The organism is Streptomyces sp. NPDC088387 (genome assembly GCF_044753385.1).
Classification (GTDB): domain Bacteria; phylum Actinomycetota; class Actinomycetes; order Streptomycetales; family Streptomycetaceae; genus Streptomyces.
The window spans coordinates 114508-171826 of record NZ_JBIVNC010000008.1 but is presented as its reverse complement, the minus strand read 5'-3'; the positions used below and the strand labels follow the sequence as shown (position 1 = coordinate 171826).

General features: G+C 72.5%; 47 protein-coding genes (2 of these 47 running past the window's edge). 30 read left to right on the top strand and 17 right to left on the bottom strand.

The annotated features are described in order from the left end of the window. Positions 1–646: the 3' portion of a hypothetical protein gene (locus tag ACIQAC_RS22550; protein ID WP_402193639.1), read on the top strand. Its footprint begins 419 nt before the window's first position; only the last 646 of its 1065 coding nucleotides appear in the window; its start codon lies beyond the left edge, outside the window; the stop codon is at positions 644–646. A 203-nt stretch (positions 647–849) separates the two neighbouring features. Next, positions 850–1644 carry a putative protein N(5)-glutamine methyltransferase gene (locus ACIQAC_RS22545; protein WP_402193638.1) on the top strand — a complete coding sequence of 265 codons (795 nt, stop codon included), beginning with the start codon at positions 850–852 and terminating at the stop codon, positions 1642–1644. 345 nt (positions 1645–1989) lie between these two features. Here ACIQAC_RS22545 and ACIQAC_RS22540 read toward each other — a convergent pair whose 3' ends face one another. After that, on the bottom strand, positions 1990–4068 hold the full coding sequence (locus ACIQAC_RS22540) for a SpoIIE family protein phosphatase (RefSeq protein ID WP_402193636.1): 2079 nt from the start codon (positions 4066–4068) through the stop codon (positions 1990–1992). 462 nt (positions 4069–4530) lie between these two features. On the opposite strand from ACIQAC_RS22540, the gene ACIQAC_RS22535 reads away from it, so the two are divergent. Together ACIQAC_RS22535 and ACIQAC_RS22530 are read left to right on the top strand one after the other, a co-directional pair. After that, a complete protein-coding gene (locus ACIQAC_RS22535) occupies positions 4531–5403 on the top strand; it encodes a hypothetical protein (protein WP_402193635.1) in 873 nt (290 codons plus the stop codon). A 147-nt stretch (positions 5404–5550) separates the two neighbouring features. Then, positions 5551–5919, top strand: coding sequence for a hypothetical protein (locus ACIQAC_RS22530; RefSeq protein WP_402193633.1), 369 nt, complete (start codon positions 5551–5553; stop codon positions 5917–5919). A 35-nt stretch (positions 5920–5954) separates the two neighbouring features. Here ACIQAC_RS22530 and ACIQAC_RS22525 read toward each other — a convergent pair whose 3' ends face one another. Both ACIQAC_RS22525 and ACIQAC_RS22520 read right to left on the bottom strand, forming a co-directional pair. Then, positions 5955–6614 carry a response regulator gene (locus ACIQAC_RS22525; RefSeq protein ID WP_402193632.1) on the bottom strand — a complete coding sequence of 220 codons (660 nt, stop codon included), beginning with the start codon at positions 6612–6614 and terminating at the stop codon, positions 5955–5957. Continuing rightward, positions 6611–7798, bottom strand: a complete 1188-nt coding sequence (locus tag ACIQAC_RS22520) for a sensor histidine kinase (RefSeq protein WP_402193631.1) — start codon at positions 7796–7798, stop codon at positions 6611–6613. The genes ACIQAC_RS22525 and ACIQAC_RS22520 overlap by 4 nt, the downstream gene beginning before the upstream one ends. A 212-nt stretch (positions 7799–8010) precedes the next feature. On the opposite strand from ACIQAC_RS22520, the gene ACIQAC_RS22515 reads away from it, so the two are divergent. The 3 genes from ACIQAC_RS22515 (at position 8011) to ACIQAC_RS22505 (ending at position 11297) form a co-directional block, all read left to right on the top strand. Next, positions 8011–8610, top strand: a complete 600-nt coding sequence (locus tag ACIQAC_RS22515) for a DUF308 domain-containing protein (RefSeq protein WP_402193630.1) — start codon at positions 8011–8013, stop codon at positions 8608–8610. Positions 8611–8713: 103 nt separating this feature from the next. After that, positions 8714–10729: an FAD-dependent oxidoreductase gene (locus tag ACIQAC_RS22510; RefSeq protein ID WP_402193628.1), complete on the top strand. Its 2016-nt coding sequence runs from the start codon at positions 8714–8716 to the stop codon at positions 10727–10729. A 28-nt stretch (positions 10730–10757) separates the two neighbouring features. Further along, a complete protein-coding gene (locus ACIQAC_RS22505) occupies positions 10758–11297 on the top strand; it encodes a PadR family transcriptional regulator (protein WP_402193626.1) in 540 nt (179 codons plus the stop codon). A 30-nt stretch (positions 11298–11327) separates the two neighbouring features. Here ACIQAC_RS22505 and ACIQAC_RS22500 read toward each other — a convergent pair whose 3' ends face one another. Together ACIQAC_RS22500 and ACIQAC_RS22495 are read right to left on the bottom strand one after the other, a co-directional pair. Continuing rightward, positions 11328–11864, bottom strand: coding sequence for a hypothetical protein (locus ACIQAC_RS22500; RefSeq protein WP_402193624.1), 537 nt, complete (start codon positions 11862–11864; stop codon positions 11328–11330). A 173-nt stretch (positions 11865–12037) separates the two neighbouring features. Further along, positions 12038–13021: a fibronectin type III domain-containing protein gene (locus ACIQAC_RS22495; RefSeq protein WP_402193623.1), complete on the bottom strand. Its 984-nt coding sequence runs from the start codon at positions 13019–13021 to the stop codon at positions 12038–12040. A gap of 377 nt (positions 13022–13398) precedes the next feature. Between ACIQAC_RS22495 and ACIQAC_RS22490 the strand changes: the two genes are divergently transcribed. Continuing rightward, positions 13399–14109: a glycoside hydrolase family 75 protein gene (locus ACIQAC_RS22490; RefSeq protein ID WP_402193621.1), complete on the top strand. Its 711-nt coding sequence runs from the start codon at positions 13399–13401 to the stop codon at positions 14107–14109. A 48-nt stretch (positions 14110–14157) separates the two neighbouring features. On the opposite strand, the gene ACIQAC_RS22485 is transcribed toward ACIQAC_RS22490, so the two are convergent. Genes ACIQAC_RS22485 through dhaK form a run of 3 tightly spaced genes read right to left on the bottom strand, consistent with a single transcriptional unit; the run spans position 14158 to position 16199 of the window. Continuing rightward, complete coding sequence (locus tag ACIQAC_RS22485) at positions 14158–14568, bottom strand: PTS-dependent dihydroxyacetone kinase phosphotransferase subunit DhaM (protein WP_402193619.1); 411 nt, start codon at positions 14566–14568, stop codon at positions 14158–14160. Continuing rightward, a complete protein-coding gene (dhaL, locus tag ACIQAC_RS22480; RefSeq protein WP_402193618.1) occupies positions 14561–15160 on the bottom strand; it encodes a dihydroxyacetone kinase subunit DhaL in 600 nt (199 codons plus the stop codon). Before dhaL ends, ACIQAC_RS22485 begins: the two co-directional genes overlap by 8 nt. A 46-nt stretch (positions 15161–15206) precedes the next feature. Further along, entirely contained in the window at positions 15207–16199 is a 993-nt protein-coding gene (gene dhaK / locus ACIQAC_RS22475; protein WP_402193617.1) for a dihydroxyacetone kinase subunit DhaK, read from the bottom strand. A gap of 275 nt (positions 16200–16474) precedes the next feature. Here dhaK and ACIQAC_RS22470 point away from each other — a divergent pair, with 275 nt between their 5' ends. Beyond that, positions 16475–17992 (top strand): MFS transporter, encoded by a 1518-nt coding sequence (locus ACIQAC_RS22470; RefSeq protein WP_402193615.1) that lies wholly within the window; start codon positions 16475–16477, stop codon positions 17990–17992. A gap of 130 nt (positions 17993–18122) precedes the next feature. Here ACIQAC_RS22470 and ACIQAC_RS22465 read toward each other — a convergent pair whose 3' ends face one another. Together ACIQAC_RS22465 and ligD are read right to left on the bottom strand one after the other, a co-directional pair. After that, entirely contained in the window at positions 18123–18665 is a 543-nt protein-coding gene (locus ACIQAC_RS22465; RefSeq protein WP_402193614.1) for a type 1 glutamine amidotransferase domain-containing protein, read from the bottom strand. A 35-nt stretch (positions 18666–18700) separates the two neighbouring features. Then, complete coding sequence (gene ligD, locus ACIQAC_RS22460) at positions 18701–19609, bottom strand: non-homologous end-joining DNA ligase (protein ID WP_402193612.1); 909 nt, start codon at positions 19607–19609, stop codon at positions 18701–18703. A 309-nt stretch (positions 19610–19918) separates the two neighbouring features. Between ligD and ACIQAC_RS22455 the strand changes: the two genes are divergently transcribed. Next, positions 19919–20095, top strand: coding sequence for a hypothetical protein (locus ACIQAC_RS22455; RefSeq protein WP_402193610.1), 177 nt, complete (start codon positions 19919–19921; stop codon positions 20093–20095). A gap of 78 nt (positions 20096–20173) precedes the next feature. Here ACIQAC_RS22455 and ACIQAC_RS22450 read toward each other — a convergent pair whose 3' ends face one another. Continuing rightward, entirely contained in the window at positions 20174–21247 is a 1074-nt protein-coding gene (locus tag ACIQAC_RS22450) for a hemin ABC transporter substrate-binding protein (protein ID WP_402193609.1), read from the bottom strand. An 85-nt stretch (positions 21248–21332) separates the two neighbouring features. On the opposite strand from ACIQAC_RS22450, the gene ACIQAC_RS22445 reads away from it, so the two are divergent. From ACIQAC_RS22445 to ACIQAC_RS22425, 5 genes are all read left to right on the top strand, one after another. Beyond that, the gene (locus ACIQAC_RS22445) at positions 21333–22160 is read left to right on the top strand and encodes a hypothetical protein (protein ID WP_402193608.1); all 828 of its coding nucleotides are present in this window, start codon (positions 21333–21335) and stop codon (positions 22158–22160) included. 64 nt (positions 22161–22224) lie between these two features. Beyond that, a complete protein-coding gene (locus tag ACIQAC_RS22440; RefSeq protein WP_402193606.1) occupies positions 22225–23163 on the top strand; it encodes an HtaA domain-containing protein in 939 nt (312 codons plus the stop codon). 182 nt (positions 23164–23345) lie between these two features. Next, positions 23346–23882 carry a hypothetical protein gene (locus ACIQAC_RS22435; RefSeq protein WP_402193604.1) on the top strand — a complete coding sequence of 179 codons (537 nt, stop codon included), beginning with the start codon at positions 23346–23348 and terminating at the stop codon, positions 23880–23882. 87 nt (positions 23883–23969) lie between these two features. Next, positions 23970–24506, top strand: a complete 537-nt coding sequence (locus ACIQAC_RS22430) for a hypothetical protein (RefSeq protein ID WP_402193602.1) — start codon at positions 23970–23972, stop codon at positions 24504–24506. Positions 24507–24594: 88 nt separating this feature from the next. Continuing rightward, on the top strand, positions 24595–27216 hold the full coding sequence (locus tag ACIQAC_RS22425; protein WP_402193601.1) for an immunoglobulin I-set domain protein: 2622 nt from the start codon (positions 24595–24597) through the stop codon (positions 27214–27216). 97 nt (positions 27217–27313) lie between these two features. On the opposite strand, the gene ACIQAC_RS22420 is transcribed toward ACIQAC_RS22425, so the two are convergent. Next, positions 27314–30721, bottom strand: coding sequence for a CARDB domain-containing protein (locus ACIQAC_RS22420; RefSeq protein ID WP_402193599.1), 3408 nt, complete (start codon positions 30719–30721; stop codon positions 27314–27316). Between the two features lie 372 nt (positions 30722–31093). Here ACIQAC_RS22420 and ACIQAC_RS22415 point away from each other — a divergent pair, with 372 nt between their 5' ends. The 4 genes from ACIQAC_RS22415 (at position 31094) to ACIQAC_RS22400 (ending at position 36389) form a co-directional block, all read left to right on the top strand. After that, complete coding sequence (locus ACIQAC_RS22415) at positions 31094–33478, top strand: phosphoketolase (RefSeq protein ID WP_402193597.1); 2385 nt, start codon at positions 31094–31096, stop codon at positions 33476–33478. A 358-nt stretch (positions 33479–33836) separates the two neighbouring features. After that, on the top strand, positions 33837–34832 hold the full coding sequence (locus tag ACIQAC_RS22410; protein ID WP_402193595.1) for a RimK family alpha-L-glutamate ligase: 996 nt from the start codon (positions 33837–33839) through the stop codon (positions 34830–34832). 114 nt (positions 34833–34946) lie between these two features. Next, positions 34947–35402 (top strand): RpiB/LacA/LacB family sugar-phosphate isomerase, encoded by a 456-nt coding sequence (locus tag ACIQAC_RS22405; protein WP_402193593.1) that lies wholly within the window; start codon positions 34947–34949, stop codon positions 35400–35402. Positions 35403–35498: 96 nt separating this feature from the next. After that, positions 35499–36389 (top strand): NAD(P)-dependent oxidoreductase, encoded by an 891-nt coding sequence (locus ACIQAC_RS22400; protein WP_402193592.1) that lies wholly within the window; start codon positions 35499–35501, stop codon positions 36387–36389. A 53-nt stretch (positions 36390–36442) separates the two neighbouring features. On the opposite strand, the gene ACIQAC_RS22395 is transcribed toward ACIQAC_RS22400, so the two are convergent. Continuing rightward, on the bottom strand, positions 36443–36808 hold the full coding sequence (locus ACIQAC_RS22395) for a DUF6479 family protein (RefSeq protein ID WP_402193591.1): 366 nt from the start codon (positions 36806–36808) through the stop codon (positions 36443–36445). 94 nt (positions 36809–36902) lie between these two features. Then, positions 36903–37232 (bottom strand): DUF6479 family protein, encoded by a 330-nt coding sequence (locus ACIQAC_RS22390; RefSeq protein WP_402193590.1) that lies wholly within the window; start codon positions 37230–37232, stop codon positions 36903–36905. A 195-nt stretch (positions 37233–37427) separates the two neighbouring features. Between ACIQAC_RS22390 and ACIQAC_RS22385 the strand changes: the two genes are divergently transcribed. From ACIQAC_RS22385 to ACIQAC_RS22365, 5 genes are all read left to right on the top strand, one after another. Then, a complete protein-coding gene (locus ACIQAC_RS22385) occupies positions 37428–37805 on the top strand; it encodes a ferredoxin (protein ID WP_402193589.1) in 378 nt (125 codons plus the stop codon). A gap of 85 nt (positions 37806–37890) precedes the next feature. Then, entirely contained in the window at positions 37891–39069 is a 1179-nt protein-coding gene (locus ACIQAC_RS22380) for an acyl-CoA dehydrogenase family protein (RefSeq protein WP_402193588.1), read from the top strand. Between the two features lie 270 nt (positions 39070–39339). Continuing rightward, positions 39340–41580 (top strand): tetratricopeptide repeat protein, encoded by a 2241-nt coding sequence (locus tag ACIQAC_RS22375; protein ID WP_402193587.1) that lies wholly within the window; start codon positions 39340–39342, stop codon positions 41578–41580. Positions 41581–41655: 75 nt separating this feature from the next. Continuing rightward, the gene (locus ACIQAC_RS22370; protein ID WP_402193586.1) at positions 41656–43227 is read left to right on the top strand and encodes a phytoene desaturase family protein; all 1572 of its coding nucleotides are present in this window, start codon (positions 41656–41658) and stop codon (positions 43225–43227) included. A gap of 9 nt (positions 43228–43236) precedes the next feature. Further along, the gene (locus tag ACIQAC_RS22365; RefSeq protein ID WP_402193585.1) at positions 43237–43998 is read left to right on the top strand and encodes a hypothetical protein; all 762 of its coding nucleotides are present in this window, start codon (positions 43237–43239) and stop codon (positions 43996–43998) included. On the opposite strand, the gene ACIQAC_RS22360 is transcribed toward ACIQAC_RS22365, so the two are convergent. Further along, positions 43964–45745: a serine hydrolase gene (locus ACIQAC_RS22360; protein ID WP_402193584.1), complete on the bottom strand. Its 1782-nt coding sequence runs from the start codon at positions 45743–45745 to the stop codon at positions 43964–43966. The two genes, ACIQAC_RS22365 and ACIQAC_RS22360, sit on opposite strands and share 35 nt — an antisense overlap. Before the next feature lie 167 nt (positions 45746–45912). Here ACIQAC_RS22360 and ACIQAC_RS22355 point away from each other — a divergent pair, with 167 nt between their 5' ends. From ACIQAC_RS22355 to ACIQAC_RS22340, 4 genes are all read left to right on the top strand, one after another. Beyond that, positions 45913–47040 (top strand): NAD(P)H-dependent flavin oxidoreductase, encoded by a 1128-nt coding sequence (locus ACIQAC_RS22355; protein ID WP_402193583.1) that lies wholly within the window; start codon positions 45913–45915, stop codon positions 47038–47040. Next, positions 47037–48572: an acyl-CoA synthetase gene (locus ACIQAC_RS22350; protein WP_402193582.1), complete on the top strand. Its 1536-nt coding sequence runs from the start codon at positions 47037–47039 to the stop codon at positions 48570–48572. The genes ACIQAC_RS22355 and ACIQAC_RS22350 overlap by 4 nt, the downstream gene beginning before the upstream one ends. 101 nt (positions 48573–48673) lie before the next feature. After that, positions 48674–49858 carry a serine hydrolase domain-containing protein gene (locus ACIQAC_RS22345; protein WP_402193581.1) on the top strand — a complete coding sequence of 395 codons (1185 nt, stop codon included), beginning with the start codon at positions 48674–48676 and terminating at the stop codon, positions 49856–49858. 95 nt (positions 49859–49953) lie between these two features. Next, positions 49954–51222 (top strand): DUF418 domain-containing protein, encoded by a 1269-nt coding sequence (locus ACIQAC_RS22340; protein ID WP_402193580.1) that lies wholly within the window; start codon positions 49954–49956, stop codon positions 51220–51222. Between the two features lie 64 nt (positions 51223–51286). Here ACIQAC_RS22340 and ACIQAC_RS22335 read toward each other — a convergent pair whose 3' ends face one another. After that, positions 51287–53698, bottom strand: a complete 2412-nt coding sequence (locus ACIQAC_RS22335) for a penicillin acylase family protein (RefSeq protein ID WP_402193579.1) — start codon at positions 53696–53698, stop codon at positions 51287–51289. 109 nt (positions 53699–53807) lie between these two features. On the opposite strand from ACIQAC_RS22335, the gene ACIQAC_RS22330 reads away from it, so the two are divergent. After that, the gene (locus ACIQAC_RS22330; RefSeq protein WP_402193577.1) at positions 53808–55304 is read left to right on the top strand and encodes an acyl-CoA synthetase; all 1497 of its coding nucleotides are present in this window, start codon (positions 53808–53810) and stop codon (positions 55302–55304) included. Then, positions 55301–56551 (top strand): hypothetical protein, encoded by a 1251-nt coding sequence (locus ACIQAC_RS22325; RefSeq protein WP_402193576.1) that lies wholly within the window; start codon positions 55301–55303, stop codon positions 56549–56551. The genes ACIQAC_RS22330 and ACIQAC_RS22325 overlap by 4 nt, the downstream gene beginning before the upstream one ends. 9 nt (positions 56552–56560) lie before the next feature. Here the strand turns inward: ACIQAC_RS22325 and paaK are convergent, their stop codons facing one another. After that, positions 56561–57319 carry the 3' portion of a phenylacetate--CoA ligase PaaK gene (paaK, locus tag ACIQAC_RS22320; RefSeq protein WP_402193575.1) on the bottom strand. It continues 537 nt past the right edge of the window, so the window shows 759 of its 1296 coding nt (coding positions 538–1296); the start codon falls outside the window, past its right edge; its stop codon occupies positions 56561–56563.

The following is a 57319-nucleotide window of genomic DNA, read 5'->3' as shown; positions in this document are numbered from 1 at the left end:
GAGCGGCCAGGGGCTGTTCTTCCTGCTCATCGCCGTCAGCATCGGCTCGTACGCCTCCGTCGCCGCGATCGGCGCGGCGGGCGGCGCCCTGCCGATGCGGATCCGCGCGCTGCTGACGCTCGGCGTCTCCGCCGTGGTCGGCGGGATCGGCGCGCTGCTCGCGGGCCCCGTCTTCCACCTCGCCCACCACGGACTCGCCGGTGTCTTCGGCATGGCCTGGCTCTACTCCGCCGGCATCCTCTTCATCGGCCTCGGCCTGCACACGTTCCTGAAGCGCTGGACCACGCTGACGATGATGGTGCTGTTCGTGATGCTCAACTTCACCAGCTCCGGCGGCCTGTTCAGGCCCGAACTCCAGAACGGCTTCTTCGGGACGCTGCACTCCTTCTGGAACGGCGCCGGCTTTGTGGAGGGCGCCCGCGGCCTGCTCTACTTCGGCGGCGACGGACTGGCCCGGAACATCACGACCCTGGCCGCCTGGCTGCTCGCCGGCCTCGCGCTCACCGCGCTCGCCGCGGTTCACGAGCGCGGGCGCGAGGGTGCGCCGACCGTGGCCGCGGAGCCGCGGACCGAGGTCCGGGAGGACGCCGGGGAAGAGGCCGGGGCAGAGGCTGAGGAGGAGGCCGAGGAGACCGTCGGCGTCTGATCGATCAGGTGTAGGGTGGCCGTCCGGCCGCGGGTGGACCCGGCCGTGTGCGACCGAGGAGGTGAGACCCATCAACGCTGTGCCAGATGGGGTGCTCGCTCCTCCGACCGGCGCGGATCCCCGACAGAGGTGACCGCGAGAGCGCCCTTCGACTTCCGAAAGGCCCTCGCACGTCCATGCCTCCCGCAGCATCCGTACCGTCCATGCCTCCCGCCGGTCCGCCGGCCCTCTCCCCGGACGCGGTGGTCGCCGCCCTGCGCGCGGCGGGCTGTGTCTTCGCCGAGGACGAGGCGGCCCTGATCCTCGACTCCGCCCGCACCCCGGCCGAACTCGCCACGCTGGTCGCACGCCGGGTCGCCGGAGAACCACTCGAACTCGTCGTCGGCTGGGCCGAGTTCCGCGGTCTGCGGATCACCGTGGACACCGGGGTCTTTGTACCCCGCCGCCGTACCGAGTTCCTCGTCGCGCAGGCCCTCGCCCGGGTGCCGCGGGCGCGGCTGGTGGTCGACCTGTGCTGCGGCTCGGGCGCGGTCGGCGCCGCGCTGGCCGCGGCGCTCGGCCCCGTCGAACTGCACGCCGCCGACATCGACCCCACCGCCGTCCGCTGCGCGCGCGGCAACGTCGCCGCCTACGACGGCCGGGTACACGAGGGCGACCTGTTCGCCGCCCTCCCCGGTGAACTCCGGGGCCGCGTCGACATCCTGGCCGCCAACGTGCCCTACGTCCCCACCGGCGAGGTCGGCCTGCTGCCGGCGGAGGCCCGCGACCACGAGCCCCTGCGCTCCCTCGACGGCGGCGCCGACGGACTCGACGTCCTGCGCCGGGTCGCCGCCGAGGCACCCCACTGGCTGTCCCCCGGCGGCCGCCTCCTGAGCGAGACGAGCCAACGCCAGGCCCCGGCCGCCGTGACCGCCTTCACCCGCGCGGGACTGACGGCCGAGGTGTCGGTCGGCGAGGACTCGGACGCACACGTGGTCGTGGGCGGGCTGCCGGGCTGAGCGGCGGGCGCGGCGACGGGCGGGACGGGTCGTGAGCGGGGCCGGCCCCCTGCCGCAGGTGGCGGGCCTGAAGTCGCCGGACGGCGTGGTGGGTCCGCCCGGCCGGATCGGTGCGGGCGGGCTTGAAGTCGCCGGACGGTGTGCTGGGTCCGCCCTGCCCCAGGGTGGCGGGATTGAAGTCGCCGCACGGCGTGGTGGGTCCACCCGGCCGGAACGTTGTCGGACAGATCGGGCGTGGTCCCTTGCTTTACGGCTCCCCTGACCACGGGGCGCATCAGCGCCGTCTGCCGGTCCAGGCGCCGCCCGCGAGGCCGCGAAGGTGTCCGCGCGAAATGGGCCGGGCGTTCAACCCCGGTCTTGGGCGCGGGCGATGAGGACCGCCACGTCGTCGTGGTTGTCCGGGTGGTGCAGGGTGCGGACGAGCAGGTCGCAGACGTCCTCCAGGGGGCGGGCGGGGTCGTCCAGGAGGCTCAGCATGGCGTCGAGGCGTTCGTCCAGGGAGTGGCGGCGGGTCTCCACCAGGCCGTCGGTGTACAGAACCAGCTGGTCACCGGGGCCGAGGTCGAAACTGGTCGTCGAGAAGGCGACACCGCCGACGCCGAGCGGCGCCCCGGTCGGCAGATCGAGCAGCTCCGGCGCGTGGCCCACCCGCACGCGCGCGGGCGGCAGATGGCCCGCGTTGGCGATCAGGCACTGCCCGAGCCGGGGGTCGTGGACGGCGTAGAGGCAGGTGGCGATGGAGTGGTCCAGGCCCGCGGTGATCCGGTCGAGGTGCTCCAGGAGCACGGCGGGATCGAGGTTGAGCGAGGCCAGTGTGTTGGTGGCGGTGCGCAGCCGGCCCATGGTCGCGGCGGCGTTGATCCCGCTGCCCATCACGTCCCCGACGACCAGCGCGGTCCGGTCGCCGTCCAGCGGGATGACGTCGAACCAGTCGCCGCCCACCTCGACGGTGTCGCCGGCCGGCTGGTAGCGCGAGGCGACCTCCAGGCCGCCGACGACCGGCGGATGGCTGGGCAGCAGACTGCGCTGGAGGGTGAGGGCGGTGTCGCGGGCGTTCTGGTACCAGCGCGCGTTGTCGATCTGCACCGCCGCGCGGGCGGCCAGTTCCCGGGCAAGGAGCAGGTCGTCGTCGCTGAACGGCAGGGGATTGCGGGTGCGTTTGAGGTCCAGCGCGCCGAGCACCTCGCCGCGGGCGATCAGCGGCACCGCGAGATACGAGTGGACACCGGCGCGCGCGAGCACGACGGCCGCCTCGGGGGAGCGGGCGATACGGGGCAGGTCCTCGTCCTTCACCCGGGCCACCATGACCGGATTCCCGGTACGGACGCACTCGGTGACCAGACGGTCCGGTTCGTAGCGCGCGACCTGCCCGGGGGTGTCGGCCGCCAGCAGGGCCTCGGTCGCGTGGTCCGCGCGTACGGCGAGGGCCCTGATCACCGCGGGCTCGGACGGGCCGAGGCTGCTGCGCCGGCCTTCCACCACCGCGTCCAGCAGATCCACGGCCGCGATGTCGGCGAGCTCGGGGACGGCGACGTCGGCGAGTTCCCGGGCGGTGCGGTCCAGCTCCAGCGTGGTGCCGATCCGGGTGGAGGCGTCCGCGATCAGGGCGAGCCGGCGCCGGGCGGTCTCGGCCTCGATGCCGGCCCGGTACTGCTCGGTGATGTCGACCAGGGACATGGCGACGCCGAGCGCGGTGCCCACGGCGTCCTCCAGCCGGTACAGCGAGGCCGTCCACGCGTGGTCCTCGTCGGGGTCGGCGGGCGTACGGCCGACAATCGACCGGTCGACCAGCGGCCGGCCCGTCGCCAGCACCTGACGGGCCGCGGTCTCCAGGACGTCCGAGTCCAGCATCGGCAGCACCTCGCGGATGGTCCGCCCGAGGTGCGCGTCGGCGGGGACGCCGTCGATCTGCTCCAGCGTCGGATTGACCGAGACATAGCGCAGGGTCGTGTCCAGTACGGCGATCCCGATGGGTGACTGGTCGACCACCTGTGCCGACAGCGCCACGTCCCGCTCCAGCCGCCGTACCGTCGACTGGTCGGCGGCGAGACCGAGCGCGTACACGTCGCCGCGGTCGTCCATCAGGCGCATGTTGCGGAACTCGACCAGCCGCGTGCTGCCGTCCTTGTGCCGGATCGGGAAGGCGCCGGCCCAGCCCTCGCCGGTGGCCATGACGTCGGAGAAGAGCTTCACCACGAGGTCCATGTGCTGCTCGTGGATCATCACGTGGGCGGCGTAGTGGCCCAGCGCCTCGCGCGCCGAGTAGCCGAACAACTCCTCGGCCTGCGGGCTCCACAGCACGATGCGGCCCTCGGTGTCCAGGACCACCGAGGCGACGCCCAGCACGTCCAGCAGCCCGCCCGGACGCACCGGACCGAGAACCGGACCGTCACCCTCGGCGACGGAAGACCCGGGTGTACTCATCACGCACCGCCTTCGCCCTTTCGCACGGCACGTGGTCCCCCGTGCCGACTCCCCTTGTCGTAGCGCGCTCACGCACGTCTTTCACGCCACCTTCGCCTTTCTCCACCATCTCTCAACACGGCGGTGTACGTCCGGCGATCCACAAGGGGCCGCGGACAGCGAATCACACCGGCCGCCGCCGGGTGTCCCGTCGGTCGCGATCAGGACATCAGGTCGGCCGCCGAGGGTGGTTTCCCGCGCCCGCCGCTGACGGTTTCCGCCCGGTGGGTGGGGGAGCGGAATCCGGGGGCGCCCGGCCGCGGGGACCGGTCCGTCCGCGGCACCGCGTCACCGCGCCTCCGTCTGGGAGACGTCGGAACGACAACCCGCGTTCCTTTCTTGGTCTGTACATGACCACCCTGGCGGTCCAGACTGTGCGCCGAGCGCGTCCCCCCGCCTCCCGACCCCAAGGAGCGGACCCCCATGCGTCTGCGTACCTGGCAACGTTGTCACGCCGTCCTCACCGGCGTCGTCGCCCTCGCCACCGCCGCCGTCCTGTCCGCCGCCGCGCCCGCCTCGGCCGCCGACACCTGGAACGAGACCGGTTCCGACCGCGCCGATCCGCTGTCCGAGAGCCAGGGCCTGACCTCCGTCGAGGTCCCGGCGGGCAGCACCAATCGCTACACCGGCATCGGCACCATCCCCGCCGACGTGTCCGGCCGCGGCTGGAACCACGTCGGCGACCCCGACGCCTCCTACAACGGCTACTACATCGAGCCGTACCAGCGGGACTCCGGCAGCGCGAAGATGTTCCGCGTACAGGCACCGGGCGGCGCCTGGTCCGAGTACGTGCACCAGCTGAGCGCCGGCGAGGCGCTGAACAACTCCTGGGTGGCGGTCTCGCCCGACGGCCAGTGGATGCTCGCCGGCGAGTACGGCACGATGAGCCGCTTCCTGGTCTTCCCGACCCCGGGCGTGAACGGCTCCACCTCGCCCTCGGCGAACCTCCCGCAGGCCTCCACGGTCCGCCTCGACCACGCCGTGCGCGACGTCCAGGGCTGCGACTTCTCCGGACCCACGACCCTGCTGTGCTCCTCGGACGACCCGGCGGGCACCCTCTTCGGCATGACGAAGCCGCTGCTTCAGATCGACCTGTCGGCGACGCCGGGCGGTTCCGACGTGTCCGGCCACGTCACGGCCCTGCGCCAGCTGCCGCTGCGCAGCGCGTGCTCGGGCACCTTCGAGTCGGAGGGCATCGACTACGACCGCCGTACCGGCACCCTGCGCGTGATCGTCCTGTCGCCGGGCTTCTGCGTGATCACGGACAGCAAGACCTACCGGTTCAGCCGCGGCTGAACCGCGCCGCCGCCGCCGCGCGGCGCCGTGCGGCGGCGGCGAGCGGCGTGCGGTGGAGCGTCCCCGGAAAGTAGTGGTTTTCTGGGGTGGTGGCGCGGTTCGCGGGAACCCGTGGAGCGCGCCACCACCACGAGAGGAGCGACCACGATGGACCGTGAGCGATCGCACGAGGAGTCCGTCTCCCTCGAGATCAGCGGATGCAGCAAGGAGGACGCACGGATCGTGCTCGACGCGCTGGCCGAGTGCTTCGAGTCCGACCGGGCCGTCGAGGACGCGCCGCGACAGCTCCACGAGACCCGCCCCATGGTGTGGCTCGGCACTTTCGAGGTCACCGACACCCACAGCTGCGGGACCCCGGCCCGGCTTGCGTCGAGCGTCGAGGCCGACGCACAGGGCGGCTACTGGGCCATCGGCCGCCTCCACGAGACGCTGGACTCGCTGTTCGCCGTACGCGACCTGTCCTCGGCCTCCGGGGACCAGGAGCGCGAACTGCACGTCCTGCTCGAAAGCCGCTGACGTCCGGAGCCCGGTCCGGGGTCCGCCAGGCGGGCTCACGGGTAGAGGCCGGCCCGGAAGGCGAACGAGACGAGCTGTGCCCGGTCGCGTGCGCCGACCTTCGTCATGGCCCGCACCGCGTGTGTCTTCACGGTGAACGGCGACACGGACAGCTGGGCGGCGATCTCGTCGTTGCCGAGCCCGCCGGCGACGAGCACCACCACCGCCCGCTCCCGGGGCGTCAGCGCGTCGAAGCGCCGTAGCAGCTCCTTGTCGATCACCGGGGGCGGGCTGTCGGTCATGTGGCCGATCAGCGCGGCCGTCGCGGCGGCCGACAGCGCACCGCCACCGCCGACCACCTCGGCGATGCCGGCGACGAGTTCGGCGGGGCTCACGGTCTTGCTCAGGAAACCGTTGGCGCCCGCGCGCAGGGCCGCGAGCACGATCTCGTCCTGGTCGAAGGTGGTCAGCACGATCACCCGCAGCCGCTCCGGCGGGTGCTCCGCGCGGATCCGGCGAGTGGCCTCGACCCCGTCGATGCCGGGCATCCGGATGTCCATCAGGACCAGGTCGACCGGGTGCTCCCTGAGGTAGGGGACGACCTGGAGCCCGTCGGAGAGGTCACCCGCGACGACGAGAGCGGGGTCGAGCCGGAGCATCGCCCTGATACCGGCCCTGATCTCGGCCTGGTCGTCGACGATCAGAATCCGAGTCATGAGACCACGGCCCCCAGCGGGCTGAACTCCGCGTGGACCCGGAACCGCCCGCCCTCGCTGTCGATGGTCAGCCGCCCGCTGGAGGACTCGACGCGTTCGCGCATCCCCACCAGGCCGAGTCCGCTGCCCGGGCCGGCGGTGCCGTTCGGTGCGCGGCCGACGCGGTTCTCCACGGTGACGCAGATCCTGCCGTCGCGCTCGCGCACCTCCACCGTCGCCGCCCCCTCCCCGTGCCGGTAGGCGTTCGTGAGGGCCTCCTGGACGACCCGGTAGACCGTCACGCCGACGCTGGGCTCCACAAAACCGGCGGGAAGGTCGAGTGTGGGGCGGACATCCAGGCCGATGCTCTCGAACGACGCGACCAGGCCCTCCAGGCCGCTGAGCGCCGGGGTCGGCCGGAGCGCCTCGGTCTCGGAGCTGTCGTCCCCCAGGCGCAGCAGCGCGAGAATCCGCTGTGTCTCGACGACGACGGTGCGGGCGCTGGACCTGGCCGAGACGAGGGCCTGCCGGGAGGACTCGGCGTCCCCGGGCAGTCCGATCTCCGCGGCGCCGAGATGCATGCTCAGCATCGCGACCTGGTGGCCGATGACGTCGTGGAGGTCGCGGGCGATGCGCATCCGTTCCTCGGTCACCCGTCGGGTCGCCTCGATCTCGCGGGTGGCGATCGCGGTCTCGGCCCGCTCCTCCAGGATCCGCCAGTGCTCCCGGTGGATCCGCAGCGCGGCCCCCGTCGCCCCGCCCGCCGTGGCGGAGAAGAGCGCGGCGGCACCCACGACCGCGCCACCGCGGAATCCGCCCACCGTCATGAACGCCCCGAGGAAGAACGCGGCCACGATGCCCGTCGCGGCCAGCGGCTGCTTGCCCCTGAGGGTGACGGAGAACAGGACGAGCACCGCCATCATCCACACCGACAGGGGGTCCTCGCCCACCGCCGTGACGGCGAAGGACGCCGCGCTCGTCACGGCCAGTCCCTCCCACGGCCGCCACCACGAGAGAGCGACACCGGCACCGGCGAGGAGCGCGGACAGGGCCGTCGGCCAGTCGGAGCCCCGCACGGCCACGGCCACGAGCTGGCCGGCGAACGCCAGCGCGGCCAGCGCGTAGGCGATGAGGTGCAGCGCCTCGGGGCGGCGGACCCACAGGGGTGCCACCGGCCCGTCCTGGTTGTTCCGCGCCTTGACCATGACCCGATTCTCGTCCACGTGTGCCGCGGCCGTGTACTTCGAACGATGTAGACGGCGGGCCCGGTCCGGGCGGGAGGTGCGGTGCGGCCCGGTCGTTCCGGGGCGGATTCCGGAACTACTTCGTTCGAAGTACGCGGGCCCTCCCGAGGGCGCCGAGACTCCTCGTCGAGGCGACCGCCTCACCCCCTCACGACCACCGAACGGGACACCCCATGACGCACACCACCGTGACTCCGAGCCCCACCGCGACGTCGGGGACGCTCTCCGCGATCCGCTCGCTCCACCTGATCCGGGTCGTCTTCTCCCTGGTCTGGGTGGCGCTCGTCCTCGCCACCTCCGGCTCGCTGGTACCGGCGGACGAGCCCACGGCGACCGCGGCCGTGCTGCTCGTCGTCTACCCCCTGTGGGACGCCGTCGCCACGCTGATCGAGCGCCGCACGACCGGTACCGGCGCCACGGACCGCGTCGGCACCGCCAACGTGGTGCTCGGCCTCGTCGCCACCGCCGGGATGACCGCCGCGGTCCTGTCCACCGTCGGAACGGCCCTGCTCGTGTTCGGCGTCTGGGCCCTGCTGTCCGGCGCGCTCCAGCTCACCGTGGCGCTCCGCCGCCGGCGCACCGTCGGCGCCCAGTGGCCCATGGTCGTCAGCGGCGGGCTTTCCGTCCTCGCCGGCGCCTCCTTCGCCGTCCGGTCCGACGCGCCGGACAGCGGCCTGTCCGGCCTCGCCGGATACTCCGCCTTCGGTGCCGTGTGGTTCCTCGTCTCCGTCATCGCCCTGAGCGTCCGCGACCGCCGCGCCCAGAACCGGTAGCCCGCAGTGGCCGGGCTCACGTCGACGTGGTTGTGCAACTTGTTGCACAATCGGGGTCGGAGCTTCTGCGACAGAGCTGCCGACCCCGCGCACGGAGGGCCCGATGAGCCGTTACCCGCACCTGATGTCCCCGCTGGACCTGGGCTTCACCACCCTGCCCAACCGGGTCCTCATGGGCTCGATGCACGTCGGACTGGAGGAGGCCGAGGGCGGGTTCGCCCGTATGGCGGCCTTCTACGCCGCCCGCGCCCGCGGGGGAGTGGGCCTCATCGTCACCGGCGGTATCGCCCCCAATGACGAGGGGCGGCCCTACGAGGGCGGCGCCAGGCTCACCACCGACGCCGAGGCGGAGCAGCACCGCGAGGTCACCGAGGCCGTGCACCGCGAGGGCGGCCGGATCGCCCTCCAGATCCTGCACTTCGGCCGGTATGCCTACCACCGGGACCTGGTCGCGCCCAGCCCGCTCCAGGCCCCGATCAGCCCCTTCGTGCCCCGCGAACTGACCGACGCCGAGGTCGAGCGGACCATCGACGACTATGTGCGCACCGCCCGGCTGGCCCGGCAGGCCGGCTACGACGGTGTCGAGATCATGGGCTCCGAGGGCTACCTCATCAACGAGTTCATCGCCGCGCAGACCAACCACCGCACCGACCGCTGGGGCGGCCCGTACGAGAACCGGATGCGGTTCCCCGTCGAGATCGTCCGGCGGGTCCGCGAGGCGGTGGGCGAGGACTTCGTCGTCATCTACCGGCTGTCCATGCTGGACCTGGTGCCCGGGGGCTCCACCCTCGACGAGGTCATCACCCTCGCGAAGGCCGTCGGGGCCGCCGGGGCGACGATCATCAACACCGGTATCGGCTGGCACGAGGCGCGCATCCCGACCATCGCCACCTCGGTGCCGCGCGGCGCCTACACCTGGGTCACCAAGCGGCTGATGGGCGAGGTGTCCGTGCCGCTCGTCACCACCAACCGCATCAACACCCCCGACCTGGCCGAGGAGTTGCTCGCCGGCGGTCATGCCGACATGGTCTCCGTGGCCCGTCCGATGCTGGCCGACCCCGACTTCGTCGCGAAGGCCGCCGCCGGGACACCGGAGGCGATCAACACCTGCATCGGCTGCAACCAGGCCTGCCTGGACCACACCTTCAGCGGGCAGATCACCTCTTGCCTGGTCAACCCGCGAGCCTGCCACGAGACCGAGCTGGTCCTGTCCCCGACCCGGCACCGCAAGCGGATCGCGGTCGTCGGCGCCGGCCCCGCGGGGCTCGCCTGCGCGGTGAGCGCCGCCGAACGAGGCCACGCCGTCACCCTCTTCGACGCCGCGAGCGAGATCGGCGGCCAGCTCAACGTGGCCCGGAAGGTCCCCGGCAAGCAGGAGTTCGACGAGACCCTGCGCTACTTCCGCCACCAGCTGGACTCCCACGGTGTGGACGTACGCCTCGACACCCGCGTCACCGCGGCCGACCTGTCCGGCTACGACGACGTGGTCGTCGCGACCGGCGTCTCCCCGCGCACCCCCGAGATCCCCGGCGTCGACCACCCGAGCGTCGTGGGCTACCTCGACGTGCTGCGCGACGCCGTGCCGGTCGGCGAGCGCGTGGCGATCCTCGGCGCCGGCGGTATCGGCTTCGACGTGGCCGAGTACCTCACCGACGGCGGCGACAGGACGAGCGAGGACCCGGCGGCGTACTTCCGCCAGTGGGGCGTCGACATGGCCTACGCGGGTCCCGGCGGACTCGCGGCACCCGAGCGCCCGGCCACGTCGCGCAGTGTCCATCTGCTCCAGCGCAAGACCACCAAGGTCGGCGCGGGCCTCGGCAAGACCACCGGCTGGATCCACCGCGCCGAACTGAAGCACCGCGGCGTCACCATGGTCCCCGGCGTGACCTACGACCGGATCGACGACGCCGGACTGCACATCACCGTCGGCGAGGAGAGCACGGTCCTGGAGGTCGACACCGTGGTGCTGTGCACGGGACAGGAACCGCGTCGCGGCCTGTACGAGGAACTGGTCGCCGCCGGGCACAACGCCCACCTCATCGGGGGCGCCGACGTGGCCGCCGAGCTGGACGCCAAGCGCGCGATCAAGCAGGGCACGGAACTCGCCGCGGCCCTGTGACCCCGGCGTCCGTCCCTAGGATGACCGCATGTCACTCCCGCACGCGATCCTCACCGCCCTGCTCGAAAGGCCGTCCTCGGGGCTGGAGCTGACCCGCCGCTTCGACCGGTCGATCGGCTACTTCTGGTCGGCGACGCACCAGCAGATCTATCGCGAGCTGGGAAAACTGGAGTCCGACGGGCTGATCCGGGCCCTGCCGTCCGAACAGCCCGTGCGCGGGCAGAAGAAGAGCTACGAGGTGCTGCCCGCGGGCCGCGCCGAACTGGCCCGCTGGACCGCCGCCGCCCAGGACCCCAAGCCGCTGCGGGACACCCTGCTGCTGCGGCTGCGCGCCTCCGCCGTGGTCGGCACGGCCGGCCTTGAGGCCGATCTGCGCCGCCATCTGGAGCTCCACCGGCAGCAGTTGGCGGAGTACGAGGAGATCGAGCGGCGTGACTTCCCGCCGGACAAGGACAGCGCGCAGGACCGGATCCAGCATCTGGTCCTGCGCGCCGGTATCGACCTGGAGACCTTCTGGACGGGCTGGCTCACCCACGCCCTGGAGGAAGTGGGACGACTGCCCCGGTAGGCCGGTGCGGTTGTCGGAGCCGGCCCGGTGTCAGAGCCGGTACGGCTTCGCCCTGCGGCGCAGGAACCAGCCCGCCGCGATGGCCCCGGTGCCCACGAGCACACCGCCCGCCACCAGCGTGAGCGTCCCGTAGTCCTTGCTGCCGCCGCCCACACCGCCCATGACACCGCGCGACGGGGAGGCCGTCGCGGAGATCGTGGGGGTGGAGGCCGCCGAGACGATCACGGACTGGGTGCCCGCGGTGTTCTGGTTGGAGCACATCACCACGACGGTGTACGTACCGGGGGTGACCTGCGACCAGGCCGAGGACTGGAGGTTGGAGGTGCCGGTGAGGGCCACCTGGCGGCCCTGGGCGAAGTTCGCCTGGCTGCTGTTGAGCAGCGAGGCGTTGCCCCAGCTGCCGTTCGTCTGGGTGCACGCACTGGTCGTGACCGAGACCGTGGAGCCCGAGGTGCTCACGGAGATCCCGTTGGCGGCTGCCGCCGGACCGCCGCCGGTCAGGGCGATGGGAAGGGCGGCGGCTGTCACGATCGGGCCGGAGCGCAGGATTTGCTGGGAGATGCGCATGGATCTGTCCTCCGGCGGCACGGTCGGCGGAACATCCTTGCGCCGCCGGGGTCGGGGAGTCGCCCGTGCGCCTCAGGGGCAGCCAATGCCGAGCCGGTGCGCGCCGCACTCCGGGAGCGCCCGACCAGGTGACGCGTTCCCCCGTCCGGGCCATCCGGGTCGCGGGATCACCGCTACCCCTTCTCGCCCGTGGTCACCGTCCGCTCGGCCGAGTAGCCGCCCCACGTCCCGTCCGGGAGCTTGGCGCGCAGGCGCACCTTGTGCGTCTCGCCGGACTCGCGGCTGATGTAGAAGCTGTAGGTCGCCCGGCCCTCGGGTGCGTTCCCGCCCCACACGAGTGTGGTGGCCGGCTGTCCGTCGAGCTGGATCTGGTACTCCGAGATCACCCCGTCGACCGGTGGCGGCATCCAGGACAGCTCGATGTTGAAGGCCCCGTCGGCGCGCACGGTGGTCGCGCGGAAGTCGGCCGGTGCGGTGTCCCGGCCGTCGTCGGCGCCGGGCGCGGTGGTCAGCGCCACGGCGTTCCCGGCGGGCGAGAGGTTGTCCGCCGCATCGCGCGCCCGGATCGTGAACGAGTAGCGCTGTCCCGGCCGCAGCCCGGTGACCACGGCCGCGGTCTGGTTCCCGCTCACACTGTGGATCTTCGTGTCGCCCTGGTAGATGTCGTACGACACCACGTCCTTGTTGTCCTTGGACGCGCCCCACGCCAGCTGGGCCGCCCGGTTCCCGGCCGCCCGGCCCGTGGTCTTCCCGGGGCGTGTGGGCGGCGAGTCGTCCGCCGCGACCGCGGCCGGGGTGGTCGCCTTGACCTGGCGGCTCGGCGCGCTCAGCCGGCCCTCGGCGTCCCGGGCCCGGACGGTGAAGACATAGGTGGTGGAGGGCTTCAGCCGGGTGACGTCCACCATGTGGTCGTCGGCGGGGACCTCGTCGACCTTGTCGCCGCCCCGGTAGACCTCGTACTCGGTGATCGGGGGGCTCGCCGACACCTGGTTCCACATGACGTGCACGCTGGTGGCGCTGCCGGCCTCGGCGGTGACGCCGGCCGGCGCGCCCGGTGGCCGCTCGCCGCCCGCGTCCTCCGTGGCGCCCAGGGCGCAGGAGGTGAGGGTCAGCAGCATGCCGCAGGTCAGCACGGCGGGAACGGTGGCTCGTCGCACGGCGCTGCCTCCCTGCACACGGCAATGGTCCGGACCAATCATGCGCGTGTGACGGGATCACATCAAGAGGGCGGGCGTGGGTGAGTGGCTCCGGGTGTGTGCGTGAGTACCGCCGGGCGTTACGTATGCTGAGGCTCTCGCGGCTGAACTCGCCTGGAGTGAGGGCGAGTTCATGTCCGTGGCGCGGGCCGCTGTCGTCGCTGTTCCCGCGCCGGCGCGGGCGGCCGGGGGCCGGAGCCGTCACGGGCTCGGGCCCCCGCCCCCGGTCGAACCCGCCGGACGTGTACCGTCCGGCCCACTTCGGTGGCCCCTTGATCAAAATGGGCATCAGATGATCTGAGTACCTGTCAGATACCCACCGGAGAGGCTCCCTCATCGTGCGTGTCCAGTCGCTGACGCTGGTCGTCGCGAGCGCCGCCCTGCTCGCCCCGACGACGACCCCCACCGCCGCCGCGCCCGGGTCGGCCCCACCCCGGCCGCAGGTGAGGCCGGTCCCGAGCGAGGGCGCCGTCCCCGCCGCGGACCTGCTCGCCCGGGTCCGCGACTGCGCCCCCGTGTCCAAGGGTCACTACCGCAGCGACGCCGGCGCCCGCGCCGACATCCCGGTCTGCGGCACGGACGACGCCGTGTTCTGGAAGGCGGACATGGACATCGACTGCGACGGCCGGCCGGGCACCCGCTGCAACGGCCGTACCGACCCGTACTTCTCGCAGCACACCGCCTACCAGCAGTCCGACGGGCGGGATCTCGACGCCGAGACACTGCCGTACATCGTGGTGCCGCTGCCGAGCCGGATCTGGGACCACGGCGACCACGGGGTACGGGCCGGGACCGTCGCGGCCGTGGTCTACGACGACCGGGTGCAGTACGCCGTCGTCGGCGACCGGGGCCCGAGCGGGATCATCGGCGAGGCGTCCTACGCCACCGCCGAGGCGCTGGGCATCGATCCGGACCCGCGCCGCGGCGGAACGGCCTCCGGCGTCACGTACATCGTCTTCAAGGACACCGTGGCCAACCCGATCGAGAGCCACGCCGCCGCGGTCGACGTGGGGGAGCGGGCGGCGCGCGCCTTCGTGGGCGGCGAGTGACGGGGCGGGCCGTCCCCCGGTGGTACGAGGGGCGGCCCGCCCATGGAGTCAGACCTTGCGGTACGTGTACGCGTCCGCCGCCGCCTCCTCCACCGCGGCGAGGTCGGCGCCGGCCGCCGCCGTCACGACCGCGGCCACCGCGCCCTCCACGAACGGCGCGTCCACCAGCCTTGTGCCGGCGGGGAGTTCGTCGCCCTCGGCGAGCAGCGCCTTCACCGTGAGCACGGCACTGCCGAGGTCGGTCAGGACCGCGACCCCGGCGCCGCCGTCCACGGACGCCGCCGCGGCGGCGATCAGTTCGGCGCTGGTGCCCAGGCCGCCGTCCTCGGTACCACCCGCGGACGCGACCCGCACCGCCGTACCGCCACCCGCGAGTGCCCTCGCCAACTCGGCCACCGACTCGGCCACTTGGGCGCTGTGCGACACCAGCACGATCCCCACCGGCTTCACGTCACTCACCGTGTGCCTCCGCCAGGGCCGTGATCAGCAGCGACGACGACGTGGCGCCCGGGTCCTGGTGGCCGATGCTGCGCTCGCCCAGATAACTCGCGCGGCCCTTGTGCGCCTGCAACGGCGTTGTCGCGAGGGCGCCCTGCTCGGCCGCCGTCCGGGCCGCGGCGAACGAGTCGCCCAGCGCGTCCACCGCCGGAAGCAGGGCGTCGATCATGGTCTTGTCGCCGGGCGCGGCACCACCCAGCGCCATCACCGCCTCCACACCCTCCCGCAGCGCCCGCGCGAACTCCTCCTCGCTCACCTCGGGCGCGTCGCCCAGCGCCTTCCCGGTGCGCCGCAGCAGCGTTCCGTACAGGGGCCCCGAGGCGCCGCCCACCTTCGAGATGAGCTGCTTGGCGGCGAGCAGCAGCACCGCGCCGGGGGTGTCCGGCGCCTCCTCGTCCAGCGCGGCGGCCACCGCGGTGAATCCGCGCCGCAGATTGCTGCCGTGGTCGGCGTCGCCGATCGGTGAGTCGAGGGCGGTGAGCCGGTCCGCCTCGCGGTCCACGGACGCGGCCGTGGCCGTCATCCAGCGGCGGAAGAAGTCGGCGTCGAGCACGGGATCTCCTTGCGTGGTAGGTACGTTGCCGCCTGCGCCGCCCGGGTCACACACCCCAGCGCAGCCCCGCCGTCCGCACCGGCGCGTCCCACAGCCGCAGCAGCTCCTCGTCGACCTGGCACAGCGTCACCGAGGCGCCCGCCATGTCGAGCGAGGTGACGTAGTTGCCGACCAGGGTGCGGGCGACGGGCACACCGCGCGCGACCAGGATCCGCTGCACCTCGGCGTTGAAGCCGTACAGCTCCAGGAGCGGGGTGGCACCCATGCCGTTGATCAGGGCCAGGACCGGGTTGCGCGGGGTCATGTCGGCCAGGATCGCGTTCACCGCGAACTCGGCGATCTCGCCGGAGGTCATCATCGCCCGCCGCTCGCGGCCGGGCTCGCCGTGGATGCCGACACCCAGCTCCAGCTCGCCGGCCGGCAGGTCGAAGGTGGGGCTGCCCTTGGCGGGGGTGCTACAGGCGCTGAGCGCGACACCGAAGCTGCGGGAGTTCTCGTTGACCTGCCGGGCGATCGCCTCGACCCGCTCCAGCGGCTGTCCCTCGTCGGCCGCGGCCCCCGCGATCTTCTCGACGAACAGGGTGGCGCCGGTGCCGCGGCGGCCCGCGGTGTAGAGGCTGTCGGTGACCGCGACGTCGTCGTTGACGAGCACCTTCGCGACCTGGATGCCCTCGTCCTCGGCGAGCTCGGCGGCCATGTCGAAGTTGAGCACGTCGCCCGTGTAGTTCTTCACGATGAACAGCACACCGGCCCCGCTGTCCACGGCCGCCGCGGCCCGCACCATCTGGTCGGGCACCGGCGAGGTGAAGACCTCACCGGGACAGGCGGCGGACAGCATCCCGGGACCCACGAAACCGCCGTGCAGCGGCTCGTGCCCGGATCCGCCGCCGGAGACCAGGGCGACCTTCCCGGCGACGGGAGCGTCCTTGCGGACGATCACGCGGTTCTCCACGTCGACGATCAACTCCGGGTGCGCGGCGGCCATCCCCCGCAGCGCGTCCGCGACCACGGTCTCCGGCACGTTGATGAGCATCTTCACGGGGTACCTCCTGGCGATCTCGTCATTGGGGCGCATTCCGCAGTATCGACCTTGTGTCCGTGAAGGTCACGCGGGCGGGGGCCGGTGAGCGCGTCCCGCCTGCACGGTGTTCCCGGCGGGCCGCAAACGGTTGAGTCCGGACCCGGAAAGTGACGCTGTTCACGTCGATACCGAAACGTTTGCGTTTCGCGGGTGAGGCGCCTAGCCTCGTCGTACGAAACGGTTTCGTTTCGCACCGTCGGCAGCTTGTTCCGTCCCACCCTGGAGTGCGCACCATGGCTCAGCCTCAGACAGAAGCGGCGCCACCTTCGCCGTCGCTCGACAAGAGCGGTACCCGGACCGACGCGGCCGGGCCCGATCGTCGCTGGTGGATCCTGGCCCTGGTCGGGCTCGCCCAGCTGATGGTGACGCTGGACGCCACCATCGTGAACATCGCGCTGCCGTCCGCCCAGGCGGACCTCGGCTTCTCCGACGGCGACCGCACCTGGATCGTCACCGCCTACTCGCTCGCCTTCGGCAGTCTGCTGCTGCTCGGCGGCCGGATCGCCGACCTGTTCGGACGCAAGCTCGCCTTCCTGGTGGGCGTCGGCGGCTTCGCCGTCGCCTCGGCCCTGGCGGGCGCCGCCTCCAGCTTCGAGATGCTGGTCGTGGGCCGCGCGCTCCAGGGTGTCTTCGGCGCACTGCTCGCGCCCGCCGCGCTCTCCCTGCTGACGACCACGTTCACGGACGCCAAGGAACGCGCGAAGGCGTTCGGCATCTTCGGCGCCATCGCCGGTTCCGGCGCGGCCGTGGGCCTGCTGCTCGGCGGATTCCTCACCGAGTACATGGACTGGCGCTGGACCCTCTACGTCAACCTCGCCCTGGCCGTCGTCCCGCTCGTCGGCGGCTGGATCCTGCTCAAGCGCGGCACCCGTGACGCCGGCGCCAAGCTCGACATCCCCGGCACCGTCCTGGTGACCGGCGGACTCTTCGCCGTCGTCTTCGGCTTCTCCCGCGCCGAGTCGCACGGCTGGGACTCCCCGCAGTCCTGGGGCTTCCTCGCCGCCGGCACCGTGCTGCTCGCCGCCTTCACCTGGTGGCAGACCAAGGCCTCGCACCCGCTGCTGCCGCTGCGTGTGCTGCTGGACCGCACCCGCGGCGCGTCCTTCGCGGTCATGCTGATCGTCAGCGCCGGAATGTTCGGTGTGTTCCTCTTCCTGACCTACTACCTCCAGCTGACCCTCGGCTTCTCCGCCGTCCAGACCGGCCTGGCGTTCCTGCCGATGGTCGCGGCCCTGATGGTCGCCGCCACGATGGCCACGAGCATCCTGCTCCCGCGGATCGGCCCGAAGATCGTGGTCGCGCTCGGCATGGCGCTCGGCGCCGTCGGCATGGCCTGGCTGACCGGCCTCGGCCTGGACAGCAGCTACGCCGCACACGTCCTGCCCCCGCTGCTGGTCCTCGGCGTCGGAATCGGCCTGGTGATGGCCTCGGGCATGAGCCTCGCCACCAGCGGCGTGGCCGCCGACGACGCCGGTGTCGCCTCGGCCTCCGTCAACACCATGCAGCAGGTCGGCGGCTCCATCGGTACGGCGCTGCTCAACACCCTCGCCGCCAGCGCCGCCACCTCCTACCTGGTGGGCAAGAACCCGGCCGACAAGCTGGTCCAGGCGCAGGCCCACCTGGAGTCGTACTCCACCGCCTACTGGTGGTCGGCGGGCTTCTTCGCGGCCGGCGCGGTGCTCGCCCTGCTGCTCTACCGGAACGGCGTCCCGGAGACCGACTCCAACGCCGCCCCCACGGTCCACATGTGAGCGGCATGTGGTGAACCGCGCCCGCCCGGGGACGGGGCGGGCGCGGTTCCGTGTCCGGGGCCGGGCTGATGGACGGGGCCCACGGGCGGGGCCTGTGGACGGCGCCCAGTTCCGGCCCTGTGGCCGGCGCTCAGCCCCGGGCGGCGGCGAACACGTCCAGGAAGGCCTCGCGGAACGCCTTCAGGTCGTCCGGCTTGCGGCTGGTGATCAGCTTGTTGGGCCCGTGGTCGCAGATCCGCACCTGTTCGTTGACCCAGGTGCCGCCCGCGTTGCGGATGTCGGTCCGCAGACTGGGCCACGACGTGAGGGTGCGGCCCCGGACCACGTCCGCCTCGACCAGGGTCCACGGCGCGTGACAGATCGCCGCGACTGGTCGGCCCTGCTCGAAGAAGGCCTTCACGAACGCCACGGCCCGCTCGTCCGTGCGCAGCAGATCCGGGTTGGCGACGCCGCCCGGCAGCACAAGCGCGCCGAACGTGTCGGCCGTCGCGGTGCCCACGACCTCGTCCACGGCGAACGTGTCCGCCTTGTCGAGATGGTTGAACGCCTGGATCTCGCCGGATTCCGTCGAGACCAGCACGGGCTCGTGGCCCGCCTCGGCGGCGGCCTGCCATGGATCGGTGAGCTCGATCTGCTCGACGCCTTCGGGTGCGGTGAGAAACGCGATGCGCATGGTGGTGCCTCGTCCTTCCGGTTACGGGGATTGCCCTACGTGGCGGAGGTGCCGGTGAGTTCGGCCAGCCGCTCCTGCGCCCTGGCCAGGGAGCGTCTGCTGCGGCCGAGCCCCTTCCACGGGTCGCCGTGTGTGTCGAGGCGCTCGGGAAGGGTGCGCAGGGTCCAGCTGCGCGGGCCCAGCTCCGGATCGTCGAGTTCGGCCCAGTCCAGGGGTGTGGCGACCGGGGCGTGCGGACGGGCCCGTACGGCATAGGGGGCGACGGAGGTCTGCGCGTAGGCGTTGCGCTGGACGTCCAGATAGAGCCGGTCCCGGCGCTTTTTCTTGCGGGGTTCGGTGGTGAGCCGGTCGTCATGGCGCCCGGCGAGCACGTCGGCGACGGCATGGGCGAAGTTCCGTACGGTGTCGAAGTCCGGGCCCCGCTCCAGCGGCACCAGCAGATGCAGCCCGCGCGATCCGGTGGTCATCAGGGCGGGGCGCAGGCCGAGTTCGGTGAGCAGCTCGCGCAGTGTGCGGGCCGTCCACCGGACGGTCTCGAAAGCGTCCTCGACGTCCGCCGGGTCGAGGTCGAAGACCAGCCGGTCGGGGCGGTCGAGGTCGTCGGCGGGGCTCAGCCACGGATGCGGTGTGAGACAGGCCTGGTTGGCGAGATATACGAGGGTGGCCGTGTCGTCGCAGACCACCATGGTGAGGCTGCCGCCCTCCTTGGCCACCTCGACGGTACGGATCCAGTCGGGGAAGTGGCCCGGAACGTCCTTGTGGTAGAAGGACCTTCCCAGATAGCCGTCGGGGTAGCGCTCCATCACCAGCGGCCGGTCCCTGATGTGCGTGAGCATCGGCCGGGCCACGGTCCGGTAGTAGTCGATCAGCTCGGCCTTGGTGATGCCGTCCTCGGGGAACATCTCCTTGTCGGGATGCGACACCGCCACGGTCCGCCCACCCACCCGGACCCCGTCCTTCGCACGGCCGTCGATCGGTTCCGGTGTCCGCCCGCTGGGGCGTCCGCCGTGGTGATTCTCCGGCGCGCGACCGGACGCGGCCTTGGGGGTCCTACCGCTGCTACCAGCCATGGCGCCCGGGTTCCCGGGACGATCGGGGGCAAACGGCCCTCCGGCAGCCGGGCGGGGCTGTGGCCACCGGCTGTTTACCGGCCGCGCCGGAGGGGACCCGTCGGCGAAGGCGCCGCCCCCAGCCGTCCGGTGACGGAACCGGACCGAGGCGGTGCCTGCCGACTCAGAAGGAAGATGTTTGCGGTGACCGAGAACAGCGGCGGGAAAGTCGTCGGCCGACGCCCCGAGACGGGCTGGTCGAAGGCCAGGAGACTGCGCGGAGAGGGCATACGCACCTGTCTGCCGGCCGTGCGGGGACAGGAGCCGGCGCCCCTCGCGCAGACGGGCGCGGAGGAGAACATCGTCCGGGGCGAGGACTGACAGGCCAGGACCGGACCGGGCTGAACGGTGAACCGTCGTCGGCCGCCCCGCCCCGTGCGCGGCGGCCGGTGACGCCCGTCAGGTCTTGTGCAGTCCCGCCACCAGGATGTCGATGACCAGGGGGGTCCGCGGCCCGAAGCCGAGGAGCACACCGTCCTCCAGGGTGACGACCCGGCGGTCCATCCCGGCCGGGGTCTCGCGGATGCCCGGGATCTCCACCAGCCCGTCGATGCCCCCGACCGATTCGAGCCCCTTGCTCATCATCAGGATCACATCGGGCTGTGCCTTGACCAGGGCCTCGCTGGTGAGCGGGGTGAACGGCTTGTCCAGGCCTGCCTCCACACCCGCGTCCACCGCGCCCGCCGCCGCGATCAGGGAGTCCGCGCCGGACCCCTTGCCACCCATCAGGTACACGGCCGCGCTGCCCCGCATGTAGAGGAACGCCACCTTGGGCCGGCTGCCGTCGGGCACCGCGGCACGGGCCGCGTCGAGTTCCCCGGCGATACGGGAGTTGAGGGCCTTGCCCGCCGCCGGCACACCGAGTGCCTCGGCGACCCGGGTGGTGCGGGTGGCGACGTCGGCGAGTTCGGTGGCCGGGTCCAGGACGACCACGGGCACCCCCGCGTCGCGGATCTGGTCGATCGCCTCCTGCGGACCCGTGTCGGTGTCGGCGAGGACGACGGTCGGCCGCAGCGAGAGCACACTCTCGGCGCTGACGTCGTGCGCCTTGGTGACCTGGGGCAGCTTCGCCGCCTCCTTGAAGGTGGCGGTGATGTCCCGGCCGACGACCCGGTCGCCGAGACCGAGGGTGAAGACGATCTCCGCCACACCGCCGTTGAGCGGCAGGATCCGTGAGGCGTCCTCGACGGTCACCTCACGCCCGTCGGACGAGTCGACGGTGACCGGCAGCTCCGGCACCGGCGCCTTGCCCTCCAGCGGGACGAGGGTGTTCGCGTCGAGCCGCTTCTGCGCCGCCGAGGCCCGCTCACCGGCCCCCATGACGGACGTACCGGATCCGGCCTCCGACGCGCTGTCCGACCCCGACCCCGATCCGGCACCGCCGCAGGCCCCGGTCAGCAGCGCCAGGGCAAGGGCGAGGGCGGCAAGTCCGCGCCCCCGTGCGGGTCGTTGGGTCGGTCGGGCAGCTCTCATTTCTCGGCCTTTCCTCTGCGCTGGTACTCGATGGAACACTAGTTTAGGTTAGGCTGGCCTAAGTTTCCCGAGGTGGGGGTGTTTCATGTCATCGGCAAGGGGCCTGCGCGCCAAGCGAGTTGGCTGGGCCGGCGTGGTCACGGTCGCGGCGGCACTGGCGCTGGGGGTGCCGTCACCGGCGGTCGCGGCAGGAGGCTCGGCGACCGGCCCCGAGGGACAGAAACTCACCGTGTCCAAGAACGCGGGCCTGAACGCGGCGGGCGAGACGGTGACCGTGTCGGGCACCGGCTACAACACGGAGAAGGGCATCTACGTCGCGTTCTGCGTGGACAACGGTGCCGGCAAGACGCCGACTCCCTGCGTCGGCGGCGTCGACATGTCCGGTGAGTCCGGAGCGTCCGTCTGGGTGTCCTCGAACCCGCCGTCTTACGGCGAGGGGCTGGCCAAAGCCTATGGCGGCAGCGCCCACAACGGCACGTTCTCCGTGCGGCTCAAGGTCCGCGCCAAGGACGCCAACACGGACTGCACCAAGTCCGGCGTGAAGTGCGCGGTCATCACACGCAACGACCACACGCGCGGCGGCGACCAGACCCAGACGGTCCGTATCCCGGTGACGTTCGGCTCGGGCGCCGGCTCGTCGTCCAGCGACGGCGGGGCGTCCGCGACGCCGTCGGCGACCGAGAGCGCGGCGACCACGGGCGGCGGTACGGCGACCGGCACAAGCGAGTCGGGCTCGGACGCGAACGGGCCGCTGGCCAGCACCGGTTCGGACGTCGCGATGCCGCTGGGGCTCACCGCGGCCGGGCTGGTCGTGGCCGGCGCCGCGACCTGGGCCGTGGCGCGCCGACGCCGGTCGGCCGGCGGCGCGTCGGGCGAGGGTGCGTCGGGCGGGGGTGCGTCGACCGGCGGCTGAGGGCCCCGGTCGTCTGCCGCGCGCGGTCATGTTCTTCGAGGGGAAGGTCCGAGGGAGGGTGGGAATGACGGCGAGGAAGAGGCCTGCCGCCGCACTGGTGGTGGCGGGCGGCGCCGTGCTCGCACTGCTCGCGCCGGGTGCGGCGACCGCACGGGCGGGCGAGGTGTCCGGGGGGTACGTCGGGTGGGCGACCGGCGCACTGGCCGGGAGCGGGCTGACGCTGGAGGGTGACAGCGGGTCGGCCGGGCGCGCCTGGTTCCGTGCCGAGTCCGGCGCGGTGGACGCCGGCACCGGTGACGCGGACGTACGGCTCGCCGGCGCGGCACGTCTCGCGACGACCGGGGAACCGGCGGACCAACTGCTCCTGGACGAGCTGCGGCTCGGTCTGGACGAGGGGACCGGGGCGCTGTACGTCCGCCAACCGGGCGCCGGGAAAGCCGAGTTCGCCTTCGCCGAGGTGACGTCGGGCACCGCCGAAGCCGTCGTACGGGACACCGGGGCGACCTGGACCGGGCTGCGTGCGTCGCTGACGGAGGAGGGCGCGCGGCTGCTGTCGGACTGGAGCGGCCGGGAGTTCACCGAGGGTGAGGCGCTCGGTGTGCTCGACCTGACGGTCGGCACCGGTGCCGGGACACCCGTACCGCCGGAGCGGAACCCGGCGCCGCGGCCGTCCACGAGCAAACCGCCCTCGGACGCGCCGGAGTCGGAGCCCGTGAGCACGCCGGACACCACCGGTCCGACGGCGACCGTCGCGTCGCCCGCGCTCACCGCGGGCGGCGAACAGACCGTCACCGGCGAGGGGTTCACCCCCGGCGAGACCGTGCTGGTCGCCATCGACGGGGACACCCGCTATCAGGCGGTGGCCGACGAACAGGGGCGCGTCGCGCGGGCGTTCCCTGTTTACGCCAACGCGCCGGCGGGCGAGCACACTGCGGAACTCTCCACCGTCACCGGTGAACACGGCGGCGCCGCCGTGCGGTTCGAGGTGCGCAGCCCGGACTGACCGGTGGACTTACGCGTACACCACAGCGAGGAGCGGGCCCATCGGGTCCGCTCCTCGGCATGCCCGAACCGCCCGGAGAAAACGGTGAGTTGGGATTTTTTGCAACCCATTGACAAGAATCCCGAGATCGTAATTAGGTTTGCCTTACCTAAGTTGGGGCCGTTTCCGAGAAAAGGATTCGTATGAGACCCGTCTCCGTCAGAACCGCCGCCCGTGCCGGCCTCGCCGTCGCCGCCTCCGCCGCGCTCACCCTGGGCCTCGCGGGCTCGGCCTCGGCCGCCACGTCGACCCGTACGATCACCGACGGCGGCACGACGTACAACCTGTCCGTGACCGCGCCGAACACGGCCGCGGCGGCGGGCCAGGTCATCACGGTCTCCGGTTCCGGATACAACACGGGCCAGGGCATCTACGTCGGCCTGTGCGTGGTCAACGGCGCCCCGGGCGCGAACAAGCCGTCCCCGTGCCTGGGCGGGCAGGACCAGTCCGGCTCGACCGGCGCCTCGCACTGGGTCAACCAGACCTTCGGCGGACTCTTCGCCAACAGCTCCAGGTTCGGCTCCGGCGGCACGTTCAACGTGAACATCTTCGTCAAGGCCACCCTCGACGACGGCAGCGTCTGCGGCGAGGACGTCACCTGTGCCGTGGTCACCCGTGCCGACCACTTCGACACGAACGACCGCAAGTACGACGTGCACGTCCCCATCACCTTCCAGTAGCCGCACGTGGTGCGGGCCGGCCCGTCCCGCCGGCCCGCACCGCCCCTTGCCGTGCTCCGCACCCCTTCACCGTGAAAGGCCCCCACCATGCGAGCTGTCTCCGCCCGTACCGCCGCCCGCGCCGGTCTCGCCGTCGCCGCGTCCGCCGCCCTGACCCTGGGCCTGGCCGGCTCGGCCTCGGCCGCCACGTCGACCCGTACGATCACCGACGGCGGCACGACGTACAACCTCTCCCTGACCGCCCCCAACACCGCAGCCGCCGCGGGCCAGGTCATCACGGTCTCCGGCTCCGGCTACAACACCGGGCAGGGCGTCTACGTGGCCCTGTGTGTCGTCAGCGGCGCCCCCGGCCAGAGCCAGCCGACCCCGTGCCTGGGCGGCCAGGACCAGACCGGCTCGACCGGCGCCTCGCACTGGGTGTCCAACCAGGGCGGCGGCACCGTCGCCAACAGCTCCCGCTTCGGGACCGGCGGCACCTTCAGCGTGAACATCTTCGTCAAGGCCACGCTGGCGGACGGCAGCATCTGCGGCGAGGACGTCACCTGCGCCGTCGTGACCCGCGCCGACCACACCGACACCGGCGACCGGAAGTACGACGTGCACGTCCCGATCAGCTTCCAGTAGTCCCCTCCGGCCGGGCACCCCGCATCGCGCGGTGCCCGGCCCTCGGTGTCCCCGGGGGAAGCCGGACGCAACCAGCCACGAGGAACCCATGACTGACGACACGACCGGCAGACCCCGTCCGGACGGCACGGCCCGAACCCGCCTCAGGCGCCCCGCGGCACTGCTCGGCTCCGCCGCGCTGATCGCCGCCGGAGCCACCGCGATGACCGTCGGCGCGCCCGCGCAGGCCGCGGACACACCGAGGACGGCGCACGGCAAGGACGGCCAGGAACTCACCGTCTCCGCCTCCGCCAACCTCGACCCGGCCGGCGAGACGCTCCGTGTCACCGGCGACGGCTACGACGCCACCAAGGGCATCTACGTCGCCGTGTGCAAGGACAACGGCGACAACCGCGTCCCCACGCCCTGTCTCGGCGGTGCCGACCAGACCGGCGGCAGCGGCTCGTCCAAGTGGATCGTCCCGCCGGGCGACCCCAACGAGGGCGAACTCACCGAGACCTACGGCGAGGGCGGCACGTTCGACGTCCGGATCGACGTCAAGGCGAAGGACGGCGGCCTCGACTGCACCCAGGTCGCCTGCTCGGTCGTCACCCGCGTCGACCACCGCGCCGCCGGTGACCGCTCCCAGGACGTGCGGATCCCCGTCACCTTCAAGGGCCAGCAGCCCGGCGGCGGTGACGGCGACGGCGTGGACGTGCCGGCCGGCACCGTCAGCTATGTGAAGTCCGCCGAGTACGGCACCGCCGGCCAGCCCAACGCGCTGCTGCTGCACCCCGACTCCGGGAAGCTGTACGTCGGTTCGAACAACGTCCCGGACACCGCCGACGTCAACGAGTCCGGGCTGTACGTCCTCGACCCCAAGGACGGCAGGGTCCTCAGCCACGTCGCGCAGGCGCCCAGCTCCACCGGCGCGCTCGCCCCGCGCAACGTGCAGCGGATCGTCGGCCCGCTGGCCGGCGACGGCGTCGTCTTCCAGTACCCGGTGCGCGGCATCGGCACCGCCAAGGACGGCGACACCGCCGCCAAGGGCGCCTGGCCCACCGGCGACCCCATCAGCGGGGTCGCGCCCGGCACCGACGCGTCCACGGCCTTCGTCTCCCAGGGCACGGCCCTCTCCGAGGTCGTGGTCGCCACCGGCGCCAAGAGCCGCACGGTCACCCTCGACGGCGTCGGTGTCCTCGGCGCCGACACCGCCCGCAAGACCCTCTGGGCCGCCGACCACACGACGAAGAAGCTCCGCCGGATCGACACCGCCGGCGATCTCGCGGTCACCGCCACCGCCGACCTCACCTCCGACCTGCTGACCTTCGTGACGGTGGACCCGGAGACCGGCAACGTCTGGGTCGGCAGCGGATACGACGTCCTCGTCTTCGACAAGGACGCCAAGCTGCTCAAGACGCTGACCGGCAAGGACCGACCCACCGCGATCGCCTTCGACAAGGCCACCAAGGACGCCTTTGTGCTGCGCGAGGACTACGGCAGCGCCGAGGACGGCGCCGACAACGTCGGCTCCCTCGACGTCGTCGACAGCGTCACCTTCGAGAAGGCCGCCGAGTCGCTCGCCCTGCCGGGCAGCCGGGCCGGCGCCTTCGCGGGCGTCGCCGTCACCCCGGGCGCGGGCACCGTCTTCCTCACCAACCAGGCCGAGAGCGAGGTCCTGCGGCTGGAACGCAGGATGTCCCCGAAGGTCACTCAGTCGCCGACGAACCAGACGGTGGCGCCCGGCGACGAGGTCACCCTGGTCGCGGCGGCCGAGGGCACCCCGGCGCCGACCGTGCGCTGGCAGGTCAGCCCGGACGGCGGACAGACCTGGTCGGGTGTCGAGGGCGCGACGGCGAACGCGTACAGCTTCACGGCCCAGCAGTCGCACGACGGCTACCGGTACCGGGCGGAGTTCACCAACGCGGCCGGTACGACCCGTACTTCGCCCGTCACCCTCACGGTCGAGGAGTCGTCGAACGGCGGCGGGGACGGTGGCGGCGACGGCGGTGACGACGAGCCCTCCGGCTCGAAGACGGTGACCGGCCCCGAGGGCCAGAAGCTCACCGTCACCCCGGTCAACCACCTCGCCGTCGAGGACCAGACGCTGACCGTCACCGGCTCCGGCTACGACGTCGACAAGGGCATCTACGTCGCCCTGTGCGTCGACAACGGCGCCGGTGAACTGCCCACACCGTGTATCGGCGGCGTCGACATGACCGGCGCGTCGCACACATCGGCGTGGATCTCCTCCAACCCGCCGGACTACGGCGAGGACCTGGCGATCCCGTACGGCGACGGCGGCACCTTCGAGGTCGAGCTGACCGTCGGGGCCAGGGACGAGTTCACCGACTGCTTCAAGGTGAAGTGTGTGCTCGCCACCCGCGCCGACCACACGCTGTCCGGCGACCGCTCGCAGGACGTCAAGGTGCCGGTCGCGTTCGTCGGCCAGGACCCCGTGGACACCGACCCGGGCAGCGGCGACAACTCCGGCGGTACCTCGACGGGCGGCGGTTCTGGCACGGGCGGTTCCAGCACCGGTGGTTCGACGGCCGGCGGCTCGGCCTCGGGCGCCGGCGGCACCACGGGGACGGCCGCCGGCTCCGGCGGCAGCCTCGCCTCCACCGGTGCCACCGTCGGCACCGCGGCCGGCCTCGCCGCACTGCTCACGGCCGCCGGCTGGGTTGTGCACCGCCGGGCCCGCGGACGGGCGACGGCGGCGGCCGAATAGGAACGTGAGGGCTCCCCGGCCGACCACGACTGGTCACAGGTCGCGGCCGGGGAGCCCTCACTCACTTGCTCACTCGCTCACTTGCTCGGCGCCGGGGTCAGCGCTTCTTCGCCGCACCCCCGTTCGCCGCCGCCTGCTGGTTGATCACGAACTGCGAGCCGGGTTCGACGAGGATGTTCCCGTCCCTCGAGTTGGTGATCGTCACGTTCGACAGCGTGGCGCTGCCGCGGGCCCCGCCCATGGCGAGGATCCCGGAACCGTTGTTGGACCTGTCGATCGTGACGTTGCTGATCTGGGCGGTCACGGTGCCGCCGCCGGTCTTGAACTGGATGCCGTCGTACGTGGAGTCGTGGATGTCGGTGTCACGGATCACCACCCCCGGGATGTTCACCCCTTGGGCGAACAGGGTGATGGCCCCGAACTCCTGGTCCTCGTTCCAGAACGCGCCGCCGGTTCTGTGCAGGGCGTTGTTGGCGATCAGCGTCTGCCCGGAGAAGGGCAGCGGATCGTGGTCGGTCGCCAGCATGATGCCCGGGTAGTTCATGGTGTCGCTGATCAGGTTGTTCTCGATGGTGTTGCCGTAGCCGCCGTAGACCGCGATGCCGTTGGCGCGCCAGGGCAGCTGGATGGTGTTGTTGCGGAAGTGGTTGTCGTGGGCGATGTCGACGGACTGGTCCTTGACGTACTTGTTCGCCCAGACGGCGAGCGCGTCGTCGCCGGTGTTGCGGAACGACGAGTTCTCGACCGATGAGTTGCGGGTGCCGTTGGTGAAGTTGATGCCGTCCGCGTAGGTGTTGCGGATCCGCATCCCGGAGAACTCCAGGCCGTCACCGGGGCCCCACAGTTCGGGGATGTTGTCGTAGTCGCGGCCGACCCACACACCCACGTTCGCGTGCTCGATCCACACGTTGCGGATCTGTGTGTTCTCGCCGAACCGCCCGTTGAGTCCGACGCCGCCCTCGGCGTTGCCGTCTCCGCCCCGGATGGTGCCGGAGCCGAAGATGGCGATGTCGGAGATCTTGGTGTTGTCGTCGATGTCGAAGCCGAAGTTGCCCTCGTGCGGGTGGTTGATGCCGCCCGCCTGGTGGGGCGGGGTCAGCGTGTAGAGCTGCGAGTGCCACATTCCGGCACCGCGGATGGTGACGTTGCTGATGCCGACCTGGTTGTACTGCCCGCGGTTGAGCGGGTCGTCGGTCAGGATCTTCTGCTCCTGGCGCCACTGGCCCGCCGGGATCCACACGCAGTCGATCTGCCCGTTCTGGTCGGCGGTGACGGCCCGCTGGATGGCGTCCGTGTCGTCGATGCCGTCGTTGGGCACGGCACCGTACTGGGTGATGGAGACACAGCCGGCCGGCTGTGCGGTGGGCGGGGCCACCTGCTCCAGGTCGACCAGGTCGACGATGTAGAAGGCGGCGCTGTCGTCGGCGTCGCGCTGGAGGCGGAAGGTGGTGCCCGCCGGGTAGGTCTGCGAGAGCAGCGCGTTCGACTCGTCGAAGAGCCGGCGTGCGTCGGTCTGCGGGGTGTTGGTGAGCCCCTCGGGTGTGTCGGTGTTGCCGTACAGCCAGCTGTGCTTGGACGAGAGGTTGATCTTGCGGACGAAGGTGCCGTTCGCGTAGAGGCTCAGGGTCGCCTCGCGGCCGCCACCGCCCGCCGCGTCCGGGATTGAGTTGCGTACGACGATCGAGTTGGCGGGGCTGGTGGACGTGAACTGCACGTACTGACCGGTGGAGTTGAGGCGCACCGACTCGCGGCCCGAGGACTCCGTGGCGAAGTTGGTGTGCCCGAAGGTCCGTGTCGCGTCCGCCGTCAGCAGGGTGCCGTTGTGGGTGCCGTCCTCCGCCTCGTACTCGACGTACGGCACGGCGGCGCCGCGGCCGACCACGATGGAGCGGGAGAAGACGTTGTTGTTCTCGTTGGTCTCCGTGACGACGTTGGTGGCGTCGGCGGTCGCGGTGAGCACGGTTCCGCCGCCGGTCGCGGTCCAGGTGCCGTTGATGGCGACCTGGGCGCTCGCGCCGGCCGCGATGCTGCCCGCGGTGCCGTTGAGGGTGCTGGAACCGGCGGAGACCCGGGTGACCGAGCCCGCGGGCACGGCGGTGGTGCCGCGGTTGTGCACGGTGACCGTGAACGACACGGAGGCGCCGGCCGCGGGACTGGCCGGGTTGGTGGTGATGCCCCGCACCTCCAGGTCCGGGCCCGGACTCTGGGTGACGTTCAGCCTGGTCGCCGCGGTGCGGCTGTTGTTGGTGTTGTCGAGTTCGGGCACGGTGTCCGTGGGGTCGACCACGGCGGAGACGGTGTAGCTGCCCTGGGGCCGCTTGCCCACGTTCACCGTGACGTCGGCGGTGGCGCCGATCGCGAGGGCGCCCACGGGGGCGCTGCCGGCGACCGTGCCGTCGATACTGACGTTGACGGTGGAGGCCGGCGAGGCGGCCGTGCCGGCGTTGCGCACGGTGGCGCGGACGGTGACGTTGTCCGCCTCACTGGGCGTGGCCGGGGTCCAGGTGAGGTCGTTGACCACGAGGTCGGGGGCGGGTGCCGCCGTGCCGATGACCTCGAACTCGGCGACCTGCGCGCCGTATCCGCTGGTGTTGCCGGTGATCCGCAGCTGGATGTCGGCGTAGCGGCCGGTGACCGGGATCGAGACCGCGTTGGAGTTCGAGCCGGGGTTGAAGGTGTAGTTGGCGGGCGCCTTGATGGAGGTGTAACTGCTCGCCCCCGCCGCGCGGGCCAGGACCTCGATGTTCTGCGTACGGGTGGCCCAGGCGCTGTCGGGGTTGAGCTTGACGTTCACCCCGGCGAGGTCGGCGTTGGCGCCGAGCTGGACCGTGAGCGTCGCCGGGAGGCCGTTGGACTCCCAGTAGCTGCCCAGCTGCCCGTCGTTGGCGTTGGCCGCGACGAACGAGTGGATGGTCGTCGACGCCTGGATCGCCTTGCCGCGGGCCAGGTTGGTGCCGTCCACCGGCGGATTGCCGGGGTCGGTGTCCGTGCCGTAGATCTCCAGCTCCGCCAACTGGGCCGCGTTCCAGCCGGAGTTGGCGGTCACGTTCACCCGCACGTAGCGCACGGTGCGGGCGGTGAAGTCGACCGTGACCGTGTTGGCGGAGGCCGGGTTGAAGCTGCGGGCGGCGGAGCCGGACAGCGCCGTGAAGTCGGTGCCGTTGGTGCTGCCCTCGACGGCGAGCGTCTGGGACCTGGTGCCCCAGGAGGCGGGCAGCTTGAGGGCGACCTGGTCGACCTCGACCTCACCGCCCAGGTCGACGCGGACCCACTGCGGGAACGACCCGTTCGGGCCCTCCCAGTAGGAGGCCTGGCTGCCGTCGGTGACGTTCACGGCGCCGTAGCCGCTGTTGGAGCCGCCGGCCGTGGCGGTCTTGCCCAGGGCGAGATTGGGGCCCGCGGCGGCGGGCGCCGCCGTGGCCGGTCCGGGTTGCAGGCCGAAGGCGACCAGACCGGCCAGGAGCAGGCCGGTGATCGTCCGTAGACCGAGTCTTTTCCGTCTCATGGCGTCCTCGTTCCATGGCGGGGGACGACGAAGGGGAGGGGCGCGCTCGTACGAATGTCCGGTATTGCCGGAGGGGAGTTATTGTTTTGCGTGAATCAGTCGCAAGTTTGCGGCTCGTGGCTGACAGATTTCTGTCCGGGCACCCTTTTGTCAATGGCATGGACACGGTGAACCCGGTCCCGTGAGGTCACGGAGGCGCCCGGCGGCCCCGCGGACGGCGGCGGACGCGGCGCGCGGGACAGGCACATCCGGGCGAGGGTGGGGGATACGGACGGCAGCGGCTCGACCGCCGTCCGCACCGGACGCCTGACCGGAGAGCGGTCAGGCGCCGGACCGGACGCCTGACCGTCGCCCGAACCGGAAGGGACCGTGATGTCCGCAGACCCGCAGCAGCGCCCCGAGCAGCTCACGGACGAGGAGGTGCGGAAGCTCGACGCGCACTGGCGCGCGGCGAACTACCTGTCCGTCGGCCAGATCTACCTCATGGCCAACCCGCTCCTGGAAGAACCGCTGCGCCCCGAGCACATCAAGCCGCGGCTGCTCGGCCACTGGGGCACCTCGCCCGGACTCAACCTCGTGTACACCCACCTCAACCGTGTGATCAAGGCCCGCGACCTGGACGCCCTGTGCGTATGGGGACCCGGGCACGGCGGGCCCGCGGTGGTCGCCAACTCCTGGCTGGAGGGCTCGTACACCCAGACGTACCCGGACATCACGCGGGACGCGGCGGGGATGGGCCGGCTGTTCAAGCAGTTCTCGTTCCCCGGCGGTGTGCCCAGCCATGTCGCGCCCGAGACGCCCGGCTCCATCCACGAGGGCGGCGAGCTCGGCTACTCGCTCTCCCACGCCTACGGCGCCGCCTTCGACAACCCGGACCTGCTGGTCGCCTGTGTCGTCGGCGACGGAGAGGCGGAGACCGGACCGCTGGCGACGTCCTGGCACTCCAACAAGTTCCTCGACCCGGTCCACGACGGCGCCGTCCTGCCGGTCCTGCACCTCAACGGCTACAAGATCGCCAACCCGGCGGTCCTCGCCCGGATCGACGAGCCCGAACTCGACGAACTCCTGCGCGGCTACGGCCACGCCCCCATCCACGTCTCCGGCGACGACCCCGCCGCCGTCCACCGCGAGCTGGCCGCGGCCATGGACCTCGCCCTCGACCGGATCGCCGCCATCCAGCGCGCCGCCCGCGAGGACGGATCCACCGAGCGCCCCCGCTGGCCGATGATCGTCCTGCGCACCCCCAAGGGATGGACCGGGCCGCGCGAGGTCGACGGCCTGCCGGTCGAGAACACCTGGCGCGCCCACCAGGTGCCGCTGTCCGCCGTCCGGGACAACGCCGAGCACCGCCGGCAACTGGAGGCCTGGCTGCGGTCGTACGGACCCGGCGACCTCTTCGACGCGGACGGCCGCCCCCACCCGGACGTCCTCGACTGCGTCCCGGAGGGCCCCCGCAGGCTCGGCGCCACCCCGCACGCCAACGGCGGACTCCTGCTGCGCGAACTCCCGCTGCCCGACCTCGACACCTACGCCGTCGAGGTCGGCAAACCGGGCGCCACCCTGCACGAACCCACCCGCGTCCTCGGCACGTTGCTCGAAGACGTGATGCGCGGCACCGCGGGCCGCCGGGACTTCCGGCTGGTCGGCCCCGACGAGACCGCCTCCAACCGGCTCGACGCCGTCTACTCCGCCAGCGGCAAGGCCTGGCAGGCGGAGCTCCTCGACGTCGACGAACACCTCGACCGGCACGGCCGGGTGATGGAGATCCTCTCCGAACACACCTGCCAGGGCTGGCTGGAGGGCTACCTCCTCACCGGCCGGCACGGGCTCTTCTCGTGCTACGAGGCGTTTGTGCACATCGTCGACTCCATGGTCAACCAGCACATCAAGTGGCTGCGCGTCACCCGCCGGCTGCCCTGGCGCGCCCCCATCGCCTCCCTCAACTACCTGCTCACCTCGCACGTGTGGCGCCAGGACCACAACGGCTTCTCCCACCAGGACCCCGGGTTCGTCGACCACATCCTCAACAAGAGCCCCGAGGCCGTGCGTGTCTACCTTCCGCCGGACGCCAACACCCTGCTCTCCGTGGCGGACCACGCGCTGCGCAGCCGGGACTACGTCAACGTGATCGTGGCGGGCAAACAGCCCTGCTTCGACTGGCTGTCCATGGACGAGGCCCGTGTGCACTGCGCCCGCGGCGCCGGCATCTGGGAGTGGGCGGGCACCGAGGACGGCACGCGCGAACCGGACGTGGTCCTCGCGTGCGCCGGGGACGTGCCCACCCAGGAGGTGATGGCGGCGGCGCAGCTCCTCCGCACCCACCTGCCCGACCTGGCGGTGCGGGTCGTGAACGTCGTCGACATCGCGCGGCTGCTGCCCGGCGACGAACACCCGCACGGGATGAGCGAGTTCGAGTACAACGGGCTGTTCACCGCCGACAAGCCGGTGATCTTCGCGTACCACGGCTACCCCTGGCTCATCCACCGCCTCGCCTACCGGCGGGAGGGCCACAACCAGCTGCACGTACGCGGCTACAAGGAGATCGGCACCACGACCACCCCGTTCGACATGGTCGTCCGCAACGACCTCGACCGCTACCGGCTCGTCATGGACGTCATCGACCGCGTCCCGGGCCTCGCCGTCCGCGCGGCGGGTGTCCGCCAGCGCATGGAGGACGCCCGCCTGCGCCACCACGACTGGATCCGCGAACACGGCACGGACCTCCCGGAGGTCGCCGACTGGACCTGGGACGGCTGAGGCCCCCCGGCGGGCCAGGGGCCCCGCCCGTACCGAGGGCGCACGGGCGGGGGCGGGCGGCGCAGGGGCGGGAGCGGGGGAGCCCGGCCCGTGCGCCCTGTCACGGCCCGGCGTATGGCACCTACAGTGTGTCGCCCAAGCCCTGCGGCCCGGCCGACAGGGCCGAGTTCCACCGTGCGGTCACCGGCCTGCCCGCCCCGGCCGCCGCCGGTTCCGGCCCGTCAGGGGACCCGGCCCGGCCTCCGGAGCGACGGGCGCCGGTGACCGTCCGCACAGGCACCACTCGTGAGAGCGCCCGGCCGCCGCGCACGCCGACCCGCCCGCGGTACCGGTGCGTCCAGAGCCGCTGGAGGCCGCTGTGTCCCGTCCGTGTGTCGCCCTAGTCACCGACCCCACCTCGCCCGAAGGCTGTGGGGACGTCCTCGCCCAGGCCGTGGAGCTGCTCACCGGCGGCCCCCCGGTACGGATCGACTCCCGGAACTTCGCCGCGGGCGGCACCGGCCGCGGTGTTCGGTCCCGGAGCCGGTTACGGCTCATCGTCCCGCGGCAACGCCTCGACCTGGAGCCCGACGTAGTGGTGCTCTACGAGATCCCGCCGCACCGCCGCCAGTCCCTCGCCGGATTCCAGCGGCTGCTGCACCGCCATGACGCCGTCACCCTCGGCACCGGCGTCTCCGCCTGGCGCACGGCCACCGAGAAGAACCTCACCGTCGAGCGCTTCCAGCGCGACGGAGTGGCCCACATGGAGACCGTGGTGCTCCACGCGCCGGGACCGCAGGAGGCGGCCGCCGCCTTCGAGAAGCTCGGCGGCGACGTCTGGGCCCGGCCCGTCGTCGGCACCGGCGGCAGCGACACGTTCCACGTCACCGACCTCGACGGTCTGGAGCGCGTCACCGCCTACTACACCGAGCGCGACTCCGACTGGATGCTGTCCCGCGACGCCGGGAACATCACCGCCGACGGACGACGCCACCAGTTCCGCGTCTTCGTCCTGCACGGCCGCGTCGTCCACGCCAGGGAACACCTCCAGCCCGCGCTCGACACGCCGTGCAACACCAGCCAGGGCGCGACCGCCGTACACATCCCGCCCGCCGACCTGGACCCACGACTGGCCGAGCTCTCCATCGCCGCCACCGCCTCCGTCGGCCTCCAGTTCGCCGGCGTCGACCTCGCCGTCGAGCACGGCGGAGTCGTCTTCGAGGTCAACGTCCAGCCCGCCTTCATCGACGGCGAACTCGACAAGGTGGCCGTGCCCTACGTCGAGGCCCATCTCCGCGCGCTCGCCGAACGCCGGGAGGGCGACGGCTGGGCGCCGCCGGGCCGGGCGGCCACGGCACCGGACGGGCACCGGTGACGGACCCCGCCCACCGGCGAGGGCCCCCGTCCACCGGTGACGGACCGGCCGGGTCCCGGCCGTGCGCCCGGACTCGACCGGCCCGCCCCGGGGCACCGGGGTACGCTCCGGGACATGCGGATCTCCGTTTCCTCCGACATGGACGAACCCGTCGCACAACGGCTCGTCACGGAGCTGCGTGAGCGTGGCCACGAGGTGGTGACCCGGGGCGCGCTGCGGCCCGGGGACGACCCGCAGTGGGCCGTGTGCTCCGAGGCGGCGGCCCGTGACGTGGCCGCCGGAACCTCCGACCAGGCCGTCGTCTGCTGCTGGACCGGCACGGGCGCGTCGCTGGCCGCGAACAAGGTGCCCGGCGTCCGCGCGGCGCTGTGCACGGACGCCTACACGGCGGACGGCGCCCGCAGATGGAACGACGCCAACGTGCTGGCACTGAGCCTGCGCCTCACCTCCGAACCACTGCTCAAGGAGATCCTCGACGCCTGGTTCGCCGGAGCGCCCAGCACCGACACGGACGACCGGGAGAACGTGGCCCACATCGCCCGCATGGAGTCCGGCGGTTCCGCCCGGTAACCGCACCCCAGCGGCCGCGGTTTCTCCGTGCCGCACCCGTACTGACCGGCCGCGCCACCGCGGCCGACGCACCAAGGGAACAAGGAAGTTGAGGACATGACCGACAAGCTCACCGTGGGTGTTCTGGGCACCGGCATCATGGGCGCCGCGATGGCCCGCAACCTGGCGAGGTCCGGACACACCGTCCACGCCTGGAACCGCAGCCGGGACAAGGCCGAACCCCTCGCCGCCGACGGCGTGCACATCGCCGAGACACCCGCCGACGCCGTGCGGGACGCGGACGTCGTCCTCACGATGCTCTACGACGGCGGCACCGTCCGCGAAGTCGCCCGCCAGGCCGTCCCCGCGCTGCGCCGTGGCGTGATCTGGTCGCAGTCGACCACCACCAGCCTGGACGACGTGGCGGGACTGGCCGCCCTGGCCGCCGAGCACGGCGTGATCTTCTACGACGCCCCCGTGCTCGGCACCCGTCAGCCCGCCGAGGCCGGCAAACTGACCGTGCTCGCGGCCGGTCCGGTCGAGGGCCGGGAGACGGTGACGCCGGTCTTCGACGCCGTCGGCGCCCGGACCGTGTGGACGGGGGAGGACGCGGCGGCGGGCACCGCGACGCGGCTGAAACTGGTCGCGAACAGCTGGGTCCTGGCCGCCACCAACGCGATCGGCGAGTCCCTCGCCCTGTCCAAGGGGCTGGGCGTGGACCCGCAGCACTTCTTCGACCTGATCTCCGGCGGGCCGCTCGACATGGGGTACGCGCAGAGCAAGTCGGCCCTGCTGCTGGAAGGGCGGCTCACTCCGGCCCAGTTCGCCGTGAACACCGCCGCGAAGGACGCGCGGCTCATCGTCGAGGCGGGGCAGCAGCACGGCGTACGGCTGGATCTGGCCGCCGCGGCGGCGGAGCGGTTCGCGCGCGCCGAGGCGCAGGGGCACGCGGACGAGGACATGGTGGCGGCGTACTTCGCCAGCTTCGAGGGGGAGCCGCCCGCGTGAGGGACAGCCCTTGAGGGGCGGCCCTCACGCGGGCGGTCCTGAGCGGGCGGCCCTCAGTGGGCGCCGAGTCCGCCGCCGCCGAAGGATCCGCTGGTGCCCTTGGACCAGCGGCGGCGTTCCTTGGACGTGCTCGGCCGTGTCTGCATGTTGCTGAGTTCGTAGGGGGTCAGCGGGCGACCGCCCTTGGGAGTTCTGGGAACCTCGTCGGGCTCGCGGTTCTCCATGACCTCGTGGACCGGGCCGTCGGCCGGGGGCCGCGGCTGTTCGTCGGCCCTCGGCGTCGGGGGCTGACGTTCCTTGAGACGGTTGCCGAACCAGAAGCTGCCGGCCAGGACGGCCAGTACCGCGACCGCGACTCCGAAGAGACCGAGGCTCAGCAGCCCGCTGGCTGCGGCCAGCTGCGTTCCTGCGCTGCTCATACCTCATGGATACTCCCAAACCGGGACGATAACCAGTCGGGATGGCCGAAACCCGTTCTGCCCGGCACAGCCGGGCGATCCTGTCGCGGAAGGGTCAGCTCCGGTTCCAGCGGCGCCGCGGCTTCGGCTCCCCGGTCCGCGTCCCCGTGTTGCTCAGTTCGTGCGGGGACAGGGCGTGGTCACTGCGGGGCACCTCGTCCGGCTCGCGGTTCTCCTGGACCTCACCCACGGGTCCGTCCGGCGGCAGCTGGGGCTGCTCGTCGGGGCGCGGAGGCCGCGGCTGGCTCCGGCGCCGGCGGATACCGAACAGGAACGCCCCGATCAGGACCGCCACGAGGGCGAGGCCGACGGCGAGCGGGCCGATCGCGAGCAGTCCGCTCGACTCGGCCAGATCCATGACTGCGCTGGTCGTTGTGGTGGTCATGTGCCCCGGGTACCCCCGTGAGGCGGGGTGAACCGGCCACTCACCCCGGAGGAGCGACACGGCGGGCCGGGTGTCGTGGGCGGGCCGGGAGGCGGGGCGGGCCATGAGTCGGGGTGGGCCGGGAATCGTGGGCGCGCCGCGAGCGCGGGCCGGAAGGCCTGGTTTGGTCCGGCCGCCACCGGCAACCCGAATCCCGTGACTTCGACAACGCCCTCCCGGCAGGAACTCGTGAGCTTCCTGGAGACCCGGTTCACCTGTGCGCAGGCGTGCACCGACTGTGCGCGCGCCGCCGCGCTGCGGGCGAGCCAGGCGGCGCCCGACGGCACCGTGAACCGCGAGTTCGTCCGCCGCAAGGGCATCATGTGCGCCGAGGTCTGCGACGCCACGTGCCGGGTGCTCGGCGAGGAGACAGGCGTCGACGAGGACGGGCTGCGCGTCCAGCTGGAGTGGTGCAGGACCGTGTGCCTGGAGTACGCGGCCGCCCTCGCCGGGGTGCCCGGCGCCGAGGGCACCGCCGAACGCTGCCACGCCTGCGCGGCCGCCTGCACCGACTTCCTGGACATGCTGGGCTGACGCCCGCCCGCGCGCCTTCCCAATTTCTGGAACACGTTCTACGGTGTGCGCCGTCAGGTCCGGTCATGGGCAGCCAGGAGGCACCGTGCATCTCGACCACACACCCGAGCAGCTGCGGCTGCGCACCGAACTGCGCGCCTACTTCGCCGAACTGGTCCCCGACAACGCGTACGCCCGGCACACCGAACCCGCCACCCAGAAACGCTTCTACCGCGACACCATCCGCCGCCTCGGCTCCGACGGCTGGCTCGGTGTCGGCTGGCCCAAGGAGTACGGCGGACGCGGCCTCACCCCGACGGAACAGTTCGTGTTCTTCGACGAGGCCGCCCAGGCGGGCATCCCGCTGCCGCTGATGGCCCTGAACACCGTCGGCCCGACGATCATGCAGTACGGCACCGACGAGCAGAAGGACTTCTTCCTTCCCCGGATCCTCTCCGGCGAGCTCGACTTCGCCATCGGCTACAGCGAGCCCGGCGCCGGCACCGACCTCGCCGCCCTCAAGACCCGTGCCGTGCGCGAGGGTGAGGAGTACGTCGTCAACGGGCACAAGATCTGGACCACCAACGGCGACACCGCGGACTGGGTCTGGCTCGCCACTCGTACCGACCCCGAGGCCCCGCCGCACCGCGGCATCACCATGCTGCTCGTCCCGACCTCGGACCCCGGCTACTCCTGCACCCTCATCAACACCCTCGCCTCGCACGACACCACGGCCAGCTACTACGAGAACATCCGCGTCCCCGTCTCCCGCCGGGTCGGCGACGAGAACCAGGGCTGGCGGCTCATCACCAACCAGCTCAACCACGAGCGCGTGACCCTCGCCGCGCACGGCACCATGGCCATCCGCGCCCTGCACGACGTCCAGCACTGGGCGATGGAGACCAAGCTCACCGACGGCCGCCGCGTCGTCGACCTGCCCTGGGTGCGCCGGCGCCTTGCCCAGACGCACGTCAGGCTCGACGCGCTGAACCTCCTCAACTGGCAGATGGTGAACGCCCTCCAGAACGGCACCCTGACCCCGCAGGACGCCTCCGCCGTCAAGGTCTACGGCTCCGAGGCCCGCCGCGACGCCTACGCCTGGCTGATGGAGGTCGTCGCCGCACCGGGCGCGCTGCGGGAGGGCTCCGCGGGCGCGGTGCTCCACGGCGAGCTGGAACGCGGCTACCGCTCGGCCGTGATCTTCACCTTCGGCGGCGGAAACAACGAGATCCAGCGCGAGATCATCTCGTGGATCGGTCTGCGGATGCCCCGGGTGCGCCGCTGACAACTCCCCGCGGCGGAGCGCCGGATGCCGTCGCGCGGCGATGCCCGGCCGCCCCGCCGCGGACATCCCGTGTTTCCGTGCCGCGGGTACCCTGCGGATCCCCGTCCCCACCCGGTTACGCTGGCAGCCGCCTCCCAGGTCCGGCCTGTGGGCGACGGTCCGACCCGATCGCCGTGCGAGCCCGGCACCGTGCGAAGACGGACGACCGCTCGCCATACTGGACGGGCCGGGGGAGGGCGCGGCAACAGGCGACGGGGGCGACAGCACGCGATGGCGGACACCAGGCTGATCCAGGGCCGGTACCGGCTGCTCGACGTGATCGGGCGCGGCGGCATGGGCGAGGTGTGGCGGGCACGCGACGAGTCGCTCGGGCGGCAGGTCGCGGTGAAGTGCCTGAAACCGATGGGCCCGCTGCACGACCAGGCGTTCACCCGGGTCCTGCGCGAGCGGTTCCGGCGCGAGGCGCGGGTGGCGGCCGCGCTCCAGCACCGCGGCATCACGGTCGTCCACGACTTCGGCGAGGCCGACGGGGTGCTGTTCCTGGTGATGGAGCTGCTGGACGGCCGTAACCTCGGCCAGTTGCTCGACGACAACGCCCAGCGTCCGCTGCCCGTCGACGACATCGTGGAGATAGCCGACCAGGTCACCTCGGCGCTCGCCTACACCCACCAGCAGGGCATCGTGCACCGGGACCTCAAGCCGGCGAACATCGTCCGGCTCACCGACGGCACCGTGAAGATCTGCGACTTCGGCATCGCCCGTCTCGGCCACGACATCGGCTACACCTCCAAACTCACCGGCACCGGCGTCGCGATGGGCACCCCGCACTACATGTCGCCCGAGCAGATCGGCGGCAGCGAGGTCGACCAGCGCAGCGACCTGTACTCACTCGGGTGCGTCCTGTACGAGATCGCGACCGGGGCACCGCCGTTCAACCTCGACGACGCGTGGTCGATCCTCGTCGGACACCGCGACACCCCGCCCACACCGCCGCGCCGGCACCGTGCCGAACTGCCCGCCTACCTGGAGCAGATCATCCTCGACCTGCTCGCCAAGCTGCCCGACCAGCGCCCGGACGACGCCCATGAACTGGCCCGGCGGATCAGCGCCGCCCGCGCCACACCCACCTACGCCCCGACCGTGCCCACCACCCGCCCGGCGCACCGGACCACCGCCGAACCCCCGGCCCGTGCCGCGCGGATGCCGTCCTGGACCCAGGGCATGACCACCGGACACAAGGCGACCGGCGCCGTTGCGCGCGCCAACCCGGCCGACGTCTGGGCAGGACTGACCAACGAGTGGATCGCCCGCCCCGACGCCGGCCCCCTCGCCGGACCCGCACCGGCCGGACCGCGGGCCCCCGCCCCCGAGGTGCTCGCGGAGCTCACCGTGCGCCACAACGCGGGACTCAGCCTGGGGCGCGCCGGCCGCTGGAGCGAGGCGGGCGAGGTGCACCGCTCGGTCGCCGCCGAACGCGAGACCGCCCTCGGCGCCGACCACCCCGACACCCTCGCCAGCCGCTACGAGATCGCCTTCACCCTCAGCCGCACCGGCCGCGCCGCCGACGCCCTCGCCGAGTACACCCAGGTCGCCGACGCCCGGCAGCGCGCCCTCGGCGCCGACCACCCGGACACCCTCGCCGCCCGCCAGGAGATGGCGTACGTCCTGGGCCAGTTGGGGCGGCCCCTCGACGCCCACGAGGTGTACACGGCGGTACTCGCCGCCCGCGAGCGCGCCATGGGCCCCGACCACCCCGACACCCTGCGCTGCCGCCACAACCTCGCGTTCAACCTCAGCAGACTCGGCCGGCTGGATGAGTCGTACCGGATGGCGTACGAGGTGGCCGAGGGGCGGGCCCGGGTGCTCGGCCCGCACCACCCCGACACCCTCGTCACCCGCTACGAAGTCGGGTACGCCCAGGGCCAGTTGGGTCACTGGACCGAGGCCCTGGAGACCTACCGCGAGGTCGCGCAGGCACGCGCCCACGCCCTGGGCCCCGACCACCCGGACACCCTCGCCGCGCGCTACGAGATCGGCATCAGCCTGGGCCGGCTCGGCCGGATCGGGGAGGCCCTCGCGCTCTACCGCGATCTCGTCGCCGACCGCACCCGCGTCGACGGCCCCGACCACCCCGAGACCCTGCGCGCCCGCCACGGGCTCGGGGTCAACCTCGGCCGGATGAACCGCTGGGAGGTGGCCCTGGCCGAGTCGCTGGAGGTGTGCGCGATCCGCGAGCGCGTTCTCGGCGCCGACCACCCGGACACCCTGGTCAGCCGGCGCGAGGTCGCCGTCGGACTGGGCTGGCTCGGCCGGTGGTCGGACGCCCTCACCGAGTACCGGCGGGTCGCGGAGGCCCGCGAGCGGGTCCTCGGCGCCGACCACCCCGACACCCTCGCCGGCCGCAGCGACGAGGCGCACTGCCTGGAACAGCTCGGCCGCGGCACCGAGGCCGCCGACCTGTACCGCAGGGTCGCGGCCGTACGCGGCAGACAGACCTCCGGCGGACGCTGAGCCCGTACGCCACACCCGGGCGTGGCGCGCGTCCGTCCCCTGGCCGACCGCGATCACCTCGTGTTACGAAGAACCATGCCTGCACACGAGGGACCTCGCCCAGCCGCGGCCTATGACGCGGTGATCGTCGGAGGCGGACACAACGGCCTGGTCGCCGCCGCCTATCTGGCCAGGGCCGGGCGCTCCGTCCTGGTCCTCGAACGGCTCGGCCACACCGGCGGCGCGGCCGTCTCCACCCGCCCCTTCGCCGGCGTCGACGCACGGCTGTCGCGCTACTCCTACCTGGTCAGCCTGCTGCCCGCGAAGATCGTGCGCGACCTCGGCCTCGACTTCCGCGTCCGGACCCGCACCATCTCCTCGTACACCCCCGTGGAACGCGACGGACGCCCCACCGGGCTGCTGGTCGGCGGCGGCGAGCGCCGCACCCGCGAGGCCTTCACCCGGCTCACCGGCGGCGAACGCGACTACACGGCCTGGCGGCGCTTCTACGGCATGACCGGCCGCGTCGCCCGCAACGTGTTCCCCACCCTCACCGAACCGCTGCCCTCCCGCGAGGAGCTGCGGGCCCGCGTCGACGACGAGGAGGCCTGGCGGACCCTGTTCGAGGAGCCCGTCGGTGTCGCCGTCGAGCGGGAGTTCAGCGACGACCTGGTCCGCGGTGTGGTCCTCACCGACGCCCTCATCGGGACCTTCGCCGACGCCCACGACCCCTCCCTGAAGCAGAACCGCTGCTTCCTCTACCACGTCATCGGCGGCGGCACCGGCGACTGGAACGTGCCCGTCGGCGGTATGGGCGCCCTCACCGACGCCCTCGCCGACACGGCCCGCGCGGCCGGTGCCGTGCTCGCCACCGGCCACGAGGTGCGCGGGATCGACACGGACGGGCGTACGGCCGAGGTGCGGTACCGGACCGCCGACACCGAGGGCACGGTCACGGCCCGGCACGTCCTGGTGAACGCCTCGCCGCAGCACCTCGCCGCCCTCACCGGAGACGCGCGGCCGGAGCCCGCCGAGGGCGCACAGCTCAAGGTGAACATGCTGCTCACCCGGCTGCCGAGGCTCCGCGACACCTCCGTCGACCCGCGCGAGGCCTTCTCCGGCACCTTCCACATCGCCGAGGGCTACGAGCAACTCGCCACCGCCCACGCCGAGGCCGCCTCCGGGGTACTGCCCACCGCGCCGCCCTCCGAGATCTACTGCCACTCGCTCACCGACCCGACGATCCTCGCGCCCGACCTCGTGGCGCGCGGCCACCACACCCTCACCCTCTTCGGCCTGCACACCCCGGCCCGGCTCTTCGCCGCCGACAACGACGCCGTACGCGAGGAACTCCTGAAGTCGACGCTCGCCCAGCTCGACGCGCATCTCGCCGAGCCGATCGCCGGCTGTCTGGCCACCGACGCCGACGGCCGGCCGTGCATCGAGGCCAGGACACCGCTGGACCTGGAACACGACCTCGGCCTGCCCGGCGGCAACATCTTCCACCGCGACCTCTCCTGGCCCCACACCCAGGAGGGCACCGGCCGCTGGGGCGTCGAGACGGGCCACGCCAACGTCCTGCTGTGCGGGGCGGGCGCGGTCCGCGGCGGCGGTGTGAGCGGAGTGCCGGGGCACAACGCGGCGATGGCGGTGCTGGAGGAGAGGTAATCTCCCCGGATGCCCAAGACGTCAGCGCCTGCCGCCACTTCCCCGTACGGCGCCTTCCGTACCGAGCGCCTCTGGGCCGTCGCGGGCGCGTCGTCGCTCGCCCTGCTCCTCGGCACGGCGGCCGCCTTCATCGGCACCCTCGAGTTCGACGAGCGGTGCGCGCACGGAATGGTCGGCGGGGTCGGGCAGCTGGGAGCCACCCGGACCCGGTCGTTCCCGCCGGCCACGATCTGCGAGTACACCGGCGGCGATGTCACCGCCGGTGCCACCGGGATCTTCGGTGTGCTGCTGTGGTTCGCGCTGGCCGGCGCGATCGTGCCCGTGGTGCTGGCGCTGCTCGCCGACTGCTTCGAGTGCCCGGCGGGCACCCCCTTCACCAGGCCCGCCACCCGGGAGGCGAAGCTGCGCCGCACCGGCCTGACGTTCGGCATGTCCGCCACGCTCTTCCTGCCCCTGTACGTCCTGACGGCCTGGCCCCTGCTCAGGGGTGGTCTCACGGGCGCCTGCGCCGCCGACGGCGAGTGGGGCAGTTACGCGCCCCGCACCCTGGACGCCTCCTACTTCCCGCCGGGAGCGACCTGCGAGAGCACCGCCGGCTACACCTCCGCACTGCTCCCCGGCTGGATCCAGGGGGTGGTCACGGCGCTGGGCGTCCCGATGATCCTCGCGGGCGCCGCCCTCGCCCTCGCGTGGTGGCGATGGCGGCAGCCCGAGCCGAGTCCGGTCGCGGAACCGGTCAGTCCGCCGAAGGCGCCCACCCCACGGCCGTGATCCGCGCCGCGTCCGCCGGCCGCGCCTCGTCGAAGGCGACCCCCTCGCGCGTGGTGACGCGCAACTCGTCGACGTAGGCGCCGCGCCCCACATAGAGCTGGTCCGTCGTATACCGCCAGCGCAGGACGAGGCCGCCCGCCGCGGGGAGCCGGGCCGTGAGGCGGTGCCAGGCGCGGCCCGACCAGCCGGTCACGGTGCCGGTGCCGTGGTCCTGCGGATCCTCGCCGTGGCGGTCGGTCGTGAACGGCACCGGCTGCCAGGTGGTGCCGTCGGTGCTCGCCTCCAACGCCAGGACGTCGGACCGGGGTTCGGTGTCCCACCACAGGGCGCAGCGCAGCAGCGCGCCACCGGCGGAGGTGTCGAGCGCGGGCAGGGTCAGTGTGGCGCTCGTGCTGTTCGCCATGCCCGCGAACCACGCCTTGCGCCCGCCCTCCGGGCGGACCCGCACCGCACGGGCCATGTTGTTCGCCGCCGCCACCCGCGGTGCCGAGCCGGAGCGCCAGCTGCGCACCGGATGGACCGAGTTGCCGAGCACCACGAGGAAGGAGTCGGTGGTCGGGTCGAGGACCAGTGAGGTGCCGGTGAAGCCGGTGTGGCCCGCGGTGCGGGGCGTCGCCATCGCGCCCATGTACCAGTGCTGGTAGAGCTCGAACCCGAGCCCGTGCTCGTCCCCCGGGAACGCCGTGTTGAAGTCCGTGAACATCAACTCCACCGACTCGGGGCGCAGGATGCGCGCCCGGCCGTAGGAGCCGCCGTTGAGCAGGGTGCGGCCGAGCACGGCCAGGTCCCAGGCGGTGGAGAAGACCCCGGCGTGTCCCGCGACCCCGCCGAGGCTGAAGGCGTTCTCGTCGTGCACCTCGCCGTGGACCATGCCCCGGTCCAGACCCGACCAGGGCTTGCGGGCGTCCTCGGTCGCGGCGATCCGCGGCCGCCAGGAGGCGGGCGGGTTGAACCGGGTGCGGCGCATCCCGAGCGGACCGGTGATCTCCGTGCGCAGCAGGGTGTCCAGCGGGCGGCCGGTGATCTTCTCCAGGACCAACTGGAGGGAGATGAGGTTGAGGTCCGAGTAGAGGTAGGTGCTCCCGGGCGCGTTGAGCGGCGCCTCGTTCCAGATGAGCCGCAGCTTCCCCTCGTACGTCGGAGCGCTGTAGAGCGGGATCCAGGACCGGAACCCCGAGGTGTGGGTGAGCAGTTGGCGGACCGTGATGTCCTGCTTGCCCGCCGCGCCGAACTCCGGGAGGTACGAGGCGACCGTCGCCGTCAGCTCCAGCGCGCCCCGCTCGATCTGCTGCACGGCCAGGATCGACGTGAACAGCTTGGAGACGGAGGCCAGGTCGAAGACGGTGTCCTCGGCCATCGGGATCTGCTCGCCCGCCGGGAGTTCGACGCCGGTGTCCGTCGTCTCGTCGTAGGCCGCGTAGCGCACGGCCGAGCCGATCGGCCGGTGCAGGGCCACGGTTCCGCCGCGCCCGGCGAGCAGGACGGCGCCCGCGTACCAGGGGTGCTTGGGGGAGGGGCCGAGGAACACCTGGGCGTCGGTGACGAGTTGGTCGAGGTGGGCGGCGAGCAGGCCGGCCCGCTCGGGGGAGCCGTGGCGCAGGGTGGGGCGGCGGTCGTGTGCGGCGGCCGGCGCCGGGCCCGCCGGGAGCGGGGCGAGGACGAGCGCGCCGCCCAGGGCGAGTGTGCATCGGCCCAGTTGGCGGCGTGTCACTCCGTCTCGTCTGCCGGGCACCGCGTCATCCGTCATCGGCCAACCTCCCGCTGAGCGCCTGAAAGTAACTTTCGGATGGCTCTTGCGCAGTGAAACTTTCGTGTCAGGTGTGCCGGGTGTCAACCATGCGCGGCACGGAAAAGATCTGACGGTACGTCAGAAAAAGCCTTCCGTCGTCCGGAGGACTGCGGCATCCTGCGCCCATGCAGACGGAGCTGAGCAGACAACTGGGAGTCGAGCACGCCGTCTTCGGCTTCACGCCGTTCCCCGCAGTCGCCGCGGCCATCAGCCGGGCCGGCGGCTTCGGCGTCCTCGGCGCGGTCCGCTACACCGCGCCGGACGAGCTCAAGCGCGACCTCGACTGGATCGAGGCCCACGTCGGCGGGCACCCGTACGGCCTGGACGTCGTGATGCCCGCGACGAAGGCCGAGGGTCCGGCGGGCCGGACGCTGACCGAGGCCGACGTCGAGGCGATGATCCCCGAGGGGCACCGGCGGTTCGTCCGCGACACCCTCGCCAAGCACGGCGTACCGGAACTGGACGAGGGCGAGGCCGCCGGCTGGCGGATCACCGGCTGGATGGAGCAGGTCGCCCGCACCCAGCTCGACGTCGCCTTCGACTACCCGATCCGGCTGCTCGCCAACGCCCTCGGCCCACCACCCGCGGACGTCGTGGCCCGCGCCCACGAACAGGGCGTCCTCGTCGCCGCCCTCGCGGGCAGCGCCCGGCACGCGCGCAAGCACAAGGACGCCGGCATCGACATCGTCGTCGCCCAGGGCTACGAGGCCGGTGGTCACACCGGAGAGATCGCCTCCATGGTCCTCACCCCCGAAGTCGTCGACGCCGTGGACCCGTTGCCCGTCCTCGCCGCCGGTGGCATCGGCAGCGGCCGGCAGATCGCCGCCGCCCTCGCGCTCGGCGCCCAGGGCGCCTGGCTCGGCTCCGTCTGGCTGACCGTGACCGAGGCCGACCTGCACTCACCGACCCTCACCCGCAAGCTGCTCGCCGCGGGCTCCGGCGACACCGTCCGCTCCCGCGCCCTCACCGGCAAACCCGCCCGGCAGCTGCGCACCGGGTGGACGGACGCCTGGGACGACCCCGAAGGGCCCGGCACCCTGCCCATGCCGTTGCAGGGCCTGCTCGTCGCGGAAGCCGTCTCCCGGATCCAGAAGCACGAGGTCGAGCCCCTGCTCGGCACCCCCGTCGGCCAGATCGTCGGCCGGATGACCAGCGAACGCAGTGTCCAGGCGGTCTTCGACGACCTCACCCGCGAGTTCGAGCGGGCCGTCGACCGCGTCAACCGCATCGCCGGAAGGAGCGGCCCCTCATGAACCAGCCCACCGGATTCTGGGCCCAGGCCACCGCCGACCCCGACCGCACGGTCCTCTTCGCGCCCGACGGCGAGGAGTGGACCGCCGGGCGCCTGCACGCCGCCGCCAACCGTCTGGTGCACGGACTGCGCGCGGCGGGCCTGGAACGCGGCGACGCCTTCGCCGTGGTGCTGCCCAACGGCCCCGAGTTCCTCGTCGCCTACCTCGCCGCCAGCCAGGCCGGCCTCTATCTCGTTCCCGTCAACCACCACTTCGTCGCCCCCGAGATCGCCTGGATCGTCGCCGACTCCGGCGCCAAGGTGCTCATCTCCCACGAGCGCTTCGCCGGCCCCGCCCGCGACGCCGCCGACGAGGCCGGGCTCCCGGCCGGCCGGCGGTACGCCGTGGGCACGGTCGAGGGGTTCCGGCCGTACGCCGAACTCCTCGAAGGACAGCCGGAGTCGGCGCCCGCCGACCGCACCCTCGGCTGGGTCATGAACTACACGTCCGGCACCACCGGACGCCCCCGCGGTATCCGCCGCCCCCTGCCCGGCAGGCTCCCCGAGGAGTCCTACCTCGGCGGTTTCCTCGGCATCTTCGGCATCCGCCCCTTCGACGGCAACGTCCATCTCGTCTGCTCGCCGCTGTACCACACGGCCGTCCTCCAGTTCGCGGGCGCGTCCCTGCACATCGGCCACCCGCTCGTCCTGATGGACAAGTGGACCCCGCAGGAGATGCTCCGGGTGATCGACGTCCACAGGTGCACCCACACGCACATGGTCCCGACCCAGTTCCACCGTCTGCTCGCCCTGCCCGAGGAGACCAGGCGCTCGTACGACGTCTCCTCGATGCGGCACGCCATCCACGGGGCCGCGCCCTGCCCGGACCATGTGAAACGCGCCATGATCGACTGGTGGGGGCACTGCGTCGAGGAGTACTACGCGGCCAGCGAGGGCGGTGGCGCCTTCGCCACCGCCGAGGACTGGCTGAAGAAGCCCGGCACCGTCGGAAAGGCCTGGCCGATCAGCGAGCTGGCCGTCTTCGACGACGACGGCAACCGGCTGCCGCCCGGTGAACTCGGCACCGTCTACATGAAGATGACCACCGGCGGCTTCGCCTACCACAAGGACGAGAGCAAGACCCGCAAGAACCGCATCGGCGACTTCTTCACCGTCGGCGACCTGGGTGTACTGGACGCCGACGGCTATCTCTTCCTGCGCGACCGCAAGATCGATCTGATCATCTCCGGCGGGGTCAACATCTACCCGGCCGAGATCGAGTCCGCCCTCCTCGCCCACCCCGCCGTCGCGGACGCCGCCGCCTTCGGCATCCCGCACGACGACTGGGGCGAGCAGGTCAAGGCGGTGGTGGAACCGGCCCCCGGACACACCCCGGGCCCCGATCTCGCCGCCGAACTCCTCGACCACTGCGCCGGCCAACTGGCCGGATACAAGCGGCCCAGGAGTGTCGACTTCATCGCCGAGATGCCCCGCGACCCCAACGGCAAGCTGTACAAGAGGCGGCTGCGGGAGCCGTACTGGGACCGGGGGTAGCGAAAGGGCGGGGGAGTAGGGGCGCGGTGGGGGTAGCCCCCGATTCAGTCGTCGGGTGCGCCGGATCGCGCCCCGATCGAGGGCGAAACTAGCGTTCAGCCATGGCTTCGAACCTGCGCAAGCACCTCGCCCTCGCCCTCGGTGTCACCACCGTTCTCGCCGCCGGGGTGGCCCCGGCCCTCGCCCGTTCCGACGCTCGCTCCGCCGGGAACCCGGCGGAGCGACTGCGGCAGGACACGAGGGCGCTGCACGCCCTCGGCATCAGCGGAGTGCAGGCGCGCGCGGTCGGCCCCGACGGCCGGCACACCGTCGCCACCAGCGGCACCTCCGACCTGAGGACCGGCCAACCGGTCGACGCCGAGGGCTGGTTCCGTATGGCGAGCACGTCCAAGACCCTCCTCGCCGTCGTGGTCCTCCAACTGGAGGCCGAGGGCAGACTGTCCCTCGACGACACAGTCGACCGCCGGCTGCCCGGAGTCGTGCGCGGCAACGGAAACGACGGCCGCCGTATCACCCTGCTCCAGCTGCTCCAGCACCGCAGCGGCATCCCCGACGCCCTCCCCGGCTACACCACTCCCGAGGAGTACGAGGCCCAGCGCGACCTCGTCCACACCTCCGAGGAGCTCGTGGAACTCGCCCTGAAGCACCCACGCGACTTCGAACCCGGCCAGAAGGGCAGGTGGGCCTACTCCAACACCGGTTACGTCCTGCTCGACATGGTCGTCGAGAAGGTCACCGGCCGCTCCGCGCACCGGGAGATCGAGGACCGGATCGTGCGCCCGCTCGGCATGGACCACACGCGTTGGCTGGGCACCAGGCCGACCCTGCCCCGCCCGCACGCCCGCGCCTACCAGCTCTTCGACGCCGAACACCGGGTGGACGTCACCGACCAGATCATGGTCGACCACGAGAACCTGTCCTGGGTCACCACCACCCGCGACGAGAACACCTTCTTCCGCGCCCTGCTCGGCGGCCGCCTGCTGCCCGAGCGGCAGCTCGCGAAGATGAAGCGGACCGTCCCCGTGAACGCGGAACTCCAGAAGCTGTGGCCCGACGGCAGGTACGGCCTCGGCCTGGTCGAGCGCCCCCTGAAGTGCGGCGGCACCTACTGGAGCCACGAGGGCGGGGACGGCGGCTACATCACCCTCAACGGCGTCACCGACGACGGCAGGCGCAGTGTGGTGGTCTCCATGTCCGAGGCGCGCGGGGACAGTATGGAGCACGTCGAGGAGCAGGAGGCCGCGGCGAGCGACCTCGTCGACAACGCCCTCTGCGCCCGCCCCTGAGGCCGCCATCCGGCGCGGTGACCTCATCCTTTGGTCGCCGCACCGGCGACCTTCGGCCGATCCCGCCCCGGGCCGCGGCTTCCTAGCGTGGACGTATGACGATCACGAACACCGAGGACCGCCCGGCACGCGGGGGCGTGCGGTCCGGTGAACGCGCCCTGGCCCCCGATCTGGCCCGCGGGATCATGCTGCTGGGCATCGTCCTGTCCAACACCGCGTTCCACCTCTGGGCGGCCCGCCGGGGGCCGTCCGGATGGCAGCCCGTGGACGGCTCCTGGCTCGACCACGCCGTGCAGTTCACCATGATCACGGTGCTCGACCTGCGGGTCTACCCGCTCTTCGCGTTCCTCTTCGGCTACGGCATGATGCAGCTCTATCTGCGCCAGACCGCCGCCGGAACCAAGGAGCGCGCCGCCGCAGGCATCCTGCGCCGACGCAGCCTGTGGCTGGTCGTCATCGGCCTGGCCCACTCGGCGCTGCTGATGGCCGGCGACATCATCGGCTTCTACGGCGTCCTCAGCCTCATCCTCGGCCTGGCGTTCCTGCGGCGCGGCGAACGCGCCCTGAAGTGGTGGATCGGCGTCGCCGTCGCCCTGCTGCTGATCACCTCGGCCGAGCCGGTCGTGTCGGCCCTGCTGCGCGGCGAGTTGGGCACCCTGGGCGACGCGGGCGCGGACCCGGGCTACCAGGCCTACGCCGGGGACGAGGGCAACTGGCTCACCGCCGCCGGAACCCGGATCCGGACAGGCCTGTTCGTCACGTTCGCGGCGGCCCCGCTGTCCCTGCTCGGCGGCGGCTTCGGCCTGTTCCTGCTCGGTTTCCTGGCCGCAAGGCACCGCGTACTGGAGGAGCCCGGCGCCCACCGCACCCTGCTGCGCCGCACCGCCGTCATCGGCGTCACCGTCGGCTGGCTCGGCGCCCTGCCCGCCGCCCTCGCCCACATCGGCGTCCTGGACGTACCGCCCGACGCCCAGAGCGAGTCGGGCGCGCTGACCATCCTCCGGGACGCCACCGGCAACGCGGCCGGGCTCGGCTATGTCGCCGCCGTCGCCCTCTTCGCCCACTGGTGGACCACCCGGGAGCGCCGCCGGGGCGCCAAGGCCGTGGCCGCGGTGACGGCCGTCGGCAAGCGCTCCCTCTCCTGCTACCTGACCCACTCGCTGCTCTTCGCGCCGGTCCTCGCCGCCTGGGGCCTCGGCCTCGGCGAGCACCTCGGCAGCTTCACCATGGCCCTGTTCGCGGCCGGCGTCTGGCTGCTCACCGTGGCCGGCGCCCACGCCCTGGAACGCGCGGGCCGCCGCGGCCCCGCCGAAGCGGCGCTACGACGGCTCATGTACGGCCCCGCGAAGGGCCGAGCCCGCTGAGAGAGGTGAGGGGGTGGTGAGGGGGGTGCCGTACCCGACCGGATACGGCACCCCCTCACCGTGGTCAGCGGCGTTCGCGCGCCACGACCACCCGCAGCGCCGGCGAGGACAGGATGTCCTTCTCGCAGAACCGGGACGTCACCCACCGCTCGCCCGAGAACAACCGGGTCTGGTCGCTGTAGTGCGACGAGTCCGGGTCCGAGGACTGGGAGTACGTCAGCAGCGTGCGGGCCACCGGGCACCGGCCGCCGTCCCAGCCGACCGCCTGGATGTAGCTGGAGCCGGTCGACACGGCCGAGTAGCCGCCCTTCGCCGTGTCCCACACCGGCTCGACCTTGTTCCACACACCCAGCGACTCGGTGCCGCCCGGCACGGGGATCCGCTTCCCGTTCCGTACGACGACCTGGTGCTCACCCAGCTTCGAGCCGAGCGCGATGCCCGCCGCCCGCAGCTCGGCGACCGTGTCCGCGAGCGCGGTCGCGATGCCCGGCACCGAGGTGTCGAGCGTGTTCGGGGTACGGACCGGGTCGGCCGCGGAGAACGGCACCTTCCAGAGCCGGGCCGCCGGAACGGCCGCGATCAGCTTCCGCCAGAACCGGTCGAAGAGCAGCGCGCCCCGGCTTGTGGTGTCCGTGGTGCGGTCCCAGTCGGCCAGCACCCGGCACGCCTCCGTGACGTCGACGGCCCTGCCGTCACTGCCGGTCGCCGTACCACCGGGCAGCGCCGCACAGGCCTTCGCCGCGTCGGCCGCGACGAGGTCACCCGCGGGCACCCGGTTCGCGAACTGCTGCGCCTGGAGATCCCGAACCGTCAGATCGCCCTGCCGCGCCATCGCGGAGACGTCCTCGACGGCGCCCCGGGTCCGCAGGCTGCGGGTCGTGCCGACGGTGCCGAAGACCCGCTCGTACCCCGTCAGCGGCTGGTCGGCATTGGCCAGCCAGGCACTGTCGTTGGAGTTCTCCGCGTACGGCGCGTCGACGAGGGTCGGCAGCTTCGCCGGACCGAAGATCCCCGGCTGTACGGCGTCGGCGTCCCGGCCGAGCGCACAGTCACCGCGCGAGCCGTCCAGGACCGCGAGCCCCGACGACGGGTAGGTGACCCGGCCCAGGGGCGTGGAGCAGCGCTGCGCCAGGTCGTCCGTGATGCGGGGCAGCACCTGCGACTGCGTGAACAGGGAGTGGCCCCCGGAGTCGGCGGCGATCGTGTTCACCCAGGGCAATCCCTGCGTACGCCGCAGCGCGTCGAGGACGTCGTCCGTGCCACGCGCCTCGCTGAAGCCGAGTGCGGTGTCGGAGGCGCGCATGTTGGTCGCGTTGGGGTCGTTCACCGCGTACGCCGTGGTGCTCGTCCACGGCAGCGGTACCGACGCGCCCAGCGAGGTGACCACCGGGCCGAAACGGGTCCGCCACTGCGTCCTGGTGACCGGCGCCCCGTCCTTGACGGCCACCGTCACCGTCCGTCTCGTCATCCGCTCCCGCCGACCGTCCACGACGTAGACCGTCGGGTCGGCCGGGTCCAGCGTCAGCTGGTGCAGGTTCATGGGCACGCCGGTGGCGACCGTGTGGCTCCACGCCACCCGCGCGTTGTGTCCGATGGAGATCGTGGCGGTGCCCAGCAGCGAGCCGCCGGAGACGTTGAGACGGCCCGGGATCGTCTGCTGCGACTGCCAGAAGCGCCGGCCGCCGTCCCACGGGTAGTGCGGGTTGCCGAGCAGCAGCCCACGTCCGTTCGCGGTGGTGTCACCGCTGAACGCGACCGCGTTGGACCCCATGTCCGCGTTGTCCGCGGCGAACAGCTCGCGCGCGGCCCGCGCGGTGTCGTCGGCGTCCGGCGCGGCCCCGGCGGTCGTCACCGGCGGCTGCGCGGCGGTGATGCCGTCCACCGCCCGGCCCTCGCCGCCCAGCACCGACAGGGCGTAGCCGCGGACGGCGACGTCCAGGGCGCTGATCGGCTTCACCCAGGCGGCGTTCCGGCAGGCCGGGTCGGTGATCCGGTGCTGCTTCAGCCAGGCGTTGTAGCCCGCCGCGAACCCGCGCATCAGGTCCTTCGACTCCCGGCTCGGCCCGGCCGGCGCCGGCGTGGCGAGCAGCCGCTCCACCGTGCCGGACTCGCGGATCCCGCGGAAGTACAGGTCACTGGAGAGATTGCGGGCGGCCGAGGAGAGCGCCGGGTCGGAGGGCGCGTCGGCACCGAAGTGCCGGGAACGCTCGCCGCGTGTGGTCACGAAACCGTCGGCCAGCGTGCACACCTGGTCGGCGGCCTGCGCGTATCCGGTGCCGAAACCGAGGTCCGCGTAGCCGCCCGCGACGATGTGCGGGATGCCGTACTCGGTGTACCGGATCACGGCGGACAGCCCGCCGCCGGATGGACGTTGTTCCTGGCGGTCCTGTGCCGGGGCCGCCGCGGCGGGCAGTGCGGTGGCGGCGGTGAGCAGGGCGACTGCCGTGACGGCGATCCGTCTCAGGCGGGTGCGCATCGGGACTCCCAACGGCTCTGAGGGAACGAGCTGTTGAGCGTACCAACGGGTATGTGCCTGCGGCGGTGTGACTTGACCTCGTCCGGGCGCGCACCCAGGATCAGCAGTCATGACTCCCGGACACGGCAGCACGGTCGACGGGGTGCTGCGGCGCAGCGCCCGCCGCACCCCGGCACGCGTCGCGGTCCGGTACCGCGACCGCACCTGGACCTACCAGGAACTCGACGAGGCCGTCTCCCGCGCGGCGAGCGTCCTGCTCGACGAGGGCCTGACCCACGGCGACCGGATCGCCGCCTACGGCCACAACTCCGACGCCTACCTGATCGTCTTCCTCGCCTGCGCCCGCGCGGGCCTGGTCCACGTCCCCGTCAACCAGAACCTCACCGGCGACGACCTCACCTACCTCCTGGAACAGTCGGGCAGCGCCCTCGTCCTCACCGACCCGGACCTCGCGGACCGGCTCCCCGAGGGCACCCGGGTGACGCACCTGCGCGACACCGCCGGCTCACTGCTCGACCGGCTGCCCGGCACGGCGCCGTACGACGGGCCCGAGGCGCGCTCCGAGGACCTGGTCCAGCTGCTGTACACCTCGGGCACCACCGCCCTCCCCAAGGGCGCGATGATGACCCACCGCTCGCTGGTGCACGAGTACCTGAGCGCGATCACCGCACTGGACTTCAGCGCCGGGGACCTGCCGGTGCACTCGCTGCCGCTCTACCACTCGGCGCAGATGCATGTGTTCCTGCTGCCGTATCTCGCGGTCGGCGCCACCAACACCATCCTGGACGCGCCCGACGGCGACCGGATCCTCGACCTCGTCGAACAGGGCCGCGCGGACAGTCTGTTCGCCCCGCCGACGGTCTGGATCGCCCTGTCGAACCGCCCCGACTTCGCCACCCGCGACCTCGGCGGGCTGCGCAAGGCCTACTACGGCGCCTCGATCATGCCGGTGCCCGTCCTGGAGCGGCTGCGCGCACGGCTGCCGAAGCTCGGCTTCTACAACTGCTTCGGGCAGAGCGAGATCGGCCCGCTCGCCATGGTCCTCGCGACGCACGAGCACAAGGGTCGGATGGACTCCTGCGGACAGCCCGTGCTGTTCGTGGACGCGCGGGTCGTCGACGAGGACGGCAAGGACGTCCCCGACGGCACCCCCGGCGAGATCGTCTACCGCTCTCCGCAGCTGTGCGAGGGCTACTGGGGCAAGCCCGAGGAGACCGCCGAGGCCTTCAAGGACGGCTGGTTCCACTCCGGCGACCTCGCCGTGCGGGACGCCCACGGCTTCTACACCATCGTCGACCGGGTCAAGGACGTCATCAACTCCGGTGGTGTGGTGGTCGCCTCACGCCAGGTCGAGGACGCCCTCTACACCCATGAGGCCGTCGCCGAGGCCGCCGTGATCGGGCTGCCCGACGACCACTGGATCGAGGCGATCACCGCCGTCGTCGTCCCGCGCGGCGAGGTGTCCGAGGCGGACCTCATCGCCCACGCCCGTGCGAAACTCCCGCACTTCAAGGCGCCGAAGCGGGTGTTCTTCGTGGACGCGCTGCCCCGCAACGCCAGCGGCAAAATCCTCAAGCGGGAGCTGCGGGAGCGGTTCGCGAATTGAGCGACGAACTGGGCGCCGCCACGGGCGTGCGGCAGAGCGTGTCCGTGGTCCTGCCGGTGCTGCTGGAGGGTGAACCGGACTGGGAGCGGGGGCCGTTGCCGTTTCCGGCCGGCCAGGGGCGGCGGGACGCCGAGTGGCGGCGCACCTACTTCGCCCCCGCGGTCGCGCGGGCCCTGCACGGCCGCCGCTGGCACCGCACGACCACGGTCACCGGCGGCCCCCTCAGCCTCGTTGGGCTGGAACTGCTCGGTGCCGCACGGCCGGACGAGCCACGGCGGGCCCTCGGGGTGCTGCACTTCGACGTCACCGGGCCCGCGCTCCTGGCGGTGCTGCGCGCCGTCGGCCACCGGCCCGGCGCACTGCCCGACCCGCTCACCGGCCCCCTCGACCCGGCCGTGCTGTTCCGGGGCGTGGCCGACACCGACCCGCCCGCCGAGCCCTTCGCGATAGCCCGGCCCTACACCGTCGCCTTCTTCACCCCGGACGCCGGCCACACCCCCGTCCTGCGGGTGGACGGCGAACTGCCCGACACCGCCGACGAGTGGCTGCTGTGGCTGTCCGCGCGGGCCGCCGACCGGGACACCCCCACCACACCGCAGCGGCACGCACGCGTCGCCCAGGAGGCCATCCGGCTCTCCGCCGACTGGAGCGCGCTGGTCGGCCGGCACGGCACCGCGTTCCTCGGCCACCGCGCCGACCGGGGCGAGGGCGACTTCTACGACTTCGCCGCGGGCCACGTCCGCTCGATCCATCTGGACACCCTGCTCCTCGGCAGGGTCCAGCGCGACCACATCAACGCCCTCGGCGACCAGCTCTCGACCGTCTTCGGCACCGGGACCGGACTCGCCGGGCGGGTGGCCGCCCTGGAGAGCGACATCGCCGCCTTCCGCAGCGCGTACTGGCGGCCCCACCAGAACGTGCACGGTCCCGCCGACGGAGTGCTGCGCGCCTTCCACGCCCACCACCGGCTCCCCGAACTGTTTGCCGACATCCTCGCCGAGGCCGCCGACTACGGCCGTCTCGTCCAGACCCGCGAGAGCCAGCAGATCGCCGGCGCCCTCGGCGTCCTGACCATCCTCGGCCTGCCGCTGGGCACCGCCCTGTCCGTGCTCCAGGTCCTCGGCGACGAGAACCCCTGGCATCTGCTGATCGCCCTCGGCGGAGCCTTCGCGGCGACGGCCGCGGCGCTCACCACCCGCTACGGCCGCCTGGTCCTGGCCTCGCTGCGGGGGAGGCCCCGCGGATAGGACGACGGATCACCGCTCCCGCAGGTCCACGATCCGCCTGATCTTCCCCACCGACCGCTCAAGGGACTCCGGCTCCACGATCTCCACGGCGACCGACACCCCGATCCCGTCCTTCACGGCCGCGACGATGGAACGCACCGCAGCCTCCCGGTCGGCGGGACTCGCACCCGGCCGGGCCTCGGCCCGGACCGTCAGCGCGTCCAGCCGGCCCTCGCGGGTCAGCCGCAGCTGGAAGTGCGGGGCGACACCCGGCGTGCGCAGCACTATCTCCTCGATCTGGGTCGGGAAGAGGTTGACCCCGCGCAGGATCACCATGTCGTCGCTGCGCCCGGTCACCTTCGCCATCCGCCGGAACACCCGGGCCGTCCCCGGCATCAGCCGTGTCAGGTCCCGCGTCCGGTACCGGACGACCGGCATCGCCTCCTTGGTCAGCGAGGTGAACACCAGCTCGCCCTCCTCGCCCTCGGGCAGCACCGCGCCGGTGACCGGGTCCACCACCTCCGGGTAGAAGTGGTCCTCCCAGACATGCAGCCCGTCCTTGGTCTCCACACACTCCTGGGCCACACCGGGGCCGATCACCTCGGACAGCCCGTATATGTCGACCGCGTCGATCCCGCACCGCTCCTCGATCTCCCGGCGCATCTCCTCGGTCCACGGCTCCGCGCCGAAGACACCGACCCGCAGCGAGGTGGAGCGGGGGTCGACACCCTGCCGCTCGAACTCGTCGAGCAGCGTCAGCATGTAGGAGGGCGTCACCATGATCACGCC

What these genes read in the sequence shown, in the direction of transcription:
- ACIQAC_RS22545 (WP_402193638.1), top strand. Translation starts at nt 850, where the DNA reads ATGCCTCCCGCCGGTCCGCCGGCCCTCTCCCCGGACGCGGTGGTCGCC.
- ACIQAC_RS22540 (WP_402193636.1), bottom strand. Translation starts at nt 4,068, where the DNA reads ATGAGTACACCCGGGTCTTCCGTCGCCGAGGGTGACGGTCCGGTTCTC.
- ACIQAC_RS22535 (WP_402193635.1), top strand. Translation starts at nt 4,531, where the DNA reads ATGCGTCTGCGTACCTGGCAACGTTGTCACGCCGTCCTCACCGGCGTC.
- ACIQAC_RS22530 (WP_402193633.1), top strand. Translation starts at nt 5,551, where the DNA reads ATGGACCGTGAGCGATCGCACGAGGAGTCCGTCTCCCTCGAGATCAGC.
- ACIQAC_RS22525 (WP_402193632.1), bottom strand. Translation starts at nt 6,614, where the DNA reads ATGACTCGGATTCTGATCGTCGACGACCAGGCCGAGATCAGGGCCGGT.
- ACIQAC_RS22520 (WP_402193631.1), bottom strand. Translation starts at nt 7,798, where the DNA reads ATGGTCAAGGCGCGGAACAACCAGGACGGGCCGGTGGCACCCCTGTGG.
- ACIQAC_RS22515 (WP_402193630.1), top strand. Translation starts at nt 8,011, where the DNA reads ATGACGCACACCACCGTGACTCCGAGCCCCACCGCGACGTCGGGGACG.
- ACIQAC_RS22510 (WP_402193628.1), top strand. Translation starts at nt 8,714, where the DNA reads ATGAGCCGTTACCCGCACCTGATGTCCCCGCTGGACCTGGGCTTCACC.
- ACIQAC_RS22505 (WP_402193626.1), top strand. Translation starts at nt 10,758, where the DNA reads ATGTCACTCCCGCACGCGATCCTCACCGCCCTGCTCGAAAGGCCGTCC.
- ACIQAC_RS22500 (WP_402193624.1), bottom strand. Translation starts at nt 11,864, where the DNA reads ATGCGCATCTCCCAGCAAATCCTGCGCTCCGGCCCGATCGTGACAGCC.
- ACIQAC_RS22470 (WP_402193615.1), top strand. Translation starts at nt 16,475, where the DNA reads ATGGCTCAGCCTCAGACAGAAGCGGCGCCACCTTCGCCGTCGCTCGAC.
- ACIQAC_RS22465 (WP_402193614.1), bottom strand. Translation starts at nt 18,665, where the DNA reads ATGCGCATCGCGTTTCTCACCGCACCCGAAGGCGTCGAGCAGATCGAG.
- ACIQAC_RS22450 (WP_402193609.1), bottom strand. Translation starts at nt 21,247, where the DNA reads ATGAGAGCTGCCCGACCGACCCAACGACCCGCACGGGGGCGCGGACTT.
- ACIQAC_RS22445 (WP_402193608.1), top strand. Translation starts at nt 21,333, where the DNA reads ATGTCATCGGCAAGGGGCCTGCGCGCCAAGCGAGTTGGCTGGGCCGGC.
- ACIQAC_RS22440 (WP_402193606.1), top strand. Translation starts at nt 22,225, where the DNA reads ATGACGGCGAGGAAGAGGCCTGCCGCCGCACTGGTGGTGGCGGGCGGC.
- ACIQAC_RS22435 (WP_402193604.1), top strand. Translation starts at nt 23,346, where the DNA reads ATGAGACCCGTCTCCGTCAGAACCGCCGCCCGTGCCGGCCTCGCCGTC.
- ACIQAC_RS22430 (WP_402193602.1), top strand. Translation starts at nt 23,970, where the DNA reads ATGCGAGCTGTCTCCGCCCGTACCGCCGCCCGCGCCGGTCTCGCCGTC.
- ACIQAC_RS22425 (WP_402193601.1), top strand. Translation starts at nt 24,595, where the DNA reads ATGACTGACGACACGACCGGCAGACCCCGTCCGGACGGCACGGCCCGA.
- ACIQAC_RS22420 (WP_402193599.1), bottom strand. Translation starts at nt 30,721, where the DNA reads ATGAGACGGAAAAGACTCGGTCTACGGACGATCACCGGCCTGCTCCTG.
- ACIQAC_RS22415 (WP_402193597.1), top strand. Translation starts at nt 31,094, where the DNA reads ATGTCCGCAGACCCGCAGCAGCGCCCCGAGCAGCTCACGGACGAGGAG.
- ACIQAC_RS22405 (WP_402193593.1), top strand. Translation starts at nt 34,947, where the DNA reads ATGCGGATCTCCGTTTCCTCCGACATGGACGAACCCGTCGCACAACGG.
- ACIQAC_RS22400 (WP_402193592.1), top strand. Translation starts at nt 35,499, where the DNA reads ATGACCGACAAGCTCACCGTGGGTGTTCTGGGCACCGGCATCATGGGC.
- ACIQAC_RS22395 (WP_402193591.1), bottom strand. Translation starts at nt 36,808, where the DNA reads ATGAGCAGCGCAGGAACGCAGCTGGCCGCAGCCAGCGGGCTGCTGAGC.
- ACIQAC_RS22390 (WP_402193590.1), bottom strand. Translation starts at nt 37,232, where the DNA reads ATGACCACCACAACGACCAGCGCAGTCATGGATCTGGCCGAGTCGAGC.
- ACIQAC_RS22375 (WP_402193587.1), top strand. Translation starts at nt 39,340, where the DNA reads ATGGCGGACACCAGGCTGATCCAGGGCCGGTACCGGCTGCTCGACGTG.
- ACIQAC_RS22370 (WP_402193586.1), top strand. Translation starts at nt 41,656, where the DNA reads ATGCCTGCACACGAGGGACCTCGCCCAGCCGCGGCCTATGACGCGGTG.
- ACIQAC_RS22365 (WP_402193585.1), top strand. Translation starts at nt 43,237, where the DNA reads ATGCCCAAGACGTCAGCGCCTGCCGCCACTTCCCCGTACGGCGCCTTC.
- ACIQAC_RS22360 (WP_402193584.1), bottom strand. Translation starts at nt 45,745, where the DNA reads ATGACGGATGACGCGGTGCCCGGCAGACGAGACGGAGTGACACGCCGC.
- ACIQAC_RS22355 (WP_402193583.1), top strand. Translation starts at nt 45,913, where the DNA reads ATGCAGACGGAGCTGAGCAGACAACTGGGAGTCGAGCACGCCGTCTTC.
- ACIQAC_RS22350 (WP_402193582.1), top strand. Translation starts at nt 47,037, where the DNA reads ATGAACCAGCCCACCGGATTCTGGGCCCAGGCCACCGCCGACCCCGAC.
- ACIQAC_RS22345 (WP_402193581.1), top strand. Translation starts at nt 48,674, where the DNA reads ATGGCTTCGAACCTGCGCAAGCACCTCGCCCTCGCCCTCGGTGTCACC.
- ACIQAC_RS22340 (WP_402193580.1), top strand. Translation starts at nt 49,954, where the DNA reads ATGACGATCACGAACACCGAGGACCGCCCGGCACGCGGGGGCGTGCGG.
- ACIQAC_RS22335 (WP_402193579.1), bottom strand. Translation starts at nt 53,698, where the DNA reads ATGCGCACCCGCCTGAGACGGATCGCCGTCACGGCAGTCGCCCTGCTC.
- ACIQAC_RS22330 (WP_402193577.1), top strand. Translation starts at nt 53,808, where the DNA reads ATGACTCCCGGACACGGCAGCACGGTCGACGGGGTGCTGCGGCGCAGC.